The organism is Candidatus Enterococcus myersii, from assembly GCF_017316025.1.
GTDB classification, from domain to species: domain Bacteria; phylum Bacillota; class Bacilli; order Lactobacillales; family Enterococcaceae; genus Enterococcus_C; species Enterococcus_C montenegrensis.
Window position 1 is genome coordinate 1 of sequence record NZ_JAFLVT010000009.1, and the last position, 57671, is coordinate 57671.

At 37.4% G+C, this 57671-nt stretch carries 48 protein-coding genes (1 of these 48 running past the window's edge); 6 read left to right on the top strand and 42 right to left on the bottom strand.

The window, feature by feature from the left end; genetic code table 11:
- Both JZO76_RS08350 and JZO76_RS08355 read left to right on the top strand, forming a co-directional pair.
- Window positions 1-1063 (top strand): hypothetical protein (locus JZO76_RS08350; RefSeq protein ID WP_206903661.1); only part of this gene is annotated, 1063 nt, incomplete at its 5' end.
- Between the two features lie 84 nt (window positions 1064-1147).
- Window positions 1148-2503: an FAD-dependent oxidoreductase gene (locus JZO76_RS08355; protein ID WP_206903662.1), complete on the top strand. Its 1356-nt coding sequence runs from the start codon at window positions 1148-1150 to the stop codon at window positions 2501-2503.
- A 173-nt stretch (window positions 2504-2676) separates the two neighbouring features.
- Here the strand turns inward: JZO76_RS08355 and lepA are convergent, their stop codons facing one another.
- The gene (gene lepA / locus JZO76_RS08360) at window positions 2677-4512 is read right to left on the bottom strand and encodes a translation elongation factor 4 (protein WP_230710669.1); all 1836 of its coding nucleotides are present in this window, start codon (window positions 4510-4512) and stop codon (window positions 2677-2679) included.
- A gap of 172 nt (window positions 4513-4684) precedes the next feature.
- Here lepA and JZO76_RS08365 point away from each other — a divergent pair, with 172 nt between their 5' ends.
- Window positions 4685-5905 (top strand): GNAT family N-acetyltransferase, encoded by a 1221-nt coding sequence (locus JZO76_RS08365; protein ID WP_206903664.1) that lies wholly within the window; start codon window positions 4685-4687, stop codon window positions 5903-5905.
- 171 nt (window positions 5906-6076) lie between these two features.
- On the opposite strand, the gene JZO76_RS08370 is transcribed toward JZO76_RS08365, so the two are convergent.
- The 22 genes from JZO76_RS08370 to JZO76_RS08475 form a co-directional block, all read right to left on the bottom strand.
- Window positions 6077-6532: a hypothetical protein gene (locus JZO76_RS08370; RefSeq protein ID WP_206903665.1), complete on the bottom strand. Its 456-nt coding sequence runs from the start codon at window positions 6530-6532 to the stop codon at window positions 6077-6079.
- Window positions 6533-6688: 156 nt separating this feature from the next.
- Window positions 6689-9295: an ATP-dependent chaperone ClpB gene (gene clpB / locus JZO76_RS08375; protein ID WP_206903666.1), complete on the bottom strand. Its 2607-nt coding sequence runs from the start codon at window positions 9293-9295 to the stop codon at window positions 6689-6691.
- A 200-nt stretch (window positions 9296-9495) separates the two neighbouring features.
- A complete protein-coding gene (locus JZO76_RS08380; RefSeq protein ID WP_347401458.1) occupies window positions 9496-9915 on the bottom strand; it encodes a hypothetical protein in 420 nt (139 codons plus the stop codon).
- Window positions 9916-10019: 104 nt separating this feature from the next.
- Entirely contained in the window at window positions 10020-11438 is a 1419-nt protein-coding gene (locus JZO76_RS08385) for a pilin N-terminal domain-containing protein (RefSeq protein WP_206903668.1), read from the bottom strand.
- 1 nt (window position 11439) lies between these two features.
- A complete protein-coding gene (locus JZO76_RS08390) occupies window positions 11440-15036 on the bottom strand; it encodes an MSCRAMM family protein (protein ID WP_206903669.1) in 3597 nt (1198 codons plus the stop codon).
- Between the two features lie 398 nt (window positions 15037-15434).
- Window positions 15435-16475 (bottom strand): lysylphosphatidylglycerol synthase transmembrane domain-containing protein, encoded by a 1041-nt coding sequence (locus tag JZO76_RS08395; protein ID WP_206903670.1) that lies wholly within the window; start codon window positions 16473-16475, stop codon window positions 15435-15437.
- Window positions 16476-16493: 18 nt separating this feature from the next.
- Window positions 16494-16760: a DUF1294 domain-containing protein gene (locus JZO76_RS08400; protein WP_206903671.1), complete on the bottom strand. Its 267-nt coding sequence runs from the start codon at window positions 16758-16760 to the stop codon at window positions 16494-16496.
- Window positions 16761-16874: 114 nt separating this feature from the next.
- Entirely contained in the window at window positions 16875-18110 is a 1236-nt protein-coding gene (pepT, locus tag JZO76_RS08405) for a peptidase T (RefSeq protein WP_206903672.1), read from the bottom strand.
- A 40-nt stretch (window positions 18111-18150) separates the two neighbouring features.
- On the bottom strand, window positions 18151-19269 hold the full coding sequence (locus tag JZO76_RS08410) for a Nif3-like dinuclear metal center hexameric protein (protein WP_206903673.1): 1119 nt from the start codon (window positions 19267-19269) through the stop codon (window positions 18151-18153).
- Window positions 19263-19967, bottom strand: coding sequence for a tRNA (adenine(22)-N(1))-methyltransferase (locus JZO76_RS08415; protein ID WP_206903674.1), 705 nt, complete (start codon window positions 19965-19967; stop codon window positions 19263-19265). The genes JZO76_RS08410 and JZO76_RS08415 overlap by 7 nt, the downstream gene beginning before the upstream one ends.
- A gap of 97 nt (window positions 19968-20064) precedes the next feature.
- Entirely contained in the window at window positions 20065-20988 is a 924-nt protein-coding gene (gene dnaI, locus JZO76_RS08420; protein ID WP_206903675.1) for a primosomal protein DnaI, read from the bottom strand.
- Window positions 20988-22358: a DnaD domain protein gene (locus tag JZO76_RS08425; protein ID WP_206903676.1), complete on the bottom strand. Its 1371-nt coding sequence runs from the start codon at window positions 22356-22358 to the stop codon at window positions 20988-20990. The genes dnaI and JZO76_RS08425 overlap by 1 nt, the downstream gene beginning before the upstream one ends.
- Before the next feature lie 19 nt (window positions 22359-22377).
- Window positions 22378-22854 (bottom strand): transcriptional regulator NrdR, encoded by a 477-nt coding sequence (nrdR, locus tag JZO76_RS08430; protein WP_206903677.1) that lies wholly within the window; start codon window positions 22852-22854, stop codon window positions 22378-22380.
- A 317-nt stretch (window positions 22855-23171) separates the two neighbouring features.
- On the bottom strand, window positions 23172-23774 hold the full coding sequence (gene coaE, locus JZO76_RS08435) for a dephospho-CoA kinase (RefSeq protein WP_242595836.1): 603 nt from the start codon (window positions 23772-23774) through the stop codon (window positions 23172-23174).
- Between the two features lie 5 nt (window positions 23775-23779).
- Window positions 23780-24619, bottom strand: a complete 840-nt coding sequence (gene mutM / locus JZO76_RS08440) for a DNA-formamidopyrimidine glycosylase (protein WP_206903679.1) — start codon at window positions 24617-24619, stop codon at window positions 23780-23782.
- A 12-nt stretch (window positions 24620-24631) separates the two neighbouring features.
- Window positions 24632-27274 (bottom strand): DNA polymerase I, encoded by a 2643-nt coding sequence (gene polA / locus JZO76_RS08445; protein WP_206903680.1) that lies wholly within the window; start codon window positions 27272-27274, stop codon window positions 24632-24634.
- A 280-nt stretch (window positions 27275-27554) separates the two neighbouring features.
- On the bottom strand, window positions 27555-28244 hold the full coding sequence (locus tag JZO76_RS08450) for a Bax inhibitor-1/YccA family protein (protein ID WP_206903681.1): 690 nt from the start codon (window positions 28242-28244) through the stop codon (window positions 27555-27557).
- Complete coding sequence (locus tag JZO76_RS08455; RefSeq protein ID WP_396140019.1) at window positions 28237-28722, bottom strand: MaoC family dehydratase; 486 nt, start codon at window positions 28720-28722, stop codon at window positions 28237-28239. The genes JZO76_RS08450 and JZO76_RS08455 overlap by 8 nt, the downstream gene beginning before the upstream one ends.
- Window positions 28723-28901: 179 nt before the next feature.
- Complete coding sequence (gene murC / locus JZO76_RS08460) at window positions 28902-30236, bottom strand: UDP-N-acetylmuramate--L-alanine ligase (RefSeq protein ID WP_206903683.1); 1335 nt, start codon at window positions 30234-30236, stop codon at window positions 28902-28904.
- 231 nt (window positions 30237-30467) lie between these two features.
- Window positions 30468-30929, bottom strand: a complete 462-nt coding sequence (locus JZO76_RS08465) for a SprT family protein (RefSeq protein WP_206903684.1) — start codon at window positions 30927-30929, stop codon at window positions 30468-30470.
- Between the two features lies 1 nt (window position 30930).
- A complete protein-coding gene (locus tag JZO76_RS08470) occupies window positions 30931-33099 on the bottom strand; it encodes a Tex family protein (RefSeq protein ID WP_206903685.1) in 2169 nt (722 codons plus the stop codon).
- A 436-nt stretch (window positions 33100-33535) separates the two neighbouring features.
- Window positions 33536-34270, bottom strand: a complete 735-nt coding sequence (locus tag JZO76_RS08475; protein WP_206903686.1) for a metallophosphoesterase — start codon at window positions 34268-34270, stop codon at window positions 33536-33538.
- Between the two features lie 133 nt (window positions 34271-34403).
- On the opposite strand from JZO76_RS08475, the gene JZO76_RS08480 reads away from it, so the two are divergent.
- Genes JZO76_RS08480 through JZO76_RS08490 form a run of 3 tightly spaced genes read left to right on the top strand, consistent with a single transcriptional unit; the run spans window position 34404 to window position 37198 of the window.
- Entirely contained in the window at window positions 34404-35261 is an 858-nt protein-coding gene (locus JZO76_RS08480; protein WP_206903687.1) for an efflux RND transporter periplasmic adaptor subunit, read from the top strand.
- An 8-nt stretch (window positions 35262-35269) separates the two neighbouring features.
- Window positions 35270-35962, top strand: a complete 693-nt coding sequence (locus tag JZO76_RS08485) for an ABC transporter ATP-binding protein (RefSeq protein ID WP_206903688.1) — start codon at window positions 35270-35272, stop codon at window positions 35960-35962.
- Between the two features lie 12 nt (window positions 35963-35974).
- Window positions 35975-37198: an ABC transporter permease gene (locus JZO76_RS08490; RefSeq protein WP_206903689.1), complete on the top strand. Its 1224-nt coding sequence runs from the start codon at window positions 35975-35977 to the stop codon at window positions 37196-37198.
- A gap of 296 nt (window positions 37199-37494) precedes the next feature.
- On the opposite strand, the gene JZO76_RS08495 is transcribed toward JZO76_RS08490, so the two are convergent.
- The 19 genes from JZO76_RS08495 to mgtA form a co-directional block, all read right to left on the bottom strand.
- Entirely contained in the window at window positions 37495-37866 is a 372-nt protein-coding gene (locus tag JZO76_RS08495) for a VOC family protein (RefSeq protein ID WP_206903690.1), read from the bottom strand.
- Window positions 37867-37875: 9 nt separating this feature from the next.
- The gene (locus tag JZO76_RS08500; RefSeq protein WP_206903691.1) at window positions 37876-38256 is read right to left on the bottom strand and encodes a DUF1149 family protein; all 381 of its coding nucleotides are present in this window, start codon (window positions 38254-38256) and stop codon (window positions 37876-37878) included.
- 99 nt (window positions 38257-38355) lie between these two features.
- Window positions 38356-39378, bottom strand: coding sequence for a SepM family pheromone-processing serine protease (locus tag JZO76_RS08505; protein ID WP_206903692.1), 1023 nt, complete (start codon window positions 39376-39378; stop codon window positions 38356-38358).
- Entirely contained in the window at window positions 39368-39862 is a 495-nt protein-coding gene (coaD, locus tag JZO76_RS08510; protein WP_206903693.1) for a pantetheine-phosphate adenylyltransferase, read from the bottom strand. The genes JZO76_RS08505 and coaD overlap by 11 nt, the downstream gene beginning before the upstream one ends.
- On the bottom strand, window positions 39855-40418 hold the full coding sequence (gene rsmD / locus JZO76_RS08515; RefSeq protein WP_206903694.1) for a 16S rRNA (guanine(966)-N(2))-methyltransferase RsmD: 564 nt from the start codon (window positions 40416-40418) through the stop codon (window positions 39855-39857). The genes coaD and rsmD overlap by 8 nt, the downstream gene beginning before the upstream one ends.
- Before the next feature lie 206 nt (window positions 40419-40624).
- Complete coding sequence (locus JZO76_RS08520; RefSeq protein WP_206903695.1) at window positions 40625-40975, bottom strand: YlbG family protein; 351 nt, start codon at window positions 40973-40975, stop codon at window positions 40625-40627.
- Window positions 40965-41402 carry a YlbF family regulator gene (locus JZO76_RS08525; protein WP_303753925.1) on the bottom strand — a complete coding sequence of 146 codons (438 nt, stop codon included), beginning with the start codon at window positions 41400-41402 and terminating at the stop codon, window positions 40965-40967. Before JZO76_RS08525 ends, JZO76_RS08520 begins: the two co-directional genes overlap by 11 nt.
- On the bottom strand, window positions 41395-42504 hold the full coding sequence (locus JZO76_RS08530; protein WP_206903696.1) for a CAP-associated domain-containing protein: 1110 nt from the start codon (window positions 42502-42504) through the stop codon (window positions 41395-41397). The genes JZO76_RS08525 and JZO76_RS08530 overlap by 8 nt, the downstream gene beginning before the upstream one ends.
- A gap of 15 nt (window positions 42505-42519) precedes the next feature.
- Window positions 42520-45951 carry a pyruvate carboxylase gene (locus tag JZO76_RS08535; RefSeq protein ID WP_206903697.1) on the bottom strand — a complete coding sequence of 1144 codons (3432 nt, stop codon included), beginning with the start codon at window positions 45949-45951 and terminating at the stop codon, window positions 42520-42522.
- A gap of 45 nt (window positions 45952-45996) precedes the next feature.
- Complete coding sequence (locus JZO76_RS08540; protein WP_206903698.1) at window positions 45997-47202, bottom strand: FtsW/RodA/SpoVE family cell cycle protein; 1206 nt, start codon at window positions 47200-47202, stop codon at window positions 45997-45999.
- Window positions 47203-47205: 3 nt separating this feature from the next.
- Complete coding sequence (locus JZO76_RS08545) at window positions 47206-47496, bottom strand: YlaN family protein (RefSeq protein ID WP_206903699.1); 291 nt, start codon at window positions 47494-47496, stop codon at window positions 47206-47208.
- Window positions 47497-47803: 307 nt separating this feature from the next.
- Window positions 47804-49642, bottom strand: a complete 1839-nt coding sequence (typA, locus tag JZO76_RS08550; RefSeq protein ID WP_173103186.1) for a translational GTPase TypA — start codon at window positions 49640-49642, stop codon at window positions 47804-47806.
- 148 nt (window positions 49643-49790) lie between these two features.
- Window positions 49791-50555: an inositol monophosphatase family protein gene (locus tag JZO76_RS08555; protein WP_206903700.1), complete on the bottom strand. Its 765-nt coding sequence runs from the start codon at window positions 50553-50555 to the stop codon at window positions 49791-49793.
- Window positions 50556-50557: 2 nt separating this feature from the next.
- Window positions 50558-50833, bottom strand: a complete 276-nt coding sequence (locus JZO76_RS08560; protein WP_206903701.1) for a UPF0223 family protein — start codon at window positions 50831-50833, stop codon at window positions 50558-50560.
- Window positions 50834-50932: 99 nt separating this feature from the next.
- Complete coding sequence (lpdA, locus tag JZO76_RS08565) at window positions 50933-52339, bottom strand: dihydrolipoyl dehydrogenase (RefSeq protein WP_206903702.1); 1407 nt, start codon at window positions 52337-52339, stop codon at window positions 50933-50935.
- 7 nt (window positions 52340-52346) lie between these two features.
- Window positions 52347-53975 (bottom strand): dihydrolipoyllysine-residue acetyltransferase, encoded by a 1629-nt coding sequence (locus tag JZO76_RS08570; RefSeq protein WP_206903703.1) that lies wholly within the window; start codon window positions 53973-53975, stop codon window positions 52347-52349.
- Window positions 53976-54022: 47 nt separating this feature from the next.
- Window positions 54023-55000, bottom strand: coding sequence for an alpha-ketoacid dehydrogenase subunit beta (locus tag JZO76_RS08575; protein ID WP_173103191.1), 978 nt, complete (start codon window positions 54998-55000; stop codon window positions 54023-54025).
- Window positions 55001-55002: 2 nt separating this feature from the next.
- A complete protein-coding gene (pdhA, locus tag JZO76_RS08580) occupies window positions 55003-56118 on the bottom strand; it encodes a pyruvate dehydrogenase (acetyl-transferring) E1 component subunit alpha (protein ID WP_431520969.1) in 1116 nt (371 codons plus the stop codon).
- A gap of 300 nt (window positions 56119-56418) precedes the next feature.
- Window positions 56419-57671: the end of a magnesium-translocating P-type ATPase gene (mgtA, locus tag JZO76_RS08585; RefSeq protein WP_206903705.1), read on the bottom strand. Its footprint extends 1339 nt past the window's final position; 1253 of the gene's 2592 nt are visible here — the last part of the coding sequence; its start codon lies beyond the right edge, outside the window; it ends in the stop codon at window positions 56419-56421.

Sequence of the window (57671 nt, forward strand, 5' to 3'; positions counted from 1 at the left end):
GATATTGACTCAAATCCACACAATAAGAAATGGTTCTATTCAAGGCGATAATTTACAACTGTGTTATTTCTTTTATCAATTTTTTTGGCATTCTGCGCCAACAAAATTGATAACACAAACAATTACCGACTATGATTTAAATCAATTTATTAACTTACTTGAAAAAAAACTGAATGTAGTTTTTACCCAAAATTCGAAAATAAGAATACTTTTATGGTGTAAAATCTTAAAGCGCAGTAATTCTAGAAAGAGTAACGTATCACAGGTGATTTTGAAATTAATTGATGAAATACAAGAAGATTCCGCATATAAAATTATCAGAGAGTGTTATTTTTTATCCCAGAGCTATTCAGCTTTTTTAGGATCAGACTACAATGCGGCTTATATTTACATTTTTTTGCTATCTGCATTTCCTTCCCATAGTTCTATTTTGGAAGAATTATGTGAATCTAGCTGGCCTACTAAAGTTCACGCAATCATTGACTTAAACGAGTCTATTTTAGAAAAAGTATGTCACTATTTTAAGTTAGATAAAAAACACGTTTATGATTCATTGAGTTTTAATCATAAACACTTATTGTCTTCTATTCATTCTGGGATTTTATTTTTCAAAGGCAAGATTGAAAAAAATGAAGTAGATTGCTTGTTTTTGGATATCCCAAAAGATTTTGTTTATAAAGATGTCACTGCCAAACTGATTGCCTGGCTTGGAAGAAAAAATCTATGGAATTTTAACGGAATAAATGAAGTTTATTTAACGTGGGTTTATCATGATATCATTTCAGCAATTTTAAATTCAAATCTTTCTACGATTACAATTGGTATCAATTTGAACAAATCCCCACTTATTGAGTCACTATATACGAATTCAATAAAAAAAATCTACATTACAGAAAGCTATGTCCACGTTGAACCGGCTACTCCAAATAAAAAATATGACATTATTATTTCAGATGACGAGACCGCAAAATGGGAATATAACTTTAGATTTTTCTATTTAATGGAGGATATCCAAACGGATTATGGAAAACCAATACGTGAAGTTTTAAAAAATATAGAGTAGATTACTCTCAACTACTAATTAAATAGACATATAAATTTTACTGAATATCAAAAAACACGTTGATACTTTTAAAAGGAGATTATCATGAAAGTAGTAATAATTGGTGGATCCCATGCAGGTACTACTGCTGCTAGAACTTTAAAAAAAATAAATCAAAATATCGAAGTCGTTTTACTGGAAAAAAGAGAATACATTGGCTCAGTACCGAGTAATCTTAATTTTCTTTTTGAAAATCTTCTTCATGAAGATACTAATCTCTTTAAAGGAATCGTACTACCGGAAGTATTAATGAATATGGGGATTGACTTACGTCTAAAAACAGAGGTAACAAAAATTAACGTTGTTACTAAGACAATTGAAGTTAAAAACGAAAGCAAAAACTACAAGCTGAGCTTTGATCGTTTAATCCTTGCCATGGGTTCAGAAAAATTTTTAATTTCTGAGCCTATCTTAAATGCTTCTGTTTCAGATTTAATAACTTACAAAATGCCAGCTGAAATATTAAAAGCTCATCGTGTATTGAAAAATAGTAAGCATATTACGATTATCGGTTCAGGGTTGATTGGCCTAGAACTTGCAAGTAGTTTATCCCATCATTTAGACAAAAAAATTACGATAATAGAACAAATGAGTCGTCCTTTATTCCGTTATTTTGATACTACTATTACCGATGTACTTATGAAGTATAAGCCGGAAAATATTCAGTTTCTTTTTAACAAAACTTTAAAATCCACGCAACGAATGCAAAAACAAATTAAGGTGACAACTTTCGGCGAGGAATCATTTCTTACCGACTCAGCCGTCTTGGCTTTAAATCCAAGACCCAATATCACTATAATTCCCAAAGAAATTTACCTTGATGCTGATAACTCCATTCTAGTTAACGATCATATGCAAACTAATTGTCCGGATATTTATGCTATTGGAGATTTAGTAAAAATTCCCTTTGGACCAGAAATAGATCGCGCTTATCTTCCTTTGATTTCAATGGCCCATCGAACTGCACGAATTGCAGCGTTTCATATAACAAAACACAATACTACGATCAGTAAACCTTCTCAGCGAACCATTGCAACTAAAATTTTCAATTTATTTTTAGCTAGCTGTGGTATAACTTACGAAGAATCCATTTTACTAGGAATCGCTGTAACTGAAGTAACTAAAACGTTTAACTATTACTCACCTATTTACCAAAAAACAGATTTTTTACTAAAAATTAAAATTATTTATGATACGACCAGTCATGTTTTACTTGGCGCCCAATTAATCACAACTGAGGAGAAATTAGTTTCTTTAATCAATATATTTACACAGTTTACCGCAGATAAAAAAAAGATTGAAAATCTTGTTAACAATGAATATTACTATGCACCTTTGCTGTCAGCTGATCAAAATTTCATAAATGAAATTTTTTTAGAGGCAGTCGCCCACGCCAAATAAAAAAACTAAAAATTTGAAATTTCCTCACTTCTGTTTTTTAAAAACAGAAAGATTTAATTACTAACATTTAAATCTATCCAAAAAAACTTCGCCCAAATTTAATTGGGCGAAGTATCAACAGAAATTTCACAAAAATAATCTTTCTAATTCGATTGTTTTAAAAAAATCCCAAGCTATTTCTTCGGTTCATCCTCGTCCATTTTCAAAACAGCCATGAAGGCTTCTTGTGGGACTTCGACAGAACCAATTTGTTTCATTCGTTTTTTACCTTCTTTTTGTTTTTCCAATAATTTACGTTTTCGGGAGACGTCCCCGCCGTAACATTTGGCCAATACGTTTTTGCGGAGTGCTTTAATATCTGACCGCGCAACAATTTTTTGTCCGATTGCAGCCTGAACTGGCACTTCAAATTGTTGACGAGGAATTAATTTTTTCAGTTTTTCAACGATGGCTTTCCCACGTTCGAAGGCAAAGTCACGGTGAACAATGAAGCTTAGGGCATCGACTTTTTCAGCGTTCAATAAGATATCCATCTTCACTAGCTTACTTGTGCGGTAACCAGACATTTCATAATCTAATGAGGCATATCCTTTGGTGCTGGATTTCAACTTATCAAAAAAGTCAAAGACAATTTCAGACAATGGAATTTCATAAACGACATTAACCCGATAATCATCCAAATAATCCATCGTGACAAAATCACCACGTTTTCTTTGTGATAATTCCATCACTGCACCAACATAATCATTTGGTACCATAATTTGGGCTTTCACATAAGGTTCTTCCACACTTTGAATGGAGACAGGATCTGGAAAATCAGCCGGGTTATCGACAATAACTTGAGTGCCATCTGTTTTATTGACGTGATAAATAACAGAAGGCGCTGTCGTAATCAACTCTAAATTGAATTCTCTTTCCAAACGTTCTTGGATAACATCCATGTGTAATAAGCCCAAGAATCCGCAACGGAAACCAAAACCTAAAGCTTGTGAAGTTTCGGGTTCAAATTGTAAGGCAGCATCATTTAATTGCAGTTTTTCCAACGCTTCCCGCAAATCGTTGTACCGCGACGTATCAATTGGATACAACCCACAAAATACCATTGGGTTCATCTTACGATAGCCTTCTAAAGCTTGAGTGGCAGGATTTTTCGCTAAGGTAACCGTATCACCAACCCGGGTATCTTGTACGGTCTTAATTGCGGCGGTGATATACCCTACGTCTCCTACCATTAAATAATCTCGGGCAATCGCTTTTGGTGAAAAGACCCCGACTTCTGTTACATCAAATGTTTTACCGTTACTCATTAATTGAATTTTATCTCCTGGTTTAACAACACCGTCCATTACCCGCACATTTAAAACGACCCCACGATATGAATCGTAAATCGAGTCAAAAATCAACGCTTTTAATGGTGCGTTTAAATCGCCACTTGGGGCAGGAACATATTCAACGACTTGCTCTAAAATTTCTTCAATGCCAATGCCGGCTTTGGCTGAAGCCAAAACTGCTTCACTGGCATCAATACCGATAACATCTTCAATTTCTTGGCGCACGCGTTCTGGATCAGCAGCAGGTAAATCGATTTTATTAATAACCGGTAAAATCTCCAAGTCATTATCTAATGCCAAATAAACATTGGCCAAAGTTTGCGCTTCAATCCCTTGTGCGGCATCGACTACTAAAACAGCACCTTCACAAGCAGCTAAACTGCGGGAAACTTCGTAAGTAAAATCGACGTGTCCGGGCGTGTCAATCAAGTGGAAAATATACGTTTGACCGTCTTTGGCTGTGTAATTTAATTCAACGGCATTTAATTTAATCGTTATACCACGTTCTCTTTCCAAATCCATTGAGTCTAGCAATTGATCTTGCATTTCCCGACTCGTCACCGTATGGGTTTGCTCTAAAATACGGTCTGCCAACGTGGATTTTCCGTGGTCAATATGGGCAATGATGGAGAAATTCCGAATCATTTCCTGTCTTTTTTTCATTTCTGCTAGATTCATATATACCCTCATTTCTTTATTACCGCGACAAAATCCCTGCGGTCTGCTAACTTCAGCCTTTTCATTATACCAACGAAACTTAGATATTTAAAGAGTTTTCCCCATCTCAAAAACAACAAATTTGCCAATCTTTGTTATACTAAAACTAAGAACAAAAATTGGAGTTGAAATTATGGAGGAACACTTTCGCGACGAATTACAAATTCTACCGGTGGAAGAAAAAGATGTTGATCAATTTAACGAGTTATTAAGTTATGTTTTTCAAATCACAGAATCAGATATTGAAGAAAGCGGCTTTGATAGTAAAAAAGAAATGATCAAATCAAAAAAGCCGATTTTAGAGTTATCAAAAGTATTCGGTTGGTTTCACAAAGAGCAGTTGATCTCTCAAATTGCCATTTATCCTTGTGAAGTAAATATTCATGGTGCTGCATACAAAATGGGAGGCATCACAGGTGTTGGCACCTATCCAGAATATGCCGGTCACGGGCTAATGCAAGATTTAGTGAAAAAAGCACTGGAAACAATGCGCGAAGACAAGCAATGGATTTCTTACCTTTATCCTTATAACATCCCCTACTATCGCCGTAAAGGTTGGGAAATTATGTCAGACAAATTGACGTTTAAAATTCGTGACACTCAATTACCCAAACAAGTAGATGTCCCTGGGATGGTAGAACGTCAAAATGTAGATCATCCCGATGTTTTTGCTGTTTACGATACTTTTGCCAAGCAAAATCATGGTGCTTTAAAACGCAGTCATTTTCATTGGGAAGAATACTGGCGTTATGAAAATGAAGAGGAACGGACTGCCGCAATTTATTATGACGGCGCTGGTAAACCAACGGGCGTTTTATTTTATTGGGTCGCCGAAGAAATTTTTCATGTTAAAGAGATGTTTTATTTAAATCAAGAAGCTCGCAACGGCTTATGGAATTTTATTTCTGCGCATTTTTCGATGGTTTATTGGGTAAAAGGAGATATTTATAAAAACGAACCATTGGCCTTTTTACTAGAAGATAGTCAGATTACTGAAACAATCGAACCTTATTACATGGCTAGAATTGTGGATGTTGCAGAGTTTTTAAAAAGATTTCCTTTTGAATCTTTTGACGGTGCTTTTCACTTTGTCGTGACCGATCCCATTGCTGATTGGAACAATGATACTTTTTCTATTATGAGTAAAGATGATGAAGTTGTAATTCAAAAAGGTGTTGCTATAGGCCCAAGTGTCACAATTGATATTCAAACTTTAAGCTGTCTTTTAATGAATTATCGCCGCGCTTCTTATTTATACCGCATTGAACGTCTACAAGCCGCTAGCAAGAAAACAATTCATTTATTAGAACAAATTATCCCCGACATGGAAGCTTACTTTAGTGATTATTTCTAAACAAAAAAATGCGTGGTACTTATTTACGCTAAAAAAATAAACGTAATCTGCTACTTATGGAACCCTTTTAATTTGTAATAATGGACCTGTGATAGGCTTATAAGCTTATCACAGGTCCATTTGCAAATTACAGATGCATTTTACACTGGGCAACTTTTACTCTTATCGATTTTACAGATAGGGTAATTGAATAATGGTTTCTGCTTTTCCTGCAACTTCTTCATAATACTCATAGCTTTCATAGGTAAATGTACCTTTTTCTTTTTCTATTTCTTCTAAAAGCAAGCGATAAATTAGTTCACTATCGTTATCATCTTCTAAAAAGCTGGCTACGGCAGCATTAAAAGCTGGCCGTTTTCTGATTTTTAAAGGTGATGCAACAGAAAATTCTTTTTCAATTGGCAAACAAAATCCGACTTTTAAAGGGTCAGTGTGAATTTCACCTTTACTTTCGACTGCTAAATAATGAACGAAAGGTTCTCCTTTGACTGCCACACCCGCACCAAGAAGGGCTGTCGCCATTTCTTCATAGGCATCTGCCAATGCTGTCCCAAAATCTTCCGCATCGATTTCTTGTTCTTTTTCTAACAACAACACTTCTGGTACAATCTGCTTTTTTATTTCCATTTGACTATCTCCTTTTATCCTCTTTTTTCTAATTATAGTGGAGAATGGATTTTTCACCTAGTAATTCGTCACCTGCAAAAGAAAAAAACCAGACATCACAGTCTGGTTCCCTTTTTGTAAATGACACTTTCCATTTAACACAATTTATCTTTTATCTTATTTTTCTGCCATTGCTTCATTTTGAAAAACCAATTGGTCATTTAAAAGACTGATAGTAACTTTGGTCTTTGGCAAAACTCGACCAGACACAATTTCTTTAGCCAGTGGCGTTTCCACCTCACGGGTAATAAAGCGTCGCAAAGGCCGCGCACCATATGCTGGTTCATATGCATTTTCAGCAATCCAAACTTTGGCAGCTTCATTAATTTCTAGGACGATTTCTTGATCTTCTAAGCGCTTGGACAATTGTGCGATTATTTTATCGACAATTCCTTTTACGTCTTCAAGGCTTAGTGGTGTAAATAAGATTGTATCGTCAATCCGATTTAAGAATTCTGGTTTGAAGTGGCCCCGTAGTAAATTCATGACTTGCTCTTTCACATCTTCTTTAATCGTGCCTTCTTCTGTCACACCTTCTAATAAAAACTGTGAACCGATGTTACTTGTCATAATCATGACTGTATTTTTAAAGTCTACTACCCGTCCTTTTGAATCCGTCAAGCGACCATCGTCTAAAACTTGTAATAAAATATTAAAGACATCCGGATGTGCTTTTTCTATTTCATCTAGAAGAACAATGGTATAGGGATTGCGACGAACAGCTTCTGTTAATTGGCCACCCTCTTCATAGCCGACATAGCCTGGAGGTGCACCAACCAAACGTGAGACCGCATGCTTTTCCATGTATTCACTCATGTCAATTCGCACCATATGGTCTTCTGAATCAAACAAATTTTCAGCTAACGCTTTTGCTAATTCTGTTTTACCAACGCCGGTTGGTCCTAAAAACAAGAAAGAACCTAATGGACGATTGGGATCTTGTAAACCCGCACGAGAACGAATTACCGCATCACTTACCGCATTGACTGCCTCATCTTGACCAATGACCCGTTTATGCAGTGTTTCGTTTAGCTTCATTAGTTTTTCCCGTTCTCCTTCAACTAATTTCGTTACGGGAATTCCGGTCATACGACCGACAACAGCAGCAATTTCTTCTTCTGTAACCGATTCTTGCACTAAGCGCACATGATCGTCGGTCCCTTTTTCCTCTAGTGTTTCCAATTCCTTTTCTAATTGAGGAATGGTTCCATGACGGAGCACGGCTGCACGTTCTAAGTCATAATTATTTTCAGCATCTTCTAATTCGTGCTTAGCCTTATCGATTTCAGAACGTTTATTGGTAATCTGGTTCACTTCTTCTTTTTCAGTTTCCCATTGCATCTTCATGGCGTTTGCTTCTTCTCTAAGTTCAGCCAACTCTGCTTGCAAAATTTCTAAACGTTTTTTCGACGCGTCATCGCTTTCTTTTTTCAACGCTGCTTCTTCAATTTCAAGTTGCATTAAACGTCTGGTTACTTGGTCTAATTCTGTCGGCATAGAATTCATTTCCACCCGAATTGTCGCACTTGCTTCATCGACTAAGTCAATCGCTTTATCTGGTAAAAATCGATCGGTAATATAACGATCAGAAAGCGTCGCAGCAGCAACTAAAGCATTATCGTGAATATTAACGCTATGGTGAATTTCAAATCTTTCTTTTAGTCCCCGTAAAATCGAGATCGTATCTTCCACTGTTGGTTCTGCGACTAAAACTTTTTGGAACCGGCGTTCTAGCGCCTTATCTTTTTCCATATATTGCCGATATTCATCTAATGTTGTAGCACCAATCATATGCAATTCACCACGGGCAAGCATCGGCTTTAATAAGTTTCCGGCATCCATGCTGCCTTCGGTCTTGCCAGCCCCCACGATGTTGTGAATTTCATCAATAAAAAGAATAATGCGCCCATCTGCTTTTTTCACTTCTTTTAAAACCGCTTTTAGTCGCTCTTCAAATTCGCCACGGAATTTAGCGCCGGCAATTAATGAACCCATATCAAGAGAAAAAATCGTTTTATCCTTTAAATTTTCTGGAACATCTTTGCGCACAATCCGTTGGGCTAGTCCTTCTACGATAGCCGTTTTACCAACCCCAGGCTCCCCGATTAAAACAGGATTATTTTTTGTTTTTCGTGATAAAATCCGAATGACATCACGAATTTCTTCATCCCGTCCAATAATAGGATCCATCTTACCAGCTTTAACTTGTTGCACTAAATCGACACCGTATTTTTCCAATGCTTTATATTGTTCTTCTTGATTTTTTGAGGTCACTTTTTCTCCTCCGCGCATTACTTCAATATTGTGGCGCAATTCTTTTTCCGTAATTCCTTGGTTCACCAAATATTTCGTCAAACGATAATTTTTTAATTTCATTAATGCTAAAATTACGATTTCAGTGGCTAAAAATTCGTCTCCGAAACTTTCCCGTAATTGGTCTGCTTCATTTAATAGATTAAATAAATTTTGGCTCATACTTTGACCATAGGCCACATTTCCACCAGCTACACTTGGATATTCATCAATTGCCTGATCGACTTCTCTTTCAAAAGATGCAACATCCACACCAGCATCCGTATAAAAATTACGTCCAAAATGATTTGGTTGTAAGAAAATTTTCCATAAATGAGCAATGTCGATTTCTTGATGATGACGTGTTACCGCAATTTGCTGTGCTTCTGCGATAGCTTCTTGTAAAGTTGTCGTCATTTTTTCAATATTCATTTGCCATTCCTCCTAAAGTCTTAATTACTGTGAGCTCAACTACTTTTATCATACTACTATCTCACCTTTTTGGCACGAATGTCGTAGTATTGTTCCTTTACTCACAATATAATAATACGCCTTTGGTCAGTAATGGTCAAACTAAATGCTCTCAAATTTAGCAAATTATTTATGAAATACTAACAAAATGACCGATCTTTCTAACTGGAATCATAGACCACTTGCAAGCCATTTTTATTTAAACTTGTGCCTGCTGGAACAATCATTTCGGCTAAATGAGGAGTGGCTCTTTCCCCTATTTTTGCAATGAGAAACAGTCGCTGAAATTGCCGTAATTTTTGCAGCATATAAAACCATTGAATATTTGAAAAAAGCGCTCGAAAATAATGTAAATGAGCAATCATAAAGTGGTTCCAATGCTTACTTTGATAAATCGCAATAACTTCTGCTTGATATAGTTCAAGACGTAAAGGGGCTATCTTAACAAATAATTTACTACAAACATCAATAAAACGTAAATACGTTAAAAAGCGTCTTTCATCTTTGGTTTCTTTTAGAAAAACTTTCAAACGTCTTGCCGTTGTCTCAGCTTTAAAATAACCTAATTGATTTGGACTCACGACTAAATACACCTCGATCACTTCCCCTCACTTTAACAACGAAAAAAATAAAGATAATGTCAAAAAAAATCGGAGGAAAATTCCTCCGATCTTTTTGCAGTATGCTATTTATCGTCTTTATCGTTTTTCTTTTTCCATAAGAATACTGCACCACCGGCTAATATAACGCCGAATAATGAGAAGGCTGCTTTGCCTTCGTTGGTTTTTGGTAACATCCGTCGCGCTGTTGTTGCAACGGTGTCAACCAATTCGCCAAGTGTTTGTGGTAGTCGACCACGAGTTCTCGTTGGTTCTGCTGGTGTTGATGTTGGTTCACTTGGTGTAGTGGAACTAGATTCAGTTGGTGGTTCTTCTTGCGTATTATAGACACGAGGCGTTTTTTCTTCCATCGCTTTAGCTGGAACTTCACCGTCTGGATTTTCCAACATTGGTTGTCCATCAATTAATACTGGTAAGTAATTACCATCTTCATCGTACCAAGATTCTGGAACTTCAATTTTGATTCGTTTTTCTTTATTGCCGATTACAAACCCTTCAGCACTCTCCAATTCCTCAAAGTAGAAAGTTCCCGATGGTAAAAAGCGTGCGCCTGTGTTTACCAACCCATCTTTATCAGACTCAAAAATATTAACACGATCGTCATGGAGCGGATCTTCTGATTCCACCCATTTGTTCTTCAAGTCATTAACATCACTCATGTCCAGATAAAGTTTCTTACCATCCTCTTCACGATATATTGCAAATTTTGCGCCGGCAATTGGTCCTAGGTCTTCACCACTTGCTTGTTGCCCAAATTTAAAGAAGTACGGATCACGGACATAGCCCACATTTTTAGGATAAAGATGAATTTGCGTTAGACTTTCGTTATTGACATAAATTGGCAAGGTGATTAAAAGTGGTCGGCCTAATTTTTCCATATCCACGTTTAAATCTTTTTTCTCTGTCAGACCTGTTTCAAGAATCAAATAGGCTGCCTCTTCATCACCACTTTTAACTGGTAATTTAGGGAATGTTGCAATCCCTTCTAACGTCCGGCCATCAGGCATTTCCGTTTTTTGTGAAACAATCGCTTGCGCGTTTACTTTAGTTAATTTTGACTCCTCCGCCATTTTAATTGCTTCTTTTCGGGCTAAAGTTGCGATATAGTCAACAAAATCTTTTTGGGAAGAAACTTTGACTCCATTTGGCAGTTGCCCTTTTTCTTTGACATCTTTATACCAAGGGGTTGCATCATAAATATCAAACATCGCACCATTTAGCGGTAGTGAATTTTCTAGTAACGTATTATCTTGCTCTGTTAATTGTTCACCCACAATTTGCAGACCATCATTTTGATACTCCCAATCTTCCAGCTCTTTATTATTTTTCCAACGAAGATCACGGAAAATTCGTTTGTGCAAATAAATTGTCACTTCTTCAGGATTATCGGCGGCCTCTGCGATGGTTTCGCCATTACTAGTAAAAGTAAAGACTAAAGGTAATAGCAGTAACAGTGCTAGTAAGCTTGTCATAATCTTTTTCATTTTAAGCGCCTCCTTTCTTATTACGATAAACATAAAAGGCGCCTAATCCTCCGACAATTGCCAGAACTACTAGCGAGAGTGTCATAAACTTCTTAATACCTTGACCACCAGTTGTTGGCAAGCTACCTTCTGGGGTATTCTTTGCTTTCAATTCAATTGTGTTATTATTTGTATCTCCTTTTGTAAGCTCATATTTAAAGTCTTCTTTAGCGATAGCTTTTCCATTATAGGTAATTGTTACAACACCTTTTTCACTAATTTCAACTTCAAATGGATGTTCCAATAAGAGATAACCATCTGGAGCAGTTTTTTCTTTAACAAGATACGTTTTTCCTGCTGCTAATTCATAAACATTGTCTTTTTTCTTGAAAACTGATTTTCCAGAACCATCAGTTGTAGCTTCTGCTAATGGTGTTTTAAATTCGTTGTCTTCTTTAGCAAACAATTCAAATGTGGCATTTGATAATGGATTTTTTGTGACTTCATCAATTTTTAATATAGACAACTCAAAGGCTTTAATTTTATTTTCAATCTTACCAATTTTATCATTTGGTGTTATTAGCCAGCGTTCTTGGTCTTTATTGTAAGTTACCGTTAATTTTTCACCATTGATAGTGGCGGACTTATCTTTAGCGGAGATTGCAATTTCCCAAGTATTAGCAACGCGACTGTATCCATCAATCGTTTCTGTTTCAGTTAACGTGTAAGTCCCTGGTTCCAAATCTTCAGTAAATGTGATTTTCCCGCCATCTTTTGATTTAGTAGTATACTTCTTATCGTCTTTTGTTAATGTAAAGGTTACACCGTCTAATTTGCTACCAAATCCATCTGTTTTTAGTAGCTCTAGTCGGAATGGATATAAGTGATTTTGAACTTTATTATCCGTTATCGGCTTATCGGCACTGTTTTTTATAGTTACATTTAAGTTCTGATCAACAGTCACCTTCAAATTGCCAATTGGCTTATACCCCTCAAGAGTTTTAGTTTCTTTAATGACATAGTTACCCGGAGCAACCAGTTTATCAAATTTAACTTTTCCATCGACAGATGATGTTGCAGAAGTTATAACAGTTCTCCCATTGCTTTCATACAAAGTAAATTCAACACCAGATAATAAATTACCTTGACCGTCTATTTTTTCAAATTCAATCGCAGTTTTATTATCGCGGACTTTGGTGTGGACCAGGTTTGTTTCAAAGGCTGGTTTTTGGCCCTTGCCATCTCCATAGACAAAGGTCACTTTCGCTTTATTTTCCATTAAATCGTCAATTTTATCATCTACGGTATTGGTTACTTTAACTTTCAAACGTAGGCTAAAGTCTTTCCCATAAAAACCATCTTCACCAGATTGTTCGTTAATTGCTCGAGAAGCCGCTTCCGTCAAAATCAATGTTAATTTACCAGTACTTCTGTCATAGTTTGAATCATCTTCAAAAAGTTTTTTCACCTCAGTGTAAACAGGATTCCAATTTATAATTTCTTTCGTTTCAAATTTCGTTGTTCCGTTAATATTATAAAGTGTTAGGCTATCTTTCCAATTACTATCAGAAAGTTCCACTCCTTTTGGCAACGTATCTTCAATTATATATTGCTTAGGTACGATTAATGATTTTGAACTAACATCAATTGTTTCTTGGTTAATAAAATAGTAGTGATCCTGACCAGTTTCTACATAACGGGAAGCCTTAGTAGGAACGCCTTCACTTAGTTCACTTTCCTTATCTGCATCGTGACCTTTGACACGATATTTTTCTGGTAATGACCAGGGATCGTTGCCGTCATTGTAACGATCTAAATCATTGTAATAGCGTTGTTCAAATCCAGACACACCACCTGTTGGACTATTCCAATTATTACCTTTCTGATACTGTTTTAGCGGTTGCACCGTTTTGGTTGGTGGATTCTGATTAACTTGAGCCAAACTAGAACTTGCAAAGGTGTTCCAAGCACGCCCTTGAGTTGAGCCAAATTTATATTTGTGGGCTGTACCTTCCATCGGAAATGTTACAGCAGCCGTTGCAAAGGTTGCACCACCAAGATAATCTGTAAAGGAATTGGAGCCATTACTATAATAACTATTTTTATCATAGTTACATGATCCACTATGAGGATTTAACGTACTTCCAAAGTTCCCGGCTTGACCACCGTCAATTCGACCGGCAAATTCGTGCGCATTTTTTGCTGTTACACCGAAATGAAGATCTATATTACCATAACCGTTTAAAGATGCAAAAGTCATCGTAGCGTCCGAACCTTCCGAAAAGTCGATAAAATCATTTGGCATATTTGTATCACTGGCATTGGGATGTTTTTCAGCATCAAAAAAATTAAATTCAATATCAAATTTATGGATATTTCCATAAATTACTCCTGAAAATAGATTATGGGAAAACTCCATCCAAGGTTTCACATCAGATGAATTCCACGTAGCACTAGGGCCAATTACAATATTTGTTAGATGAATAACAGCTCCGACTTTTTTTGGTGTTAGCCCATCAGCGCCGATATAGCCTCCTACGTGGTCATAAATTAATGTGATTTCCTCATTTTCCATTTTACCAGTACTGTTTTCAAATTGCATTGTAGCAGTTTTGTTTGATTCTTTCGAATTCTTCATTGCTGTATAATAGGGGTTGGTCCCATTAGTTGATTTATTATAAACGATAGCGGTCCCTGCTGCTCCATCGGTGAAAAGTTTATAGGTATTTTCACTTAACGCCGCTGCTGCAGAATTGTAGTCTTCTGTATGTGCTGCAGTTAGATTTTTTTTGTGTTTGATAGTTGGTTGGTAGTCTGACTTCCCACTTTGTTTTGCTTTTGATATTACATGGACCTTCTCCACAATAGCATCTTGTGAAATAATCAAATCTTTCCCGACTGTAGATCCTGCTCTGGTATTTCGTGATTGCGTAGCTTGTTTTGTCGTATTTGCTTTCTTTGTTTCGGTTTGCGTTTTTTCGGCTGGATTTTCAACTGCTGGACCTTTTAACGTGAAAGTTTCAGCTGATTTGCCAACTAAAATATTTTCTACTACTTCAAACTCTTCTGTAGACGATGGTACTGTTTCTTCTTCGCTTGTCTCAGAAGTAGCCACCGTACTAATTGAATCAATTACGACTGGATTTTCACCATCAAATTGCAATGCTAATGTTGGTTCAGATCCAATTGCTGTCGTATATTTAAAACTGCCTTTCCCGTTATCGGTAAAAGATTTCGCTTCGATCCAGCTGCCTTTTTCAACACTACCAGCTTGAAACTGGGTTTCTGGTAATTGCAGATTGGGATCTGCTGCTGAAACGATTTCACCATTTGTTAATTTAAGCTTGAGTTTTCCTTTCTCATAGGTACCATTCACATCATTTGTTGTACTTTTTGACATGTCATAATCATAATTAATTAACCAACTGGTCGTGCCTTTTTCTGTATCGTTTTGCGAAGTATAGCTGACTTTTAAAAAGTCGGTATTGATTAATTCCGTTGGCGTTGGTTCATTCGCAGATGTTCGCCAAAGGGAAGAAATCGAAAACAGACCTTCTAAAAGGGGCAGCAACATCGCAACAACAACTACAACTATTAGAATTTTTTTCCGTTTCGTCATATTCGCCCCTCCTCATTATCCTCATCATATTCTTACAACTTTATTGTACCAACCTTAATTTTTTTCTTCAAAAAGTTGTAAAATCCTGCACTAACAAGATAATTTAGAAAGCGCTGTTATTTATTCCGGCAAACGCCTTGGTATAATCATATTCTTATCGTTTTCTTATTTATATAATATATAAAACTCATCTTTATCGTTAAAAACATAAAAAAATCTTGTTAAAGTTGACTGAAAAATACGTTCGTTATCTGCTGATATTATCGCTTTTATTGTATTTTTTACTTTAATAATGGAATGAAAAACGTCTAACGCAGCTTACAATTAAGGAAGATTATTATTATCATGATATTCTAATTTTAAATTTAGAAACAAAAAAACAAACCAGAAATGAGCTTCTAGTTTGTCTTTTCACTACTTTGATTTAATTCTTTCAATTCGCCTTTAATTGCTTTGCGTTTATCCCATAAAACATAAACAAAACCCAAGGCAAAAGGCCAAATATAGGTAGCAAAGCGATACAGCAACATAGAAGATACGGCATCGACTGTACCAACCAGTGGTTTAAACAACAATAAATACACAAACTCAAAAGAACCAATTCCCGCAGGTGTTGGAATCACCCCAGCCAAAATAACGGTAAAACTAATCAGGGAAAAGGTCAGTAGAAAGTCTAGCGACGGATGATTCTCCACCAACAGAAAATAAGGTAGCACATACCAGATTGCCATTTTCAATAAGTTTAGCAAAAAGATTTTAAAAATTCGTGGACGTTCTTGTAAGATACCGTTCACTGCCAAACGCAACGAATATATTTGCAAATTCGCCTGATCCACCATTTCCCGCAGTTTTTGTGATTTGAATAATTTATTGGTTATCTTGACAAAAAGAACTTGCAATTTCAAGCTCAAAGAAAGAAGCAAGAGAGCTGCAATAATCAAAAAAGTTACAATCATACCCGCTAAAATTAACGGGATCATATTTGGTGCTTTATCATAAAACAAAGAAAATTGAATAAGTAAGCCAATGAGGGCATAGACCAGTAATGCCAGTTTATACATCACCATGTGAAGAGCAGTCACGCCTACTCCATCAGAAACTTTCAATCCTTTGCGCCGATAATAATTCACCTCTGAAATGAGAGTCCCAGCCCCAAAGGTAACCACACGATAAAAAGTATAATAACAAACAGCAAAAAAACCATCGCGCCGGGTAAAATCAGAAGTAAAGGGTTCGGCTAAGGTTTTAATATTGATACCTTCGGCAATCAAGTAGAGTGTTCCACAGGCAAAAACGGTGATTAAAGCATAAACAGTCGTACTTTTTAACTCTGCCAAAATTTCACCAAAGGAATTTTGCAACAAATAAAACATTACCCCTAAAATTACAACCAGTAGTACAATATTCAAGAGTAATTTCGTTTTTGAATTAATTTTCATAAAAACTCCTTTAAACTACTAGTGATAATAAACAATAAGCAATAAACACACGGCAATTCCGATTAAAAAGCAAAGATAAAATTTCTTCTTACGGGTTTTATGGTGAAAGATTTTCTGAGCAAGTAACCCACCTAAGCCACCACCGACCATGCCCATAAATAAGAGGTTTTTTTCAGAAATTCGCTGACCGCCTTTTACTGCTTGCCGCTTGTCGTAATACATTAAAAAGAAAACATATAAATTCACTAAGATTAGATAAAACCATAACGGGTTTTCGTTAAACAAGAACAAAACTCCTTTATTTACAAATTATTTTAAAAAAAGAAAAGCGAGATTACTTACGCCAAGCGTAGGCCTCTCGCTTCATTATAACAAGTATACTAGAAAGTTTTGAATAAATTATGCATTTTCAGCATTTAATTCAGCGATTTTCACAATAACATCTGTCGCTTTTTCCATTGCTTGAAGGGATACAAATTCAAAACGACCATGCATATTTTCCCCACCGGCAAAGATATTTGGCGTTGGTGTGCCTAATTGTGAAATTTTAGAGCCATCGGTCCCGCCACGCACAGGTTCGATAATCGGTTTAATTTCTAAAGCCAACATCGCTTCTTTGGCAATTTCTACAATGCTCATGTCTTTTTCAATTATTTCTTTCATATTGTAATATTGATCGTACATATTCACATCAATGCGTTTTTCATCAAATTGCCCATTCATTTTGTCTGCAATTTCTGTAATCAATGCTTTTCTGGCTTCGAATTTTTCATGATCGTGGTCACGGATAATGTAGCTCATTTTTGCTTCTTCTTCATTGCCGTTAATGGCCATCAAGTGGAAGAAGCCTTCGTAGCCTGCCGTTTTTTCTGGAATTTCAGTTTCTGGTAGCTGATTATTGAATGCAATGGCTAAACGTAATGCATTAATCATTGTATCTTTGGCAGTCCCTGGATGAACATTTTTACCATGTATTGTAATTTCTGCGGCGGCGGCATTAAATGTTTCATATTGCAATTCACCGACAGGACCACCGTCCATCGTATAAGCAAAATCAGCCCCAAATTGGGCAACGTCAAATTTATCAGCGCCAACGCCAATTTCTTCATCTGGACCAAAGCCGACTTTGATTGTACCATGTTTAATTTCAGGGTTTTTAATTAAAATTTCTAAAGCTGTCATAATTTCAGCAATCCCGGCTTTATCATCTGCACCTAATAGCGTTGTCCCGTCGGTTGTAATGAGCGTTTGGCCAGCATAATTTTTTAAATTTGGAAAATCATTCGTATTTAAGGTATATTTCCCTGCTGGATCTAAATTGATTGTCGATTGTCCATCATAATTTTCAATAATTTGTGGGTTTACATTTTCAGCGTTAAAGTCCGCAGTATCCATGTGAGCAATAAAACCAATTGTTTTGACTGGTTTATCGCTGTTACTTGGCAACGTCGCGATGACATAGCCATTATTTTCATTATAAAGTACATCTTGTAAGCCTAATTCTTCTAATTCTTTTTTTAGTTCATGGGCAAAAGCCACTTGCGTTTGTGTAGAGGGTGTTGTTTTACTCGTAGCATCAGAACGTGTTTGTGTTTTAACATAGCGTAAAAAGCGGGGTAATAAATTTTCGTACATCATAGTTCCTCCCAAGTGTTTAAAAAACACAGTTTAATTTTTAAAGGTATTGAAATGGATTCGTATTGGTTGTTGAAGGAATAAATTCTACTTCCCAATTTTCTTCTTTTTTCCATTGATTCATTTTTTCAATAAAGCGGGGAATGCAGACACGCTCTATGTTATGCCCTGGATCAATTACCGTCAATCCATTTGCCTGCATATCGTGAGCGGTATGGTAATACACGTCTCCTGTAATATAAACATCGGCGCCCTTTTTTATTGCGTCCGGATAAAAATTACCGCCAGAGCCACCACAGATGGCAATTTTTTGTATCATTTTTTTGGGCTGAAAAACAGGTTCAACTAACCGCAAACCATCTAATTCAAAAACTTCCTTCACTTTTTGGGTGAAGTCTTCAAGTGCCATGGGTTGTGCTAGCTTGCCAACGCGACCGATCCCGTATTTTATTGGCTCATTATCTAAGCTAATTAGATCAAAAGCCGGTTCTTCATAAGGATGTGTTTCATACATTGCTTTTAAAACTTGTGCCTCAATTGTTTCTGGCAACAAAACTTCTATTTTTGCTTCTTGCACATTTTCTTTTTCACCAATACTGCCAATGGCAGGTTTAGCACCCGCAGTTGGAATAAAGCGTCCCATACCTACTGATTGAAAACTGGTAAACTGATAATTGCCCTGTTCACCTGCACCAGCTTCACCTAAAGCTTGCCGCATTTTTGCAGCGGCTTCAATTGGAACGTAAACAATTAATTTTTTAAACTTTACTTGATGGGTTTCTGTCATAAAGTCAGCAACTTCTATTTGCAACATTTCACAAAACCAGTCATTTAGTCCATCGGGGATAATGTCCATATTCGTATGGGCTGCATAAACTGCAATATCGTGTTTCACTAGCTCCAGATACATTTTAGTCTGAGGATTTGTTGCAGTTAAACGCTCAATCGGTCGAAAAATCGGCGGATGTTTCGCGATGATTAAATCAATATCTTTTTCAATTGCTTCTTGTACGACTTCTGGTCGCACATCTAATGTCATCATCACTTTCTTAATTGGCTTATCAAGGGTTCCAATATGTAGACCTACTGGATCGCCTTTTTCTGCTAGCCATAAGGGACAATACGCTTCAAAACGTTTAATAAAGTCTTTTGCTAACATGTCAACGCCTCCTTGATCCATGCCAATTCTTGTTTAATTTCGTTAACTTTTTTTTCTGGTACTACTTTCGCTTTTTGTAGTTGCCCTAACACTTTTTCTAAAGCTTGTTGTTCTTGTCGCCATTTTTTTAAAAAGACACTATTTTTTTCAGCTAATAAATGCGGTCCAAAGAAAATTTCAATTGGGGATAGTTCTTTTTTAACAGCTGTCTTTTTGGCAACAATAACTTCATAAATCTTATCATTTTCAGCTAAAATACTTTCTGTTAAAATCTCATAGCCTTCTTTTTGTAGCCAACGCCGCACGTTTTGTTCCCCCACATTTGGTTGTAAAACAAGCCGTTCTTTTCCGCTTAATTGCCCATTTATTTTCCCATCTTCTAAAATACTGGCAATTAAAGTTCCCCCCATACCCGCAATGGTAATGGTGTCAATTTCATCAGCAGCTTCAATAGCCGCTAAACCATCGGCTAAACGTACAACAATTTGATTGTTTAGACCACTTTTGGCGACTTGTTTTTGTGCCGAATGAAAAGGACCTTTTACTACCTCTCCACACACGGCATAAGAAATTTTTCCTGCTAGCATTAATGCAACTGGCAGATAAGCATGATCTGAGCCAATATCAGCTAAGCGTGCGCCTTTAGGGACTGCATTGCCCACGACTGTCAGGCGTTGTGACAGTTCTTGTTCATTCATGTTGTGTTCTCCTTTAAAAAAATTTGCGCATCATTGATTTTTATTTCGAAAAAATTGACACAAAATTTCTGCAAAAGAAAATTCGTGTCAATTCATTTTATTCATTACGGCGATTAGGTCCTGACATGATAATCTCTTTTGCTAAATAACGAATACGTTCCATAATCCGTTTGGCTTTTAATGGTTCATCTGCGGTCTTGGTTAGGCGCAAATGATTCTCCAAACCATCCATTGTGAAATTAGAAGTAAAGAAAGTCGGCAATTGTTCTTGCATGCGATATTGCAAGATAACACCGAAAATTTCGTCTCTCGTCCAAGCTGTTAACGCATCTGCCCCGACATCGTCCAAAATTAAAATTTTAGGCTTTTTCACATTTTCCAGTTTTTCTGCGACCGTATTATCGGCTACAGAACTTTTCATCATCGAAGTAAAGGTTGGCATATGCACCATCATTGAAGTATAGCCGCGTTTTGCCAACTCATTTGCCATCGCACCTAATAAATATGTCTTGCCCACACCAAAATCGCCAGCTAAATACAGTCCTTTATGGAAAGCCTGCGCATTTTCTGTATAGTTTTTAACAAACTTCATCGTTTCAAACAGAGCTTCCTCGCGGGCATCTGTTTTGTCGAAATTTTTCATATTCGCATTACGAATATCTTTTGGGATATCAATCGTACTGACCCGATTTTTAATCTCCTCTTGTTTACGGCGCTCCAATAAGTCTTCAGTGGGGACATAGGCGACGTCAATATAATGAAAGTTCAAAACCAAGCGCGGCTCATAACCTGGGGCCATCATGGTGGGATCATTTAATGTGAATTTGCGTTTTTCTTGGACAAACTCATACAATTTTGGATAGCTTTTTTTCACATCTGCTTGTGTTAACTTATCTTTATTTTCAGCCAAAAACTTTTTAACAGTTGGATCGGCCAAAACTTCTTGCATCATTTCATCATACTTTTGCTGAAAATTCCGCCGTTCAAATAGTTCGTTGACACCTTTGCCGACATCTTCCATTATTTTTCACCTTCTTCATCATTGAAATATTCCCGCATCATCTTGTCAATTTCAGCTTTACGACTTGGATCACTCGTCGACTGATTTTTTGACCAATCGGGGACGTCTTCTTTTTTGACAATATTTTGTACTCTCCCACCATTTTTTTGCCGTTGTTCTTTGGCAACTTGTTTTTCTTTTACCGTCGTTTGCACATACTTAATGGCCGCTTCTGGTGTATTAATTTTATTTTGCGACCAATCATTAGCAATTTGATTGGTTAAAGCTTGCGGCAATTGGGCTTTATTTTGTGTGACTAACAAGTAATTCAATAAAATATTAATAACTGACGTTGGCAATGGTGACTTTTGTACCAAATCGGTTAAAAGCCACTCTTCATTTTTGGTCACATAGCCACCTTTAGCAGCTTTTAATTTCACCAAGTATTCCATCGGTGCTAAAGCCTCGCTGTCTAAAATCCGATACCAATCAGCTTCAGTAAAGCCTTGAGCCAATAGCGTATTTTTGCGGCGAAGTTGTGTGTCGCTGTCGTAATTTAAGACAACTGCTTTTTTTTCCGGTAAAAGATCTTGACTTTGTTTATAAACGACGTTTTTTAATTTTCGTACATCAATTGTGCCATCGGTTAAAGATACAGCTTCAGCCATTAAATTTGTCAATTGCAGTTCATCGTAACCAAACATCTCATGATATAGCGTAAGACTATCTTTTAAGGTGTCTGTTATTTGGGTTGGATTAATAAATTTTTTGGTAGCTAAATCTCGTAATAAAGTCCAGTTCAACTGATTTTCAGCTAGCGGTAACTGCGCCACATTCTGCGGTGCCTTTTTTACGGCCGCTTCAATAACTGGTTGATTGGCTTGGTATTCATTTTGGGAAAAACTATATACCGAACCAAACTTTGTCGTTACATCTTGATAACCAGCCGTATTGACACTTTCCGGCTTAAAGCGTCGATTTAATTGTCGAAACTTATTTTGTCCTACTTTTACTACAAGTAAAAAAGACATTAATTCATCTGCCAAAAAATCTTGAGGAGCTAACGGCTCCATTAAGACATATAAAAAACGAACTTCGGGTTGTTCCCTGTAGTAAGTTTTTAACAATCCGATACCTTCTAGGCGTTTTTTGGCTGCCTTCAATGCTGATAATCCCATATCTAAGGCATTAAGCAACTCCAAATGGGTATAATTTTCTTGTGTATCTTCAAAATCTTGTAATAAGCAAAAATATAAAGCTAGCGCATCTGCCCCAATAATCGGCTGATACAAATTAACTAAAGACTTCTCTGCGTCACGAGTTAAGGGCAAACTTTTTTTTACTTCATAAATTGCTTTTGGTTGTAAGTTGGCTTCATAGGCATATTCCAAAAAAATGCAGCCTCCAATTTTATTCTGTTGTGTCCTTGCCATTTGCTTTGGCGACAATATCTTGTAATTCTTTTAAGAAAACCGACATATCTTTGAACTGACGATAAACACTGGCAAAGCGAATATAGGCGATTTCATCCACATCCACTAAATCCTCCATCACATATTCACCAATTAAAGTCGTCGATACTTCATTTTCACCTAAAGAGCGGACACGATTTTCCACATGATCCACGATTTGCTCCATTTGCTCCATTGCAACAGGCCGTTTTTCTGCCGAACGGATTAACCCACGTAAAATTTTTTCACGGTTGAATTCTTCTCGTTCACCATTTTTCTTAATAACCAATAAAGGTGCTGCTTCTATTTTTTCAAAGGTCGTAAAACGAAAGCCGCAGTTTTCACATTCTCTTCTTCTTCGAATCGTACGCCCATCATCGGTTTGACGACTATCAACAACTCGGGAACTATTATGGTGACATTTGGGACAACGCATCTTCTCACCTCATTTAATTTCTAGGAATTTTGCTTATATTATAACAGAAAAAAATTGTGTTGTATTGTCTTGTACCTAAGAAAAGACTGTGTTTGTCTGCTTTTGAATGAATAATTTAAAAAACTATCACATTTCAGTGCCAAATTAGCGCCTGGTAATTTATTAAAAAAGCGTTCGTGCATAAAATGTGTGATAAAAAAGCTTTATGGGCTCATCTTTGTAAAGTGATTTATTTTTTGTGGCAATCTTACTTTTGCTAGCAAAAAAGCTTCAGGATTATTTATCCCGAAGCTTTCAGACTTATTCATTGTAAAAACTCATGATTCATTTTTGAAATGAACAGCTAACCAATTTAATACTTGCTGAACTGTTTTTGCTTTACTGCCGGTATTATCAAAAACGGTATCGGCTAATTTCTTTTTTTCGATTAGCGGCATTTGGCTTTTTATCTTAACTTCTGCTGTTTTTTCATCAATCAAATCGCGGGCCATCAATCTTTTTTTTTGCTCTAAAAAGTCCACATAAACTACGGCAACTTCATCCATGTAATGATCATAATGACCTTCATACATCAAAGGGATATCTGCCACGACTAATGGACTTGTCTTTTTACCAGCTGCAATCTCAGCTTTAATTTGCTGCCGCAAATAAGGATTCATTAATTTATCAAGTTGTTGTCGTTTCTTGTCATCTTGAAAGATGAGCGCCCCTAATTTTTTGCGATTTAGTTTTCCGTCAGCTTGTATCATCTCTAAACCAAAAGTAGCTGCGATTTCTGCCAGTGCAGGTTGCCCAGGGGCAACAATCTTTCTCGCTACGACATCCCCGTCGACCACGGGAAAGCCCTTTTCTTTAAAGACATTCACAACTGTACTTTTGCCACTGGCAATGCCACCAGTAATGCCTAAAACAAAACTCATCTTCATCACCTCAAGATTAGTTTTTGACAGTGGGGACATAGATGCGTTCCTCTTTGCGCCACTTTAATTTTTTCAATCGGGGTTTGGCACCGCGGACACGGCTGGCCCGTTTTACCATAAACGTTTAAAGACAATTGGAAGCTTCCCGCTTTTCCTAATGCGTTTAAATATGTGCGTACAGTCGTTCCACCAGCTGCCACTGCTCTGTTTAAAACATCAATAATACAAAGGCGCAGACGTTTAATCTGGGCATCATTTAAGCTATCACAAGGCTGCATGGGATGAATTTTTGCTAACCACAGCGCCTCATCAACATAAATATTGCCTAAGCCTGTCACCATTTTTTGATCCAATAAAGCCGGTTTAATCTCCCGTTTAGTTTTTTTCAAATCTGATTTAAACTGGGCTAGCTTAAAAGTTTCCGGGGTTGGTTCAGGACCTAACTGGGCAATCCCTTTAAAATTTTGGGCCTCACCTTTTAAAACAAGTGCCATTCGACCAAATTTACGCACATCCCGATATTGCAATTGACTACCATCGGTAAAGTGAAAAATAACATGGGTATGTTTTGTCACGACTGCTTTTGTGTCTGATGAAAAGAACTCGTATTTCCCCTCCATTCGCAAGTGGGAGATCAACTCATAATCGGAAAGTTCAAAAATTAAATATTTCCCTCTACGCCCAATCGTTTCAATTTTTTGTCCGACTAATTCGCTTTTAAAAATCTCAACTTCTGGCGCTGCGATAATTTTGGGCCAAAAAACAGTTACAGTTGCAATTTCTTTATTTAAAACAAGTTGTAACAACCCTTTTCTGACTGTTTCAACTTCTGGTAATTCTGGCATTTTTCCACCTTCTTATTTGGCATCATACCACGTCTTGCCCCAACTACTATCTGTGACAAGGGGGACGTGTAATGCCACGGCATTTTCCATGACATCCTTGACTAGTTTATCCAATTTTTCTAGTTCATTTTCTGGCACTTCAAAAACCAACTCATCATGGACTTGCAGTAACATAACAGCTGATAAACTTTCTTCTTGCAACCGTTTTGCCAGGTCAATCATGGCGATTTTTAAAATATCAGCGGCACTTCCTTGAATAGGAGTGTTAATTGCGGTACGTTCTGCAAAAGAACGCACATTAAAATTCCGAGCATTAATATCTGGAAGATAGCGACGACGATGATACAGGGTTTCAACATACCCTTTATCTTTTGCATCCCGAACGATACTTTCCATATATTTTTTAACCCCAGGATACTTTTCAAAATAAGTATCAATGTATTGTTGTGCTGCTTTTCTGGAAATTCCTAGATTTTGTGATAAACCATAATCAGATATACCATAAACAATTCCAAAATTCACCGCTTTTGCTTGACGACGCATATTTGGCGTCACATCTTCAGCCTTTTCAATCCCAAAAACCCGCATTGCTGTGCTGGCGTGAATATCTTGACCTTCTAAGAAGGCTTCTTTTAAATGCTCATCATCTGAGATATGTGCCAATACCCGTAATTCAATTTGCGAATAGTCAGAGGAATAAATCACCCAGTCTTTAGCTCGGGGAATAAAGGCTTGCCGAATTTTACGCCCTTCTTCTAAACGAATAGGAATATTTTGTAAATTAGGATCAACCGAACTTAAGCGGCCCGTTTGAGTCAAGGTTTGAACATAACGCGTATGGATTTTTTGGTCCGGTTGAATAACTTTTAATAAGCCTTCAACATAGGTCGACTGAATTTTAGCAATCTGACGATACGTTAAAATATCCGCCACAATCGGCGCTTGGTCTTGTAATTGCTCTAAAACATCGACAGCTGTTGAATAGCCTGTTTTTGTCTTTTTGATCACCGGAAGCCCCATTTTTTCAAAAAGAATAACACCTAATTGTTTTGGCGAATTTAAGTTAAACTCTTCTTTGGCTTCTGCGTAAATTTTTTCTTCAATTTCATGAAGGCGTGTGGCAAACTCGCCTTTCATATCCAAAAGGCGTTTGCTATCGACTGTGATACCAGCGATTTCCATTTCAGCTAAAATTTGTGATAAAGGCAACTCCATCTGATAAAATAAATCACTTTGATTTTTTTCTTTTAAATCTTCATCTAGTTTTTCACTTAAAAACAAAATTGCTTTTACTTTACGGGCCAAGTGGGCATAAAAATCTTCCATATTTTCAGGCAGCCCTTTTTTAGCCCCCTTGCCATAAACAGCTTCATCTGTTTGAATGTCAGTAAAACCATAATGTTCGGCTACACCTGCGATATCGTTGTTACTGTCGTTTGTATCTAACAAATACGCAGCCAGTAAAACATCAAACGTAATACCTTGTGGCCGTTTGGCATAACGGTTTAAAGCAACATAGGTACGTTTGGCATAATAGGTCTTTTTATTGTTTTTTTCCTCAAGCCAATTTAGAAAATCGTGATTTTCAAACACAGCTAAATTATCAGTCACATAAATTTTCTGCTCATTTCCCCAAGCAACCCCTACAATATCAGCCAAATGATAATTATCAGATAACATTTCGGGATATAGCGCCATGTCTGCTTGAAACATTTCAGCGGTAAATTCATCCACCACCTCAAACATAATTTCTGCCAAATCAGCTGGGTCTTCTACGATATTTAACTTACTTAAAAATTGTTTGAAGTCCATTTCTTTATAAAATGGCACCAATTTATCCAAATCTTTGCCTGCATATGCTAATTCTTCAATTTTAACCGTCACTGGCGCTGCGGTATCAATTGTAGCTAATTTTTTTGATAAAAAGGCTTGTTCTTGGTCATGAATCAGATTTTCTTTCATTTTACTTTTTTTTATTTTATCGATATTTTCATAAATTCCTTCAACTGAGCCATACTCTTTTAATAGCTTGATGGCGGTTTTCTCCCCCACTTTGGTTACACCGGGGATATTATCTGAGGTATCGCCAGCTAAACCTTTCATATCAATGATTTGCTTAGGGGTTAAACCATCATATTTTTCAGCAATATGCGCAGGTGTGTAAGCTTCAATTTCACTGACCCCTTTTACTGTAATATCAACCGTCACATCATCACTGGCTAATTGTGTTAAATCGCGATCACCAGATAACACCACGACTTCAAATTCATTTTTATCCACTTGTGTCGCCAAAGTGCCGATAATATCATCAGCTTCATAATTTTCTAACTCGTAATACTTGACCCCTAAAGCTGTAATTAATTCACGAATATAAGGAAGTTGTTCACGAAATTCACCTGGAGTTTTTGCTCGTCCGGCTTTGTAGTCTTGATACATTTCAGTTCGAAATGTCGTTTTACCTGCATCAAAGGCCACCAAAACATGCGTTGGTTTTTCTTTGGTCATTACATTATCAAACATTGTATTAAAAGCGTAAATCGCATTAGTATGCAAGCCATTCTTATTTTTAAAACGCTCCAGCGAATTATGCAACGCAAAAAAAGCTCGGTAAGCCACGCTATTGCCATCCACTAATAAAAGTTTTTTCTTCGTCATGGAAATTCTCCTTATCTCGTTGGTTTTCTAGCAACATTTTATTGCAATCCCACAAAAGTTCCTCTTTATTCTAACAAAGTTCCAGTAAACTAGCGATGATTATTGACTAGTAATTTAAAAATCAAAGCACCTAAAAAGCGATAATTTTGAAATAGGAAAGTCTGAGGAAATCTCATTAATCTTTGAACACTAAAAGCAAACTTTCTCGTAAGACTTAAAATTTCTTTTAAAAAAAAGAACTTGCAGCAAAATGCCGCAAATTCTTTTTTCGTTTATAAAACTAGTCGCGACCAAAAATGCGTAAGAAGGCTAGCAGTAAGTTAATAAAGTCTAAGTAAAGTTGTAAGGCTACAAAAACTGCAATACCAGTATTTTCTGTTCCACGACTTTGTTTGTAATAAGCTTTAATCATTTGGTGATCATAAGCTGTCAAACCGGCAAAGACAAACACGGTCACAATTGAAAGCAAATACTCCATTGGACCACTGTGTAAAATAAAACCATTTAACAACATCGTCACAATAATCCCAATTAAAGCTATAAAACCAATTCTACCTACCATAGATAAATCTTTTTTCGTAAAGACACCAAAGAGTGCTGTCGCTGCAAAGGTTGCTGTCGCTGCACCAAAAGCAACATAAATAGTATTAATATCGTAATGTAGTAGCGTTGCAGTCAACGTTAACCCATTTAATAAGGAATAGATCAGAAATCCGGCAATGGTCATAGCAGGATTTTTCTTGGCTTTAGCTGCTAAAACAAAGACTAAAATCAATTGGACAATCCATAGCCCTAAAAATCCTAACGGAAAGCCATTAACAAAACGGATGGTTTGTGGTAGAAATGTTGTCGCGCAAAAATAAGAAACAACACCACTAATCCCTAGTCCAACCGCAAAAAAGGCATAAACTTTAGCATAAAAACGATTTAATGTATCTTTTTCCACAACGGGTGTTTGATAGTTATTCATGAATATCCCCTACGCTTTCTGTTTCAATTATTGGAGGTTGCACCATCACGACAGCGTCTAAAACACGGTCTTCTTCTGCATTGGTTGCTTCCACAGAAATCGTCACCACATCTTTCATTTTATCCACTTTAATCACTTCAAAAGCAAAAGTTAGTGTTTCATAATGATAGACTGGTTCGATAAAATTCACCGAAAAATTCACCACATGCGATCCTGGTCCCGGCAAGTGCTTTGAAATGGCACTGGTAATAATTCCCATTAACATGACAGACGGAACAATTGGACGTTGATATGCGGTTTGTTGGGCATAATCATGTTGAATATATAAAGGATTGGCATCATTAGTCAGTCCTAGATATAACAACAGCTGATTATCTTCAATCGACTCTGTTAAGGATAACGAATCGCCTTCCTCAATTTCTTCGATGGTCTTACCTATTTTTTTTACACGATTGATCTGCAAACTTGATTCCTCCATGTTTTAATATCGTTTGAATAGATTTTATCATTATTGTATCAGAACCCTTTAAAAGTGCAAGTTTTGAAATTTTCTAACAGGAAAGCTTAGTAAAATTTTTGCGTTTTTAAAAGTAAAAATTACAAAAAAACTGGCACAACTAAGTACCAGTTTTAACATTTTTAATGGGTAATTTTTTATTATGAACGGTTACGAGTAGTATTGCTTAGTAATTTTTCGTAAGCAGCTTCAAATTTTTGAACATCGCCAGCGCCCATGAAAATCATAACTGCATTTTCAAAATCAAGTAATGGTGACACATTGTCTTCTTTGATGACTTGCCCACCTTTTTTAATTTTAGCGCCTAAATCTTCAATTTTCACATCACCTTTGGCTTCTCTTGCTGAACCAAAAATATCACACAAGAATACTTTATCGGCTAAATCGAGTGCTTCAGCAAAATCATCCATCAAAGCAATCGTCCGGGTAAAAGTATGAGGTTGGAAGACTGCAATAATTTCTTTATCTGGATATTTTTGTCTCGCAGCATCAATTGTCGCTTTAATTTCAGCTGGATGATGAGCATAATCATCGACGATTGTCATATCTGCAACTTTTTTCTCGCTAAAACGACGCTTAACTCCTGCAAAAGTCCGCATTTCTTCCGCGACTTCTGCCATGTCGATGCCTTCTAAATAAGCAATTCCAATCACACCTAATGCGTTTAAAATGTTATGTTTACCAAAAGCAGGTAGGGTGAAATGACCAATTTCTTTGTCTTTAACAAAAACATCAAATTCAGAACCCTTAGTTGTCCGTTTGATATTTTTTGCTTGAATATCATCATTATCATTTAAACCATAATAATAAATTGGTGCTTCTGATTCCAATTTACGCAAGTAAACATCATCACCATAAGCAAAGATACCTTTTTTTACTTGATGGGCCATCGATTGAAAAGCAGTAAAGACATCTTCAATGCTCTTATAATAATCAGGATGATCAAAATCGATATTGGTCATAATCGCATAATCCGGTGCATAGGCTAAAAAGTGACGACGATACTCACAAGCTTCAAAAGCAAAGAAGTCCGCATCTGGTACACCATGTCCAGTACCGTCACCAATCAAATAACTCGTTGGTGAAACACCGCTAAAAACATGCGCCAATAAACCAGTCGTACTTGTTTTACCATGAGAACCAGTAACCGCAATGCTCGTGTAGTCATTAATAAAGCGTCCAATAAAATCGTGATAACGAATTACTTCGCAACCTAATTCTTTCGCGCGAACAATTTCTTCATGAGTATCCGCAAACGCGTTACCTGCAATAACAATCATGTCTGCTTTAATATTATCGGCACTAAAAGGTAAAATCGTAATTCCAGCTTTTTCTAAATCCCGTTGTGTAAAGAAATATTTGTCCACATCGGATCCTTGTACGCGGTAGCCTTTTTCATGTAACACCAATGCTAGTGAACTCATGCCAGAACCTTTAATTCCGACAAAATGATAAAGCTTATCTTTGTCATTCATCTTAATTTAGCCTCTTTTCTTCCATATCAATCATGTAAAAACTCTTTTTTGTTTTTATTTTCCTTTTTAATCCAATTCGTCTTTTTCTCAAATTAAAACACAGCTTTAATCTACCAAAAAACGAGCTAATAATTTGCACGAGGTTCATTATCTAACAAAAACGTTAAAAATTCAATGAGTTTTATCCGAAAAGCTCCTATTAGTTACTTTTAGTAAGTATTTCACCAAGATTTAGCTAACAATTTTTAAAAATTGCAGTTTTTCACCACATTTGCCACAGACATAACGCGCGGTATTAATTTTTCTTTGGCGGGTAATAATTTGACCACAACCAAGACAACGGTACATAACTTGGCGTTTAACCTTGTTTTTTACTTGTGGTAGTCTGGGGGCATAACGACTCCCCCCGACTTTAGCTAATAGGACTTTAAAATCACGGTCTTGATGGCGGTAACCTTTTTTTAATAGGTGCAAGTGATAATGGCACAATTCATGCTTAATGATCCCAGCTTGTTCTGCTTGAGAAATCCCCGCAAACAAGGTGGGATTAAAATCTAAGTGATGATCTGTCAAATGATAACGCCCACCAGTAGTTTTCAGTCGCTTATTAAAAATCGCCCGATGCTTGAAAGGACGCTTAAAAAATTGCAGCGAAATTTCTTCTACTAATTGTTGCAGTTGTACTTCTGTCATTTTACTCTCCAGTAGGGTCTAACATGGTTAAACTAATGCGCCCTTTTTGTTCATCAACTTGTTCCACCCAAACAGTGACAACATCTCCAACAGCCACCACATCTTTTGGCTGTTTTACAAAGCGGCGACTTAGTTTTGAAATATGAACTAAACCATCTTGTTTTACCCCAATATCAACAAAAGCACCAAAATCAATTACATTGCGGACAGTTCCTTTTAATTCCATCCCAGGTTTTAAATCACTCATGGTTAAAACATCTTTTCTTAAAAGCGGAGCTGGCATTTCATCCCGCATGTCTCGACCAGGCTGTAAAAGCGCCTTTAAAATATCCTCCACAGTTGCCGTTCCAGAATCTAAATCAGCAGCAACTTGTTCTGGGTTTAGGCTTTCTAAACGAACTTTAGCTTCTTTTGTCCCAAGTTGGTCTAACTTAAGGTCAGCCCGTGTCAAGATTTCTTTGGCCACGCCATAACTTTCTGGGTGAATACCAGTATTGTCGAAAATATCGCTACCACCTGGAATTCGTAAAAAGCCGATTGCTTGTTCGTAAGCTTTTGGCCCTAAACGCGGCACTTTTTTCAATTGATTGCGTTTAGTGAAGGCCCCATTTTCTTCCCGATAATTAAATATGTTTTGTGCTGTCGTTTTGTTCAGCCCAGCAATATGTTGTAAAAGTTGTGGACTGGCAGTATTAACATCTACCCCTACTTGGTTTGTCACAGTTTCAACGACAAAATCCAACTGTTTAGCCAAGCGCTTTTGGGAAACATCGTGTTGATATTGTCCAACGCCCACCGCTTTAGGATCAATTTTTACTAATTCAGCTAAAGGATCTTGTAAGCGCCGACCAATACTAATCGCACTTCTTTCTTCTACTTGTAAATTAGGAAACTCACCTCTAGCAATGTCGCTGGCTGAATACACAGAAGCTCCTGCTTCATTGACAATTACATAATAAACTTCTTCATTTAAGCTGCGAATTTGCTCAGCAACAAATTGCTCAGACTCACGACTAGCCGTTCCATTTCCAATGGCAATCATTTGTACACCGTATTTTTTGATTAAATGTTGGAATGCTGGACCAGCCGCTTCTCTTTTACTTTGCGGCGCTGGTTTGTGGGGATAGATAACAGTTATCGCCAAGACTTTTCCTGTGGCATCTAAAACAGCTAATTTACACCCAGTCCGATAAGCAGGATCAAAGCCTAACACCACTTTTCCCTTTAATGGTGGCTGTAATAATAAATTGCGTAAATTTTCACCAAAAACCGCGATAGCTTGTTCATCGGCATTTTCTGTTAATTCATTGCGAATCTCCCGCTCAATTGCCGGTGCAATAAAGCGTTTGTAGGCATCTTCATAGGCCGCAGTAACGTAATTCACCGCTTCACCTTGACCTTTTATAATTTGGCGCTTTAAATAATTTAAAATTTCATCTTCTGGTGCTAAAATACTAACTTTCAAAATATCTTCTTTTTCGCCCCGATTTGTGGCTAAAATCCGGTGAGAAACCATCTTTTTAACTGGCTCTTCAAAGGCATAATACATTTCATATATGCCTTTTTCATCTTTTTCTGTTTTCTTTCCTGCGCTGGTATAAATTCCTTTATCAAATGTTTTCTGTCTAATCCAAGTTCTAAACTTAGCTGAATCAGAAAAAAATTCGGCTAATATTTCATGGGCACCAGCTAAAGCTGTTGTGACATCGGGAACTTCTGTGGTTATAAATTCTGTCGCTTTGGTCGCCACAGCTTCATCGGCAAAACGTAACAACCATTTTGCCAACGGTTCTAACCCTTGTTCTTTTGCAATCGTCGCTTTGGTACGACGTTTTTGTTTATAAGGGCGATACAAGTCCTCTACTTGTTGCATTTTGCTGGCAGCTTTTATACTGGCAGCAAGTTCTGGCGTTAGTTTTTCTTGTTCTTCAATTAAACGTAGCACTTCGCTTTTGCGTTTTTCCAGATTTTCTAAATATTGGTAACGTTCTTCGATTTCACGAATTTGAACCTCATCTAAATTACCAGTGGCTTCTTTTCTGTAACGGGCAATAAATGGAACAGTATTCCCGTCTAATAACAAGTCCAAAACTTGTTGCATTTGTTTTTTGGAATAATTTGTAAGCTCTGCTTGCAATAACATTAATAAATCTTGATTTGCGGCTGTCATGTCATCTCACCTTTCTTTTGACCCCATTTATTTTAACATAGAAAATACTATTCAATTCGAAAAAAAGTTGAAGTAGAAGTGATGTGCTTTGAACTGCAGACAGGTGCTCTTTTACATCAGCTATCGCCTATCTCACAGCAATAAGCCAGAAATTATCCAAATGACTCAACAATACACTGCTTGTAGTGTTGTTGTTTAGGTCTACTTTTGGTGTTCCCCAAATTTTTGTCAAATTTTTGCTTATCCTAAAAAATGCTACTTCTTGTCCACCGTTTAGCCGCAAAAAAAGGCTGGAATCCTATAGATCCCAGCCTTTTTTTATTAATAAAACAACCTTAAAAAAATCTTTTTAAAGTTTCATAAAAAATCAACTTATTTTTACTACCCTTTTTTACTATAAAAGAAAACAAGTATCGCGTCTTTTTTATTCAAACACTTAAAAATCAGGTTGCCAAGGTCCTGATAAATTCTGATATTCAATATCTTGGACAATACCCGATTTACCAAAAACGACCCCATGAATGGAACCCCCAAAGACACCGCCGCCGTCAATTCCAATTTTATTATCTGAAAGCCACAAGTCCGTTGTCATCATGTCCCCGTGAAGCATTGGTGTGATGGTATGCCCAAAGACGATCTTTTTGCCAGTCTTATTTTTTCCATTATGAAAAGGTTCGCGAATCCAAATAAAATCAGCAGGAGCAGTATCATGCCAATCTTCTTTAGTCAAGTCCACCCCGGCGTGAACAAAAATATAATCTTCCCATTCATAATACAAAGGTCGTTGTGTTAAAAAATCGACTAAATCACGATAACGACTACGAATCATCATGGCAATTTCAGTTGGCGAATACTCCTCACAAGCCCCTTTGTGCAAAAGACTTTCAATTGTCTCTTTTCCTCCATTGTGTAAATAAGAAGCAAACCAGTCTTCTGGCTTGGTTAAAAATTGTAAAAAGTATTCTTCATGATTACCTCGCAAATAAATAGCCCCAAATTTTTCTACCAAATTTTTTCCTAGTAAAAGACACTCTTTGCTGCGTTTACCGCGGTCATTTAAATCACCCATTAGCACAAGTTGATGTTGTTTGGAATCAAAATATGCTAAAAGTTTTTTAAACAACTCATATTCTCCGTGGATATCACCAATGGCATAAACATATTTTTTCATCACACTCACCTCATAGCTAGTATACCAAAAATCTTCACAAAACTTTCAAATGCTATATTTGGACACCAAGTATAAAAAGCTTTAGAATGAACACGACACCATGTCATAATCTACGTGGAAAAGAGTGAAGATAATGCAGAAAAAAACAATTGGGATATTATTAGCAGGCGTCGTTGTCGTGGGTGCTATCGGTTTTGCTTTGTTTAATAATAGTACTAAAAAAGATGACACCATCACCATTCACAGTGCAACTGCCAAAAAAATGACTGTCACAGAAACTTTAAGCACAACTGGAACTTTGATTCCAAATAATACAGAAAATTTAGTTGGCACTGGTAATGTCACAGATTTAAATGTAAAAGTTGGCGACGTAGTAAAAAAAGATCAAGTATTAGCCAACTACGATAGCGGCCTAAGCTTAACGGCAGGAATAGACGGGACGATAACGGAAGTCAATATAAAAAAAGGACAAGCCGATACAGCTGCCCAACAAGGTAAGGCTTCTATTATTGTTGCTGACTTGAATAATTTAAAAGTTCAACTCGCTTTATCAAATTCCGAGGCCCGTCAAGTTAACGTGGATCAAAAAGCAGTTATTTCTTCTGGTGGTCATAATTATGCTGGCAAAGTCACCGAAAAAGATCCTACCGCTACTTCCACGCAAGCAACAACGAGCGCCGCATTAGGTGCTGTTGTAACTTTTGATGATAAACCAGAAAAATTATATGCTGGCTTTTCAGCTGATGTAGACATTACCATTGCAACTGAGCAAAACGCGCTGGCAATTCCAATTGAAGCTTTAACGTATAACGACAAAAATGAGCCCATCGTCTATGAAATAAAAGATGACAAAGCAAAAATTACAAAAGTAGAAACGGGCATTCAATCTGACCAATTTATCGTGATTAAAAAGGGAATAACTGACGGTAATCAAGTCATCTTATCCCCTACTTCTAGCCTTAAAGACGGCAGTGCCGTTACTAAAGAGTAGGTGATGAAATGATTGATTTAAAAAACGTGGTAAAAATTTATCGTACTGCCGGCGAAGAGCTGGTAGCTTTAAAAAATGTCAATCTTCATATTGCTGAAGGTGAGTTCACTTCAATTATGGGCCCAAGCGGCTCTGGTAAGTCGACTATGATGAACATTCTTGGCTTGTTAGATCGTTTTGATGATGGCACCTATCTTTTAAATGGACAAAACGTCACCCATCTGAGTGATGTAGAAAGTGCCAAAGTACGCAATAAAGAAATCGGGTTTGTCTTTCAGTCTTTCAATTTAATGCCCCGGATGACACTATTAGAAAATGTTGCCCTGCCATTGGTTTATGCCGGCGTTGCTAAATCCGAGCGAAAAACTAGAGCCTTCAAGGCACTAGAACAAGTAGGTTTAGCCGATCGCGTTCACCATCGTCCCAATGCCATTTCTGGTGGGCAAAAACAACGGGTTGCTATCGCACGGGCAATTGTCAATGATCCTGTGGTTTTAATGGCCGATGAACCAACTGGAAATTTAGATTCCAAAACAACATTAGAAATTATGAAAATTTTCCAAGACCTAAACGATAAAGGGACAACTGTGGTTATGGTTACCCACGAACCAGATGTTGCCCAATACACCAAAAGAATCGTTTCCTTTAAAGATGGCCAAATTATTGCCGATAATTCTGTAAAAAAACGAAAAACACTATAAGGAGGGTCAAAAATGGGAATCAGCGAAAGCTTTAAAATGGCCTTAGATAGTATCTTAGCCAATAAAATGCGGTCATTTTTGACCATGTTGGGGATTATTATTGGCATTAGTGCCGTTATTGCAATTTTAGCGGTAGGAAATGGCGCAACAAAAGAAATTAACGGAACCTTTAGTGATTTGGGGGCCTCGACTATCTCCGTTTCAACCAGCCAAGAGGCAAGCGACAGTCAAAAAATTACGAGTCAAGATGTAGTAGCGTTAAAACGCAGTATTCCAAATATCGCCCACATTTCTCCTGTTACAACTATCCAAGCAAATTTTACTGCAAACGACAAAAGTAAATTTGGGATGGCAATTGCAGGTATGCCCGATTTGCAGTACACCAATCAAATGATGGATAAGACACTGCTTTACGGTCGCTACTTTAATCAAACGGAATACGAAGAAAATGCCAAAGTAACCATTATCAGTGCTGATACTGCTCGCTACTTCTTTAACGGGCGCGATAATGTTGTTGGTGAAAAAATTACGGTTAAAAATCAAAACGGCCAAGTCACATTGCGTGTTCTTGGTGTTACCAAAGGTACCATGGAAAATATGATGGGAGCTTTTGATAGTGAAAAAATGCCTGGCTATTTGGCAATGCCACTAACAAGTGCTGTGACACTACAACCAGATGCAACAAAAATGAGCGAATTAACTGTAATTGCCAATTCAAAAGATGACATCGATACAGTTTCAAAACAAATTGTCAATATTTTATCTGTACGCCACGATGCTGTTGACGATAAAGTTTATACTGCAACCAACTTTTTGCAAGCGTTAGATGAAGTAAACAATGTCTTAGGTTTATTTATTAACTTTATTGCTGCAGTTGCCGCAATTGCATTACTAGTTGGTGGCATTGGGGTGATGAATATCATGTTAGTTTCCGTGACCGAAAGAACCCGCGAAATTGGTACCAGAAAAGCATTAGGTGCGACAAACAACAATATTTTGTTCCAATTTCTTACAGAATCAGTTATTTTGTGCTTAATCGGTGGCCTGATTGGGTTACTATTAGGGGCATCACTGGCATTGATTGTGGCCAATGCTTTAAATATTACCGCACATTTTTCATTAGGCTCAATTGCTTTTGTGCTACTATTTTCCAGTGCAATCGGAATCTTCTTTGGTGTATATCCCGCCCGCAAAGCAGCACGGCTAGATCCAATCGAGGCCTTGCGTTATGAATAAGTTGTCAAAATTTTTCCACCAGTTTAAAAAAGATTTGAAAGAAGCCCTAGATACCGGTGCCATCGCCCGGGATAAAGGCTAATAAAAGAGGCGGAAAAAAAGCGTTTAACCACAAGCAATAAGATGGGATTACCTAAAATTGTTTTCCAAATTTTTGGTGAATTTCAACTTATTGTCGCAGAGGTTGCTTTTTTTCCGCCGTTTACGAAAAGTGAAAAAAAGTGCCTAGCCGCAAGCAATAAGACGGCATGAAAAAGGATGTGACAAAACAGTGAAGTTTTGTCACATCCTTTTTCTTAGATACTTGAAACGGCAAAATAATTACCATCAGGGTCTGCAAAATTAAAGACTTCTCGATCACCCAATGAAATCATTTCTCCTAGTGGCACGTCAAGTTCACCAATTTTTTTATAAAGACGGTAAATATCTTGGCTAAAAAACATCAGGGATGGTGAATTGGTGGCAACTTCGGGTGAATTACTTTCAATAAACTCACGATCATATAAGACAAAATGTGCTTTCGCATCTTTTGCGGCCGCAATTTCAACGACCCGGGTACCATCTACTGCTTGCTCTTCAAGGATGACAAAATCCAAGGCTTGCCAAAATGCCACCGCTTTTTGGACATCATCAACGTATAACATAATTTGAATATCTTCTGTAAACATCATTTTCTCCTATGCTTCTGTTTGAAAATTAAGGGTTAATCCAGGTTCGTCAGTTGCAATTTCAGTTACTTCATAGGTCATCCGCTTTACGATATCAAACAACGGGGCCACAATTTCATTAACCTCTTCTTCGGTCACATCTGCTTGACTTGCAATCTTACGGTCAACGACATGGTTAATTTGACTGACGCGACCAGAAATCACATATTCTTCAAAAACCAAACGAAAATCTAAAATACACCGAATAATTGAATTTTCTTTTGGATAATTGGGATCTTCTGTATTTAATGGGGTAAATCCTACTTGCAACTGCGTTTCATAAGCTTGTTCGGGATTGGGTTGATCATAGTGATAAGCAGCTACCACTGGTTTTTGACGTTTAATTTCCACTCTTGTTCCTCCTTTAATACATTTCTTGTTATTTAGTATAGCATATGCTTTTTTGATTTTTACAACTTACTATATTTGAGGTCATCTGCGCCTAAAAACTTATTTTGTGACATGTTTTTTTAAATAATCCACTGCCTCTTGTGCTGTTTTTACGGATACCACTTTCATTTTTGTTTTAATTTTTGCAGCCGCTTTTTTAGCCTCTTGATAATTCGTATCACCTTTTTCTAAATCAGCTGGTGCAAAAAAGATTTCTGCTCCACTTTCAGAAGCACTAACGACCTTTTTATCAATACCACCAATTTGACCAACATTACCTTGACTATCAATAGTTCCCGTACCTGCAATTTCATGACCATTTCGTAAGTCTTGATTCATTAATTGTTGGTAAATTTCCAAGGTAAACATTAAGCCCGCTGAAGGACCACCTATATTATCAACATCAAATTGAACTTTTTCTTGACTGTTCACCTGTGTGTGGTCAGTCAGTGTAATGCCGATTCCTGCTTTGTTATTACTTGGCAACTTAATCAATGCACCTTGCGCCGTTTTTTCTTTACCGTCTTGCAAATAGGTAATCGTCACCTGATCGCCAACTTTTTTACTCTGAACGTATTTCATAAAATCATCGCTACTTTTGAAAGGTTTTGAATCAACCTTTACAACGGTATCACCAATTTTAATTTTGCCATAAAAAGCAGAACTTTCCTCTATGCCTAAAACATAGACACCAAGATAATCCATTTTAAAAGGCTTTTTAGCTAAATGAAGTGCTGCTGTAATCGCATTATTTTGGGAACTTTCCATGTAAAAGTTTTGAATTCTATTGTAATCATCATCACTGGCAGTGCCCATCAGCTCTTCTTTTGTCACTAAATCAGAAAAAGTTTGCGTTTTAGCAAATAATGCGGTAGCAACAGTTGCCTGCCTGATCCCAACTGACGTCAGGGAAAACGAGCCACTAAACTTATCTTTTTGGCCGTTAACTTTCACCAATGTATCTAACTTAATCGTTGAGCCTGGTGCTTCGATATAATACGGAATTGGTAATGCAACACAGGCCATTAAAACTAACGCCAACAATAAAAGTAAAAGGCGTTTTATTGGCACTTTACGCTTCATAATGATCACTCTTCTTCACTAATGCTTCAAATACTGGTTTTGGCAAATATTCTTTGACATCACCGCCAAAAGCAATGACTTCTTTTAAAATGCTGGAACTGATATGGGTATACTCTGGGCGAGCCAATAAGAATACCGTTTCAATCTTTTTATCCAAATGATGATTCATCGTCATAATTTCTTTTTCATACTCATAATCTTTTACGCTTCTAATTCCTCGTAATAAAAAATTTGCACCTAATTTTTTCGCACTGGTTACGGTTAGTTCACTATCTTGTTCCATCACACGCACATTAGGCAGATGGGCCACCGAAGCTTCAACCAGAGCTTTACGTTCTTTTGGGGTAAACAAACTCTTTTTATTTGTGTTCACAAAAACACCAACGATAATTTCATCAAAAAGGTCAGATCCTCGTTCAATTGTATCTAAATGCCCATTGGTAAAAGGATCAAAACTACCAGGAAATAATGCTATTTTACGCATGAGACGCCTCATTTCTATAAATTGTTACGCTAGTGATACCGTAATTTTGTTGTCTTATTTGGTTTAAGTTAGCAATTTGAATTGGTAAAATAACTTCTTTTGCTGTTTCACAAACCACTACTGCCTGATTGGTCAATAGATTATTTTTGACCATCGCTTCAAGCTCCGCAATCAACTGCTGCTTGGCATAAGGCGGATCTAAAAGAATCAAATCAAATTGTTTTTCTTCTGCAATAAATTGGTCCAAAGCATGTTTGGCATCTTTTTTTAAGAGGGTAAATTTTTCTGGTTCTTTGGTAATTGCGACATTATCTTTAATGACTTGCATTGCTTTAAAATTACGCTCGACACAATAAGCATGCGCCATTCCACGGGATATCGCTTCAATCGCCAGACCGCCACTACCACTATATAAGTCCAGACAAGTGCCACCATCAAAAAAAGGGCCAATCATATTAAATATAGCGCCCTTCACTTTATCTGTTGTGGGACGTGTATTATCCCCTGGCAAACTTTTTAATTTTCGGCCACCATATTCTCCTGCCACGACTCTCATATTATTTCACCTCATCAATCATATCCACAATATTTTACCATAATTGACAAGTATTGACTCCTACAACTTACAACTGCCACACTATTTTTAAAACTGTTTAAACGTATGAATAAATCTGTAGCGTTAGCCTAATAAAACAGCAAAACTCGTGATAATCGAAAAATTAGCACAAAAAAAGTGCTACCTTTAAAAGGTAGCACAAAGTTTTAGACATTTTCAGCTAAACGAATGGTTGTATTCAATTCTTCTACGTCAAAACCATCATCATCGGCGACTTGGTAGGCGGCTTTAGTCCCAATTTTATCAGCAAAATTCATTTCAACATCTGGTCGATAAGATGGCTCAACGTTACGAACAAAATGCAAATGTTCGATTTTTGCCATGGTTTCTTCAAAACCTACCTCGTCTAAATATAGCACAACATATTTTAGTTTGCGGGAAACGTAATGCACCAAGCCATAGCGTTTCAAATTTTTTAATTGACGCAAGCTATAGACCCAAACGATCAGACCACGTCTTTGTTTTGGTTTAAATTCAATTGTTGTATCAACTTGCATGACAATTTCCTCCACAATCAGACTTTCTAGTTTCAAAAAAGGGATTTCCGTATGCTACTTTAATCTCTTCAGAAAAACTGTTGGCAACTTGTTGGCAAACACCATCAAGTAAGGCTTGCAATTGGGTTTCAGCTTGGCGAAAGTCCGCCACTGTTTCACACATATCTAGCTGCCTTTTTTTTTGATAGAGTGTTTTTGTTTTTTCTTTAATCCCTGGCGCATAGGAGCCAAAACGACTTAATTCTTCATAACTTGCTTTTTCTTTTTGAAAAGTTTTTCTAGCAGCAATAGCTTTTTCATCTTGTTGCATCTCACTACGGGTTTGCTCATATTGTTGAAAGATAAGACTTTGACAAATCTTATCACTTAAATTCTCACACAATTGTACTAAATGTAAGGTTGTTTCATCGTAAATCACGTTATTCACTATCCTCAGTTTCTTCAGTATCCTCTAACAAGATTACCATATTGTCTTCGGCAATGCCAACCCCAACTTTTTGTTGCCCCTCACTTAAAAAGCGCGTATGCAAATACGGATCGCTATAAAAGGACATAATTTGAAACATCGTATCCATCATGGGACGATAATAAAAACCTGCAACAGACGGAATCTTCATTTTTTTTAACATTTGATCAAATTCATCACTAACAATTAAAAAAGGTTGTGGATTTGTAACATCTTTCATGCGTTCAAATTGTTTAAAACGTTCTTCATTCAAATATTTGCGGGGCTCTTTTAAAAAGTCGGCATTAATATCGTCGGCGCGACCTTGTAATGTAAAGTTGGTTGTATAGATAGAGCGACTTTCTAATTGCCGCAAGACGTTTAACAATTCAAAAGCCGAGGTCTCCTTTAAGCGATTAACTTCATCCCAGTCTGTTAGCTGCGTTTTGTGAACTTTGGGAAGTTGTCCATCAATGGACGTATATGGAGCTAACTCTAGTAGCATTTGTTTATCCAGATAGGTAATTCCCATCAGCTGTGATTTTTTTTGATTGAAAAAAAGAATAGCAAAGGTATCGTTGGTAAAAGCGACTAAGGGACGATAATTCATATCTTCTTCCATCAATTCAAACTGAATTTTCTCGCCATTATAGTCCAGTGAGAAATTAGGGTATAACATCGTCACCTTGGTTAAATCATTCATGGTCATTCCTGATTTAAACGGTGTGGTATGCTTATCATCATTACCGGCAACTTTAACTGCCGCAACTTTACCATTACGGATATTGGCCGCGATGTAGCTGGTTTTATTTTCGGTCTTATACGTATTCACACGATAGCCAAAGCCACTGTCATAACTAACCAGTGGCTTACCTAAAATATTCGTTAATTCGCTTGAATTTTTACCAATTAAACTAGCATAACCCGAAACTTTAATCGGCTCATATTTCAAACTCGTTTGACTCACATCTTTGTTTGTCTGATTATCATAGGCGGGAGCTTGCCGTGGAAAGAAGACCGGTTGTAAATAGACTACAAGTATTGCTATAAACAATAGCAATAAAAAGATAAGTCTTCGTTTCACAGCAAGTCCTACTTTCTAACTTTCAGTAATTTCAATTAATAGATCGTCTTGGGCGATAGGTTCGCCACTAGACACATAAATATGCTTGACGACACCATCAAAACGGGCTTCAATTGCCGTTTCCATTTTCATGGCTTCTGTAATCAATAAGGTATCACCTTGTTTCACTTTATCGCCTTTTTTCACTAGAACTTCTAACACAGAACCAGGCATCGTAGCCCCAATTTGTTCTTTGTTGGTTGGTTCTGCTTTTTGTTTGGTTTGGACTGAACTGATAATTGATGTATCTTTAACCACTACTTCCCGACGTTGTCCGTTTAAGTTAAAGAATAAAACACGATTTCCTTCAATATCTGGTTCACCAATCTCATCAAGGCGAATGATTAAAATTTTACCTTTTTCAATTTCGACATTAATTGTTTCTCCTAAGCGCATGCCTTGGAAAAATGTTGGTGTATCTAAAACCGTAATATCAGCAAATTTTTCATAAGCAGAACGGTAATCTAGAAAAACTTGCGGGTACATTAAATAACTCAATACTTCTTCATTTTTTGGTTCATAGCCAATTTTTTTTGCTAATTCTTTTTTGACTTTTTCAAAATTGACAGGTTCAGCTAATGATCCTGGACGTACTGTGAAGGCTGGCCGGCCTTTTAAGATGATTTTTTGTAGCTCTGCTGGGAATCCACCAACTGGTTGCCCAAGCTCCCCTTGGAAAAACGTAACCACTGATTCTGGGAAGTTGTATTCATCACCACGATCATAAACATCTTTTTCACTTAAATTATTTTGTACCATGAATAACGCCATATCTCCTACAACTTTTGAAGATGGGGTTACTTTCACGATATCACCAAACATTAAATTAACGGTTTGATACATCTCTTTGATTTCATCCCAGCGCTCTTCTAAACCAACTGCTTTTGCTTGTTGTTGCAAGTTGGAATATTGACCTCCTGGCATTTCATGTTTGTAAACTTCTGTTTGTGGTGCATTTAAGCCACTTTCAAAAGGTTTATAAAACATGCGAACATCTTCCCAGTAATGATTTAACTGTTGGGCATTGTCAATATTGATTTCTGGCTGTCTTTCATCTTGATCTAAAGCAAAGTACAAACTGTTCATACTTGGCTGACTAGTTGAAGAACTCATTGCACTGGTGGCAACGTCTACGATATCAACGCCGGCTTGTGTCGCAGCCGAATATGTGATGATACCATTGCCGCTAGTATCATGCGTATGCAAATGAATTGGCAAAGAAACGGTAGCTTTTAATTCACTGACTAAACGATAAGCTGCCCGTGGTTTTAACAAGCCCGCCATATCTTTGATTGCAATGATATGCGCTCCGGCCTGCTCCAATTCTTTGGCCATATTTTTATAGTAATCCACATTATATTTAGCACGGCTCGGATCGTTTAAATCCCCTGTATAACAAATCGCAGCTTCAGCAATTTTGCCATTGTCGCGGACTGCTTGAATACTTTTTTCCATTTGCGGCAACCAATTTAAGCTATCAAAAATCCGAAAAACATCAATTCCTTGCTTAGCGGCTTCTTTAATAAATTCAGCAATAACATTATCTGGATAATTAGAATACCCGACCGCATTGGAGCCTCTAAACAACATCTGAAATAATGTATTTGGCATTAATTTGCGCAATGTTTTTAGGCGTACCCAAGGGTCTTCATTTAAAAAGCGGTAGGCGACATCAAAAGTAGCGCCTCCCCACATCTCTGCAGAAAACAATTCTGGTAAAGCAATTTGGGTTTTAGCTGCTATTTTTTCAAAATCATGGGTTCTTACCCGCGTTGCTAAAAGACTTTGATGAGCATCTCGAAAAGTCGTGTCCGTTAATAATAGTTTCTTTTGATCTTTAACCCAATTAACGACAGCATCCGCGCCTTTGTCATCTAAGATGTTTTTGGCACTTAAAATATTTTTTTTAGGTTCAATCAATTTATGGGGAAGTCTCGCTTCTCCATAATATTTCTTTTTATTTTTTTCAATACCAGGAAAACCATTGATGGTAATTTCACTGATGTACTTCATTGTTTTATTCCCACGATCTCGTGTTGAAGGAAAAACAAACAATGCCGGTGTATTGTCAATAAAGGTCGTTTTCGCATCACCACTTTGAAATTCAGGATGGTTAATGACATTTGACATAAAAGGCATATTGGTTTTCACACCGCGAATCCGAAATTCCCGCAAACAACGTTGCATTTTTTGAATTGCCTGTTCAAAAGTACTAGCGTGTGTACAGACTTTCACCAATAACGAGTCAAAGTAAGGCGTAACGATCGCACCAGCATAGGCATTGCCTACATCAAGTCGCACGCCAAAACCACCAGGAGAACGATACGTATCAATTTTGCCTGTATCGGGCATGAAATTGTTAACCGGATCTTCTGTTGTAATCCGACATTGAATCGCTGCACCTTTATAAGTGATTGCTTCTTGCTTTGGAATTCCAATTTCTGTATGCAAATTTTTACCTTCTGCAATTAGAATTTGAGATGTGACAATATCAATATCTGTAATCATCTCGGTAATGGTGTGTTCAACTTGAACACGAGGGTTAACTTCAATGAAATAAAATTGATCTTCTTCAACTAAGAACTCAACTGTCCCAGCATTAATGTAGCCAACATGTTTCATTAACTGCACAGCTGCTTGACAAATTTCTTCACGTTTAGCGTCATTTAAAGAAACACATGGTGCTACTTCTACTACTTTTTGATGGCGTCGTTGAACAGAACAATCCCGTTCAAATAAATGAACAATATTGCCATGATTATCTCCTAAGATTTGAACCTCGATATGTTTAGGATTGCCGATATATTTTTCAACATAGACTTCATCACTACCAAAAGCGGCTTTGGCCTCACTTTTTGCTCGTTCATAGCCATCTTTTGCCTCTTTTTCATCATGAGCTACCCGCATTCCACGACCGCCGCCACCTAAAGCAGCTTTAATCATAATCGGATAGCCATGAGTTGCAGCAAACGCTAAAACCTCATCAATTGAAGCTACTGGTCCATCAGTCCCAGGAATCGATTGAATACCAGCCGCAATCGCTGCTTCTTTGGCTTTAATTTTGTCACCAAAAATATCAAGATGGTGAACGCTTGGCCCAATGAATACCAATCCTTCTTCGGCACAACGTTTGGCAAATGCTAAATTTTCAGAAAGGAAGCCATAACCTGGGTGGATTCCTTCTGCACCGGATTCTTTTGCAATTCGAATAATATCTTCAATATCCAAATACGCATCGATTGGTTTTTTCCCCTTGCCAACTAAATAAGCTTCATCAGCTTTAAAACGATGAACTGAGTATTCATCTTCGGCAGCATAAATACCCACCGTCCCTATTTGTAATTCTGAGCAGGCACGGAAAACACGAATGGCAATTTCACCACGGTTAGCAACGAGAATTTTTTTCATCAAACCACTCCTTGAGATTTAATCTATTGTTAGCTGAAAATCAGCTTAACTCATTTTTTTTGCTGGTAACCTTTTTTTCATCGGCTTACTTGTTGTAATACCATACTGCTTTTTCTTTTCATCAGCACTAATATTTAGTGCAAAACCAACACAGATAGAAAGCATTAAAAGCGATGATCCCCCTTGACTTAAAAAGGGAAAAGTAATCCCAGTCAAAGGAATGATACCGGTAATTCCCCCTAAGTTAACAAAAACCTGAATCAAAAATAGTGAGCCAATCCCAATACACATCATCGAATTAAAGGCATCACTTGAGCGGATTCCCACTAGAAAAATCCGCGCAATCATGTAAAACAACAAGGCTAAAACCAACAACGCTACAATCAAGCCTAATTCTTCTATTACAATTGCAAAAATATAATCGGTGTGGGCAAATTTCAAAAAGCCTTTTTTCTGAATGCTATTGCCCAAACCACGGCCAAAAAGTCCCCCATTATAAATGGCATAATAACCATTTACCATTTGATGCCCTAAATTAAACTCATCTTTAAAGGGATTTTGATAAATCGCAAAGCGACTATAAACATGTGCTGGGATTAATTTACCTTTAGTCAAATTAATCAACTGAATCACACCAAAAGAGCCCACTACACCAACAATTCCTAAAACTAATGTATACAAGTAGTTAATTCCACTTGCCATAATGACAGAAAAAGCAATCAAGGTAATGACAGCCGCATTCCCAAAGTCAGGCAATAGGGCAATTAAAAGCAATCCAAAAATAACATAGACTAATGGTCGAAAAACTGTGTTTAAAAAAGTCTGACCTTGAATAGTTTTTTGCCGCGTTGAAAGCTTCAATGCTAAAAACCAAATCGTTGTAATTTTAAAAAACTCTGCTGGCTGAATATTAACCGGACCAAAAGACAACCAACCTTTTGCACCATTAACTTCTTTACCAATTACTAAAACGACTAAAAGTAATACGATCACAATGATCATTGCCATAGAGGCAAATGCTTTATTGCGAATAACATCTGTTTTCATCTTGTAAATAAAACTGATGGCCACCAAACTTAAAAGCCAAAAAACTGCTTGGTTGATGACCGAACTCATAAAATTCTGACCTTGTTCAACTAAAAGATAAGAAGTTGAACTAAATACCATCACCAAACCCAAAACACATAAAATGAGGTAAGGAATTAGAATACTATAATCCAACAGGTGACGTTTCTTTATTTTTTGTGGCAAGGCTTACGCCTCCTTGTTCGTCTTTTGATCTTCGTAAACCTCAGAATATAAGCGATTTAATTCTCTTTCCAAATCACTCAATAACTGATGCCCTTCATCACTTTTTATGATGCCTAGGCGCACCGCAAAGGTTACTTGACGAGACAAGCCGTACATTTGTGTATCAACCACTTCCTCAAAAGCTTTACATTGAGAAATACATAAACTATTTTTTTGATTGCGAATTAATTTTTTAATGCGGTCGGCATCTTGCATCAATAATTCCAAAGCAAATTCATGAGAAATTGAATCCATCTCTAATCCAACCTTTCTTTCTTAGTTTCATTATTATAGCATAATCCCCAATTGATTGGGACAAAATACTGGAAAGCTTCGTAAAATTTTCACGAAAGCCATGATAAAGCCGAACATTTTCCGCAAAACTCTCTTCGTCGTTTCTAATCTCACACATCGTGAAACAATGATTATTTGTGGAACAAAAAAATCGAATAATAAACTTCCTAATCTAACAATATACGCAAAAACATTGTTAAATTAACTTTTAACACCAAAAACTTTTCCACAAAAAAACCAAACCTCAAGAAAAGGTTTGGCTAAAAAATTATTTGTCTGCAGTTTTTTTCTTTTTCGCAGCTTTTTCACGTTCGTTTTTATTTAAGATTTGTTTACGTAAACGAATACTTTCTGGCGTTACTTCACAATATTCATCATCATTTAGAAACTCTAAAGATTCTTCTAATGTTAAAATACGTGGTTTTTTAATGACAGAAGTTTGGTCTTTGGTTGCAGAACGGACGTTAGTCATTTGTTTTGCTTTAACGATATTAACCGCTAAGTCATTATCCCGAGAATTTTCACCGACGATCATACCTTCGTATACTTCAGTACCTGGTTCAACAAAGACAGTTCCACGTTCTTCAACAGACATAATAGAGTAAGTTGTTGCTTTCCCGTTTTCCATCGAAACCAAAGCACCATGGTGGCGTCCACCAATTGTACCTTGAATCATTGGCAAGTATTGATCAAACGTATGGTTCATAATCCCATAACCTCGTGTCATGGATAAAAATTCAGTTGTAAAACCAATTAAACCACGAGCAGGCGCTAAGAAAACTAAACGAATTTGACCATTGCCGACGTGAATCATATCTTGCATTTCTGCCTTACGTTGACCCAACGCTTCAATCACAGAACCCATATATTCTTCTGGAGTATCAATTTGTACCCGTTCAAAAGGCTCACATTTTACGCCATCTACGATACGTTCAATAACTTCAGGACGAGATACTTGCAACTCGTAACCTTCACGACGCATATTTTCAATCAAAATAGACAAGTGTAATTCACCACGACCAGAAACAGTCCAAGCATCTGGTGCAATTGGATCTACTCGTAAAGAAACGTCAGTTTGCAATTGAGACATCAAACGTTCTTCAATTTTACGAGCTGTTACCCATTTTCCTTCACGACCAGCAAATGGTGAGTTATTCACCAAGAAAGTCATTTGTAAAGTTGGTTCGTCAATGTGCAGGATAGGTAGCGCATCTTGATGTTCAACCGGTGTTACTGTTTCACCGACGAAAATATCTTCCATACCAGAAACCGCAATTAAATCGCCAGCTTTAGCTTCTTTAATTTCCAACCGTTTCAAACCGAAGAAACCAAATAATTTAGTAACACGGAAGTTTTTAATTGTACCGTCTAATTTAATTAAAGATACTTGATCACCAACCGCGATTTTCCCACGGAAGACACGACCAATTCCGATACGACCAACGTAATCATTATAATCAAGTAAAGAAACTTGGAATTGCAATGGTTCATCACTGTTGTCAATTGGAGCTGGGATGTGCTCAATAATTGTGTCAAAAATTGGCGACATCGTATGTTCTTGTTGACTTGGATCATCAGATAAACTAGAAGTTCCGTTTACAGCAGAAGCATAAATCACTGGGAATTCCAATTGATCTTCATCTGCACCTAATTCGATGAATAATTCTAAAACTTCATCGACAACTTCTGCCGGACGTGCTGAGTCTTTGTCAATTTTATTTACAACTACAATTGGTGTTAAATGTTGTTCTAAAGCTTTTTTCAACACAAAACGTGTTTGGGGCATGGTACCTTCGTATGCATCAACAACTAAAACAACACCGTCAACCATTTTCATGATTCGTTCTACTTCACCACCGAAGTCCGCGTGTCCCGGTGTGTCCATAATGTTAATTTTAGTACCTTGATATTCGACGGCAGTATTTTTTGCCAAAATCGTAATACCACGTTCTTTTTCCAAGGCGTTGGAGTCCATGGCACGCTCTTCTAAGTGTGTGTGGCTGTCTAGGGTATCGGATTGTTTCAATAATTCATCTACGAGTGTCGTTTTACCATGGTCAACGTGGGCGATAATGGCCACATTGCGAATATCATTTCTTAATTTCAATTTATCTGGCTCCTTTAATCTTGTGTATAATCTGACGGCTCATTATAACAGATTATCTTTCTGAAATATAGTGAAAACTTTCAAAAAAACGCAATCTTATCGCTAAGTTTTGTGAATCTGTAAAAAAAAGCCTAGTGTTCTGGGGTTTTCAACCTTTAATTTCCATAATATTTTCATAAGCTTTGGGAGTTGCTGCGACAAAAAGTTCCCGGCCCGCCAGTTTTAAGGCTTCACCATTTATATTAGACATGCGTAGTCCCAATTCTTCAATTAAAACACCGCCGGCAGCATAGTCCCAAGGGGCCAACCGTGAGATATAGGCCGCTCTTCTTCCCATTGCCAGACCAATTAACTCATAGCCTGCACAACCTGTCATACGTACGCCTAGGGCAATTTCTCCCATCTTTTGCACGTGCCAACTGTCTTTTTGATACATCACGTGGTTTAAGCCAATTAAGCCTTCAGATAAGGCAATATCTTTTGGTGCATCGATTTTTTTATCATTGCAATACACACCAATACCGCGACCGCCCCACAAAAATTCATTTTTCATGACATCATAAACAAAGCCCAATTTTCCTACACCATTTTCATAGACTGCTACCATAATACAAAAGTTTTCTTTTTCCAAAACAAAATTCATCGTACCATCGATTGGATCAATGACAAAAACACGCCCGCTAAAATCATCTAGGTTATCTTTCCCATTTTCTTCGCCTAAAATTTTTGCCTCAGGATCAAAATTCATAATTCGTTGTGTCAGAAATTCTTGGGTTGCTTTATCCAAATTTGTGACTAAATCTGTGCGACCGCTCTTTGTATCGATGACTAAATCATCTGCTTGAAAACTTTTTTTGATAACTTCGCCAGCTTCATAAATCCAAGTTTTAATTTCATTTACCATTGCTTCCATATCTAATTGGTCACCTTCAACTTTCCTTTGGGATTTTCCTTGGCCACCTTTACTGTGTGGTATAAGGAATACCCTGATAAAGTTTCAAATTCTTTGCCCAAGCGACGTTCCTCTCCAATACTTGGAACAACTTTTTTAAACTGTTGATAAACCGCCAAAAAACTTTCGGCTGTAGTGCCTTTTTCGTATGCAACTTCTAGTGTTTCCCACATTTTCATGACAACCACCATCTCCTGTGTTGTCCAAGACAAATCAAGAGGATATTGATATTCCCGCATATATTTCACCTCTAGGTTAGTTTAGCATAGGAGATGATACAAAGAAAAGAGCTGCACCAGATATGGCGCAGCTCCAATTTAAGCGTTTTAAAGTTTACTTTAAATATGGATTGGCATACCCAAAGCAAGTTCTGACGCGTCCATAACAATTTCCCCTAGTGATGGATGTGGATGAATCGTCAAGGCGATATCTTCTGCATTCATGCCAGATTCAATTGCCAAAGCAAGTTCTGAAACCATATCACTAGCACCCACACCAGCAAGTTGTGCACCGATTAAAACGTTATCTTCAACCGTTGTTACCAAGCGGATGAAGCCTTCTGTTTTACCTAAAGACAACGCACGCCCATTGCCAGAAAATGGGAATTTAAAGGCTTTTGCTTCTAGACCAGCTTCTTTTGCTTCAGCAATCGTCATCCCAACAGAAGCAAGTTCTGGATCTGTAAAGGCAACGGCTGGCATTGCTTTGTAGTCAACCGCAACTTTTTTACCACTAATTGCTTCAGCAGCAATTTTTGCTTCATAGCTCGCTTTATGCGCTAAAGCGGCTCCAGGAACGATATCACCAATAGCAAAAATGTTGGAAACATTCGTTCTTCCTTGTTTATCAACTGTAATTAAGCCTCGTTCGCCGATTTCAACACCAGCTTGTTCTAAACCTAATTCATCCGTATTTGGACGACGACCGACAGTAACCATTACATAATCTGCTGTGATGCTTTCTTCTTTACCATCCACAGCATATTTAATTGTAACACTATCCCCATTGTCAACCGCTTCTTTAGCCATTGCATTGGTAATAACCGTCATACCTTTTTTCTTAAATTCATCTTCAACAATTTTAACCATATCTTTTTCATAAGTTGGTAAAATCTGTGGTGAACCTTCTAAAATAGTGACATTCGCGCCTAGGTTAGCATATGCGCCACCTAATTCAGCACCAATAACACCACCGCCGATGATAACAAAGTTTTTAGGTACTTCTTTTAATGCTAAACCGCCAGTAGAATCTAATACGCGACCGCCAAATTTGAAACCAGGAATTTCAATTGGACGTGAACCAGTCGCAACGATTGCATTATTGAAAGAATATGTTTGCGCAGAGTCTGGATGCATTACACGTAACGTGTGATCATCAACAAAATATGCTTCGCCTTCCAAAACTTCAACTTTGTGTTTTTTAAGTAAGAAACCAACACCACTAGTCAATTTGTTCACAACACCGTTTTGTTTCCATTCTTGGGTAGCAGCAAAATCTAATGTCACGTTTTCGCTTGAAACACCAAATAATTTAGAGTCCAATGATTCTTGATAATGATGTCCAGCAGAAATTAACGCTTTTGAAGGAATACATCCCACGTTTAAGCAGACACCGCCAATGTATTCTTTTTCCACAATGGCAACTTTTTGTCCCATTTCGGCAGCCCGGATGGCGGCAACATAGCCACCAGGTCCAGCTCCGATTACAACTGTATCTAATTCGATAGCGAAATCTCCAACTACCATGAGTCTATCATCCTTCCATTAACATTAGCTCTGGGTTAGCTAACAAGCGTTTAATATTATTCATTGCTTTTTGAGCAGTCGCGCCATCGACGATGCGGTGGTCAAAACTTAATGAAAGTTTCATAACGCGGCCAACTACGATTTCACCTTCAGCATTAACAACTGGTTGTTGTGCAATTGTACCTACACCTAAAATGGCAACTTCTGGGTAATTAATAACCGGAGTAAAGAATCCTCCACCAACCGAACCGATATTGCTGATTGTAATTGTGCCATTACGCATATCATCAGCAGCAAGTTTACCGTCATGAGCCAATTGGGCTTTGTCATTAATTTCATCAGCAATTGCAAACATACCTTTTTGATCTGCATTTTTAACATTTGGTACGTATAAACCATGATCTGTATCGGTTGCAATCCCAATATTATAGTAATGTTTGTAAACAATTTCTTGTTTTGCATCATCAATAGAAGCATTCAAAACTGGGAATTTCTTAGCCGTAGCAGTCAACGCTTTGACAACATAAGGTAAAAATGTCAACTTAGTGCCATTTTCAGCAGCTACTTCTTTAAATTTCTTACGGTGATCCCAAAGTGCAGAAACTTCTACTTCATCATGTAATGTGACATGAGGTGCTATTTGTTTGCTTGTAACCATTGCTTTAGCAATTGCTTTACGCGTTGGTGTTAAAGCAACGCGCTCTTCCATGTCGCCCATGTTTGAAGTGAAGGCTTTTGGTGCAGGTGCCGCTTTAGCAGCTGGTTGACTTTGTTGTACGTCAGTTGCTTGTGTAGAAGTCGTTGCGGCAGTTGCAGCTGAAGTGTTGCCATTTAAGAAGTTATCAATATCTTCTTTTGTTACACGTCCGCCTTTACCTGTAGCTGTTACTTGTGTAATATCAACATCTTTTTCGCGAGCATATTGACGAACTGACGGCATCGCTAAGACACGTTTATTCGGATCAGCTGCTTTGACAACACTACTTGTAAGTGAAGCTTCAGGAGTTGCAGCTTCACTTACAGGTGCTGCAGGTGCAGATTTCGGTGCATCATTGTGTCCTGGTGCATCGATTTCAACCAATACATCCCCAACATTTGCTACTGTTCCTTCTGAGACAAGAATGTTTTTAACTGTACCTGTAACAGGTGATGGAATTTCTTCGACTGATTTATCATTTTGTACTTCTAATAATGTATCATCTTCATTGATTGTATCGCCAGGTTTAACAAACCATTTTACGATTTCGCCTTCTGCAATACCTTCGCCGATGTCTGGTAATTTGAATTGATAAACACCACTACTTGCTGCTGAAGTTTGCTCAGTAGGTACCGCAGCGGGTTGCGCTGGGGTTTGTTCCGTCGCAGCTACGCCACTATCACCTTCATTATCTTCATGCCCAGGAGCATCGATTTCAACCAATACATCGCCAACATTTGCTACTGTTCCTTCTGGTACAATAATATTTTTAACTGTACCTGTAACAGGTGATGGAATTTCTTCGACTGATTTATCATTTTGTACTTCTAATAACGTATCATCTTCGTTAATTGTATCGCCAGGTTTAACGAACCATTTTACGATTTCGCCTTCTGCAATACCTTCGCCGATGTCCGGTAATTTAAATTGAAAAGCCATTTATAATCTTTCCTTCCTGAAAATAGAATTCATAAGCTTACGTCTAATTAAAAGTTGACGATTTCTTTTACTTTTGCTTCGATATCCGCAGCATTTGGTAACCAAATATTTTCAGCTTGACCAAACGGGAAGACTGTATCTGGCGCTGAAACGCGACCAACAGGAGCTTCAAGAGATAAAACAGCTCGTTCAGAGATTTCAGAAACAACTTGAGCACCAACGCCAGCTTGTTTTTGTGCTTCTTGCACGACAACGACGCGGCCGGTTTTTTCAACAGATGCGATAATTGTTTCAATATCTAAAGGTGCGACAGTACGAAGATCGATAATTTCAGCATCGATATTTTCTTTAGCTAAATTGTCTGCAGCTTTAATTGCTTCACGAACCATTGCACCATAAGTAATAATTGAAACATCTTTACCTTCACGAGTTACAGCTGCTTTGTCCAAAGGAACTTCATAAGCTTCATCTGGCACTTCATCACGGAATGAACGATAAAGTTTCATATGTTCCAAAAAGACAACGGGATCATTACTGCGAATTGAAGCAATCAATAAACCTTTGGCATCATAAGGATTTGATGGAATAACGACCCGCAAACCAGGAGATTGCGCCATTAAACCTTCCAAATTATCTGAGTGAAGTTCAGGTGTGTGCACACCACCACCAAATGGAGAACGAATGGTGATTGGCAAATTACGTGTCCCGCCCATACGGTAACGTGTCCGCGCCATTTGGCCTACGATTTCATCCATTACTTCAAAAACAAAACCAAAGAACTGAATTTCAGGGACTGGACGGAAGCCTTCAAGAGCTAAACCAAAGGCCAAACCACCAATACCAGATTCTGCTAACGGTGTATCAAAAACGCGATCTTCACCATATTTTTCTTGCAAACCTTCTGTTGCGCGGAACACCCCACCATTTTTACCTACGTCTTCACCAAATACTAAGACATTTTCGTCAGCACCTAATTCCAAACTCAATGCGTCGGTGATCGCTTGGATCATTGTTTTTTGCGCCATGACTATTTCGACTCCTTCGCTTCATAAAATGCAATTTGTTCTTTAATACTTTGAGGTTGTACTTCATACATACTCTTCAAGAAATCAGAAACTTTTTGTTTTGGTACACGGTCAGCTTCAGCAATAGCTGTTTTGATTTCTTCTTTCGTGTTTTCAATGACTTCTTCTTCTTTAGCTTCTGACCAAAGTCCTTTTTCAGTCAAATAGTTACGCATCCGAATCAATGGATCTTTTTGTTGCCATTCATTGTCTAAATCTTTTGAGCGGTAACGTGTTGGATCGTCCCCAGAAAGAGTATGCGGACCATAACGATACGTTAATGTTTCAATTAAAACAGGTCCGTTACCAGCAGCGGCCCATTCTCTAGCAGCTTTAGAAACTGTATAAACAGCAAGTGCATCCATACCGTCTACTTGAATTCCTGGGATACCAGCTGCTGCTGCTTTTTGTGCTAATGTTTTTGCAGCGGTTTGTTTTTCCCGCGGTGTTGAAATGGCAAAACCATTATTTTGAATATAGAAAACTGCATTAGCGTGGTAAGCACCTGCAAAGTTGATTGCTTCATAAAAATCACCTTGAGATGAACCACCATCACCAGTGTATACAAACGTAACATTTTTACTATTGCGTTTTTTAAGACCTAAGGCAACACCGGCAGCTTGTACATATTGCGCCCCAATAATAATTTGTGGTGGCATTGCATGTAAATCTGCTGGATATAAATTACCTGCAACATGTCCACGAGACCATAAAAATGCTTCTTTCAATGGTAAGCCGTGTTGCACAAGTTGTGGTACGTCACGATAACCTGGAAACAGGCGATCTTCTTTTTCAAAAGCAAAGTGACTTGCTAATTGACTTGCTTCTTGTCCTGCAGTTGGTGCGTAAAAGCCTAGACGCCCTTGACGGTTTAATGCAGTTGAACGTTGATCCAAAACGCGTGACCACACCATTTGTGTCATCAACGCAACTAATTCATCATCGCTTAAGTCAGGGATTAAATCTTTATTAACCACCTTACCATCCTTGTCTAATGCCTGATACGTTGGAAAATCAGCATTGATCTCATCCAAAATCTTTTGGAAATCGATTACATTCTTTGCCATTTTATTATCCATTCCTCTCCTAAATAAATGACCCTAAGTATAACAGCATAATATTCTGTATTAGGTAATTCGTAAAACTTACATCACTAAGCTATCATTTATCTGAAATAAATACAACTAAGACGCTCACTAAATCACGAAATAAAAATTCGTTAAAACAGCTTAATATCAAATTATTTTTGTGAATTTCATCACATTTGTGAAGCGCTTTTAAAAATTCTTGATTTCATTTGACAAAAATCCAATTAATTGCTAGTACAGCAAGATATTAAAAATGCGACAGTTACAGAAGTAACTGCCGCATTTATTTCTTTATACCCACTCAGAAGTGAATTTAATGTAAAGTCGTTTCGCAATTTCAATCACAATCAGGTAACCTATGATGATTAAAATGAACCAACCCCAATAATTCGCAGGTAACATCACAAAATCAAAAACACTTCGTAATGGGGATAAAACTAATACAAAACCTGTTACAATTGCTAAAAGACTAGTCAAAATAACTGGTAAGGAAGCCCGACTTTGAATAAAGGGTACTTTTCTAGTGCGAACCATATGAACAACTAAGGTCTGCGTCGTTAAACCGACTAAAAACCAGCCTGTTTGGAAAAGGCTTTGTTCTGCAACTGTATTTGCACCTAGAACAAACCACATTACCAAAAAAGTCAAAATATCAAAAATACTAGAAACCGGACCGATGGAAACGGTAAATTTAAACAAATCACCAATTTCCCAACGCACAGGCTTTACTAACTCTTCTTCATCTACATTATCCCAAGGAATTGTCAATTGTGCCATATCATAAATCAAATTTTGTACCAATAATTGCATCGAAAGCATCGGCAAGAAAGGTAAAAAAGCACTTGCTACTAAAATTGAAAAGACATTGCCAAAGTTTGAACTGATCGTAAACTTAATGTATTTCATCATGTTAGAAAAAACCCGACGGCCTTCAATGACCCCTGTTTCCAACACATTTAGGCTTTTTTCTAACAAAATAATTGAACTGGCATCTTTGGTGATATCGGCTGCTGTATCCACAGAGATACCAACATCAGCTTTTCTTAACGCTGGTGCATCATTAATGCCATCCCCCATAAAACCAACGGTGTGACCTTTTCGTTGAATGACTTCAATTAGCCGGGATTTTTGCATGGGATTTAATTTGGCAAATAAATTCGTTTCATCCACTTGTGCCATCAATTCTTCATCTGATAAAACTTCAACATCTGTCCCTAACAAAATATTGGTAACACCAATTCCTACATCTTGGCAAACTTTTTTGGCAACGATAGCATTATCGCCGGTTAAAACTTTTACTGAAACACCGTGTGCATGTAGCGACTTAATGGCAGAAATCGCCGATTCTTTGGCTGGATCTAAAAAGCCCATAAATCCGATTAAGGTCATATCTTTTTCATCTGAAACCGAATAATTCGCATCACTGTGGGCATCTCTTTTCACCGCCACGGTTAAAACTCGCATCCCTTGTTCGTTCATCTTAATATTCACGTTGCGCATTTTTTCTCTTAATTCATCGTCTAAGAGAACAACTTCACCATCAA

Bases quoted from the DNA above. Each gene is read 5' to 3' on its own strand.
- JZO76_RS08570 (WP_206903703.1), bottom strand. From the start codon at position 53,975: ATGGCTTTTCAATTTAAATTACCGGACATCGGCGAAGGTATTGCAGAA.
- JZO76_RS08475 (WP_206903686.1), bottom strand. From the start codon at position 34,270: ATGAAAAAATATGTTTATGCCATTGGTGATATCCACGGAGAATATGAG.
- JZO76_RS08390 (WP_206903669.1), bottom strand. From the start codon at position 15,036: ATGACGAAACGGAAAAAAATTCTAATAGTTGTAGTTGTTGTTGCGATG.
- lpdA (WP_206903702.1), bottom strand. From the start codon at position 52,339: ATGGTAGTTGGAGATTTCGCTATCGAATTAGATACAGTTGTAATCGGA.
- JZO76_RS08555 (WP_206903700.1), bottom strand. From the start codon at position 50,555: ATGGAAGCAATGGTAAATGAAATTAAAACTTGGATTTATGAAGCTGGC.
- JZO76_RS08455 (WP_396140019.1), bottom strand. From the start codon at position 28,722: ATGGAGGAATCAAGTTTGCAGATCAATCGTGTAAAAAAAATAGGTAAG.
- pepT (WP_206903672.1), bottom strand. From the start codon at position 18,110: ATGTACGAAAATTTATTACCCCGCTTTTTACGCTATGTTAAAACACAA.
- JZO76_RS08385 (WP_206903668.1), bottom strand. From the start codon at position 11,438: ATGAAAAAGATTATGACAAGCTTACTAGCACTGTTACTGCTATTACCT.
- polA (WP_206903680.1), bottom strand. From the start codon at position 27,274: ATGACGAAGAAAAAACTTTTATTAGTGGATGGCAATAGCGTGGCTTAC.
- JZO76_RS08535 (WP_206903697.1), bottom strand. From the start codon at position 45,951: ATGAAAAAAATTCTCGTTGCTAACCGTGGTGAAATTGCCATTCGTGTT.
- JZO76_RS08370 (WP_206903665.1), bottom strand. From the start codon at position 6,532: ATGGAAATAAAAAAGCAGATTGTACCAGAAGTGTTGTTGTTAGAAAAA.
- JZO76_RS08575 (WP_173103191.1), bottom strand. From the start codon at position 55,000: ATGGCGCAAAAAACAATGATCCAAGCGATCACCGACGCATTGAGTTTG.
- JZO76_RS08545 (WP_206903699.1), bottom strand. From the start codon at position 47,496: ATGGATTCAATTTCTCATGAATTTGCTTTGGAATTATTGATGCAAGAT.
- murC (WP_206903683.1), bottom strand. From the start codon at position 30,236: ATGAATGACAAAGATAAGCTTTATCATTTTGTCGGAATTAAAGGTTCT.
- JZO76_RS08355 (WP_206903662.1), top strand. From the start codon at position 1,148: ATGAAAGTAGTAATAATTGGTGGATCCCATGCAGGTACTACTGCTGCT.
- JZO76_RS08470 (WP_206903685.1), bottom strand. From the start codon at position 33,099: ATGACAGCCGCAAATCAAGATTTATTAATGTTATTGCAAGCAGAGCTT.
- JZO76_RS08560 (WP_206903701.1), bottom strand. From the start codon at position 50,833: ATGCGGGAATATCAATATCCTCTTGATTTGTCTTGGACAACACAGGAG.
- JZO76_RS08415 (WP_206903674.1), bottom strand. From the start codon at position 19,967: ATGAATGAACAAGAACTGTCACAACGCCTGACAGTCGTGGGCAATGCA.
- JZO76_RS08410 (WP_206903673.1), bottom strand. From the start codon at position 19,269: ATGTTAGCAAAAGACTTTATTAAACGTTTTGAAGCGTATTGTCCCTTA.
- JZO76_RS08395 (WP_206903670.1), bottom strand. From the start codon at position 16,475: ATGAAAATTAATTCAAAAACGAAATTACTCTTGAATATTGTACTACTG.
- coaE (WP_242595836.1), bottom strand. From the start codon at position 23,774: ATGAGTTTTGTTTTAGGCATTACTGGTGGCATTGCCAGTGGCAAAAGT.
- pdhA (WP_431520969.1), bottom strand. From the start codon at position 56,118: ATGGATAATAAAATGGCAAAGAATGTAATCGATTTCCAAAAGATTTTG.
- nrdR (WP_206903677.1), bottom strand. From the start codon at position 22,854: ATGCGTTGTCCCAAATGTCACCATAATAGTTCCCGAGTTGTTGATAGT.
- JZO76_RS08520 (WP_206903695.1), bottom strand. From the start codon at position 40,975: ATGCAAGTTGATACAACAATTGAATTTAAACCAAAACAAAGACGTGGT.
- dnaI (WP_206903675.1), bottom strand. From the start codon at position 20,988: ATGGAAGATGTCGGCAAAGGTGTCAACGAACTATTTGAACGGCGGAAT.
- JZO76_RS08465 (WP_206903684.1), bottom strand. From the start codon at position 30,929: ATGACAGAAGTACAACTGCAACAATTAGTAGAAGAAATTTCGCTGCAA.
- JZO76_RS08485 (WP_206903688.1), top strand. From the start codon at position 35,270: ATGATTGATTTAAAAAACGTGGTAAAAATTTATCGTACTGCCGGCGAA.
- JZO76_RS08490 (WP_206903689.1), top strand. From the start codon at position 35,975: ATGGGAATCAGCGAAAGCTTTAAAATGGCCTTAGATAGTATCTTAGCC.
- lepA (WP_230710669.1), bottom strand. From the start codon at position 4,512: ATGAATCTAGCAGAAATGAAAAAAAGACAGGAAATGATTCGGAATTTC.
- mutM (WP_206903679.1), bottom strand. From the start codon at position 24,619: ATGCCAGAATTACCAGAAGTTGAAACAGTCAGAAAAGGGTTGTTACAA.
- JZO76_RS08505 (WP_206903692.1), bottom strand. From the start codon at position 39,378: ATGAAGCGTAAAGTGCCAATAAAACGCCTTTTACTTTTATTGTTGGCG.
- JZO76_RS08495 (WP_206903690.1), bottom strand. From the start codon at position 37,866: ATGTTTACAGAAGATATTCAAATTATGTTATACGTTGATGATGTCCAA.
- clpB (WP_206903666.1), bottom strand. From the start codon at position 9,295: ATGAATATTGAAAAAATGACGACAACTTTACAAGAAGCTATCGCAGAA.
- JZO76_RS08365 (WP_206903664.1), top strand. From the start codon at position 4,685: ATGGAGGAACACTTTCGCGACGAATTACAAATTCTACCGGTGGAAGAA.
- JZO76_RS08480 (WP_206903687.1), top strand. From the start codon at position 34,404: ATGCAGAAAAAAACAATTGGGATATTATTAGCAGGCGTCGTTGTCGTG.
- rsmD (WP_206903694.1), bottom strand. From the start codon at position 40,418: ATGAGAGTCGTGGCAGGAGAATATGGTGGCCGAAAATTAAAAAGTTTG.
- JZO76_RS08450 (WP_206903681.1), bottom strand. From the start codon at position 28,244: ATGAATAACTATCAAACACCCGTTGTGGAAAAAGATACATTAAATCGT.
- coaD (WP_206903693.1), bottom strand. From the start codon at position 39,862: ATGCGTAAAATAGCATTATTTCCTGGTAGTTTTGATCCTTTTACCAAT.